This window comes from Monashia sp. NPDC004114, assembly GCF_053603855.1.
Window position 1 is genome coordinate 57,374 of record NZ_JBSGGK010000001.1, and the last position, 57,671, is coordinate 115,044.

At 70.0% G+C, this 57,671-nt stretch carries 41 protein-coding genes (1 of these 41 cut by a window edge); 22 read left to right on the forward strand and 19 right to left on the reverse strand.

Annotation, left to right across the window (positions count from 1 at the left end; genetic code table 11):
* Together ACWEOW_RS00260 and ACWEOW_RS00265 are read left to right on the forward strand one after the other, a co-directional pair.
* On the forward strand, positions 1-385 hold the final stretch of the coding sequence (locus ACWEOW_RS00260; protein WP_452267136.1) for a hypothetical protein. The gene continues 1,544 nt to the left of window position 1, outside the view; 385 of the gene's 1,929 nt are visible here — the last part of the coding sequence; its start codon lies beyond the left edge, outside the window; the stop codon is at positions 383-385.
* Entirely contained in the window at positions 382-1,506 is a 1,125-nt protein-coding gene (locus ACWEOW_RS00265; RefSeq protein ID WP_452267137.1) for an endonuclease/exonuclease/phosphatase family protein, read from the forward strand. Before ACWEOW_RS00260 ends, ACWEOW_RS00265 begins: the two co-directional genes overlap by 4 nt.
* Here the strand turns inward: ACWEOW_RS00265 and ACWEOW_RS00270 are convergent.
* From ACWEOW_RS00270 to ACWEOW_RS00285, 4 genes are all read right to left on the reverse strand, one after another.
* Complete coding sequence (locus tag ACWEOW_RS00270; protein WP_452267138.1) at positions 1,503-2,615, reverse strand: DNA glycosylase AlkZ-like family protein; 1,113 nt, start codon at positions 2,613-2,615, stop codon at positions 1,503-1,505. The genes ACWEOW_RS00265 and ACWEOW_RS00270 overlap by 4 nt on opposite strands.
* A gap of 166 nt (positions 2,616-2,781) precedes the next feature.
* Positions 2,782-5,208 (reverse strand): M14 family metallopeptidase, encoded by a 2,427-nt coding sequence (locus ACWEOW_RS00275; RefSeq protein WP_452267139.1) that lies wholly within the window; start codon positions 5,206-5,208, stop codon positions 2,782-2,784.
* A 253-nt stretch (positions 5,209-5,461) separates the two neighbouring features.
* The gene (locus tag ACWEOW_RS00280) at positions 5,462-6,532 is read right to left on the reverse strand and encodes an alkaline phosphatase family protein (RefSeq protein WP_452267140.1); all 1,071 of its coding nucleotides are present in this window, start codon (positions 6,530-6,532) and stop codon (positions 5,462-5,464) included.
* Between the two features lie 48 nt (positions 6,533-6,580).
* Positions 6,581-7,357 carry a DUF427 domain-containing protein gene (locus ACWEOW_RS00285; RefSeq protein WP_452267141.1) on the reverse strand — a complete coding sequence of 259 codons (777 nt, stop codon included), beginning with the start codon at positions 7,355-7,357 and terminating at the stop codon, positions 6,581-6,583.
* A gap of 149 nt (positions 7,358-7,506) precedes the next feature.
* Here ACWEOW_RS00285 and ACWEOW_RS00290 point away from each other — a divergent pair, with 149 nt between their 5' ends.
* The 4 genes from ACWEOW_RS00290 (at position 7,507) to ACWEOW_RS00305 (ending at position 11,178) form a co-directional block, all read left to right on the forward strand.
* Positions 7,507-8,349, forward strand: coding sequence for a polysaccharide deacetylase family protein (locus ACWEOW_RS00290; protein WP_452267142.1), 843 nt, complete (start codon positions 7,507-7,509; stop codon positions 8,347-8,349).
* Positions 8,350-8,580: 231 nt separating this feature from the next.
* Complete coding sequence (locus tag ACWEOW_RS00295; RefSeq protein WP_452267143.1) at positions 8,581-10,158, forward strand: LCP family protein; 1,578 nt, start codon at positions 8,581-8,583, stop codon at positions 10,156-10,158.
* Positions 10,159-10,288: 130 nt separating this feature from the next.
* Positions 10,289-10,507: a helix-turn-helix domain-containing protein gene (locus ACWEOW_RS00300; protein WP_452267144.1), complete on the forward strand. Its 219-nt coding sequence runs from the start codon at positions 10,289-10,291 to the stop codon at positions 10,505-10,507.
* Positions 10,508-10,509: 2 nt separating this feature from the next.
* Positions 10,510-11,178 (forward strand): Clp protease N-terminal domain-containing protein, encoded by a 669-nt coding sequence (locus tag ACWEOW_RS00305; RefSeq protein WP_452267145.1) that lies wholly within the window; start codon positions 10,510-10,512, stop codon positions 11,176-11,178.
* An 83-nt stretch (positions 11,179-11,261) separates the two neighbouring features.
* On the opposite strand, the gene hcaB is transcribed toward ACWEOW_RS00305, so the two are convergent.
* From hcaB to ACWEOW_RS00320, 3 genes are all read right to left on the reverse strand, one after another.
* Positions 11,262-12,071: a 3-(cis-5,6-dihydroxycyclohexa-1,3-dien-1-yl)propanoate dehydrogenase gene (hcaB, locus tag ACWEOW_RS00310; protein ID WP_452267146.1), complete on the reverse strand. Its 810-nt coding sequence runs from the start codon at positions 12,069-12,071 to the stop codon at positions 11,262-11,264.
* Entirely contained in the window at positions 12,052-15,318 is a 3,267-nt protein-coding gene (locus tag ACWEOW_RS00315) for an ATP-binding protein (protein ID WP_452267147.1), read from the reverse strand. The genes hcaB and ACWEOW_RS00315 overlap by 20 nt, the downstream gene beginning before the upstream one ends.
* A gap of 223 nt (positions 15,319-15,541) precedes the next feature.
* Entirely contained in the window at positions 15,542-16,168 is a 627-nt protein-coding gene (locus tag ACWEOW_RS00320; protein ID WP_452267148.1) for a GyrI-like domain-containing protein, read from the reverse strand.
* A gap of 211 nt (positions 16,169-16,379) precedes the next feature.
* Here ACWEOW_RS00320 and ACWEOW_RS00325 point away from each other — a divergent pair, with 211 nt between their 5' ends.
* A complete protein-coding gene (locus ACWEOW_RS00325) occupies positions 16,380-17,318 on the forward strand; it encodes a LysM peptidoglycan-binding domain-containing protein (protein WP_452267149.1) in 939 nt (312 codons plus the stop codon).
* A 67-nt stretch (positions 17,319-17,385) separates the two neighbouring features.
* Entirely contained in the window at positions 17,386-18,252 is an 867-nt protein-coding gene (locus ACWEOW_RS00330; protein ID WP_452267150.1) for an aldo/keto reductase, read from the forward strand.
* Positions 18,253-18,411: 159 nt separating this feature from the next.
* Here the strand turns inward: ACWEOW_RS00330 and ACWEOW_RS00335 are convergent, their stop codons facing one another.
* The 3 genes from ACWEOW_RS00335 to uxaC all read right to left on the reverse strand — a co-directional run bounded on the left by ACWEOW_RS00335 (position 18,412) and on the right by uxaC (position 22,883).
* On the reverse strand, positions 18,412-19,881 hold the full coding sequence (locus tag ACWEOW_RS00335; RefSeq protein ID WP_452267151.1) for a glycoside-pentoside-hexuronide (GPH):cation symporter: 1,470 nt from the start codon (positions 19,879-19,881) through the stop codon (positions 18,412-18,414).
* Between the two features lie 132 nt (positions 19,882-20,013).
* On the reverse strand, positions 20,014-21,462 hold the full coding sequence (locus tag ACWEOW_RS00340; protein WP_452267152.1) for a mannitol dehydrogenase family protein: 1,449 nt from the start codon (positions 21,460-21,462) through the stop codon (positions 20,014-20,016).
* A complete protein-coding gene (uxaC, locus tag ACWEOW_RS00345) occupies positions 21,459-22,883 on the reverse strand; it encodes a glucuronate isomerase (RefSeq protein WP_452267153.1) in 1,425 nt (474 codons plus the stop codon). The genes ACWEOW_RS00340 and uxaC overlap by 4 nt, the downstream gene beginning before the upstream one ends.
* 100 nt (positions 22,884-22,983) lie before the next feature.
* Between uxaC and ACWEOW_RS00350 the strand changes: the two genes are divergently transcribed.
* A complete protein-coding gene (locus ACWEOW_RS00350; protein WP_452267154.1) occupies positions 22,984-24,306 on the forward strand; it encodes a lactate racemase domain-containing protein in 1,323 nt (440 codons plus the stop codon).
* Here the strand turns inward: ACWEOW_RS00350 and ACWEOW_RS00355 are convergent.
* Positions 24,210-25,280 carry a LacI family DNA-binding transcriptional regulator gene (locus ACWEOW_RS00355; protein WP_452267155.1) on the reverse strand — a complete coding sequence of 357 codons (1,071 nt, stop codon included), beginning with the start codon at positions 25,278-25,280 and terminating at the stop codon, positions 24,210-24,212. The genes ACWEOW_RS00350 and ACWEOW_RS00355 overlap by 97 nt on opposite strands.
* A 104-nt stretch (positions 25,281-25,384) precedes the next feature.
* Between ACWEOW_RS00355 and uidA the strand changes: the two genes are divergently transcribed.
* The 4 genes from uidA (at position 25,385) to larB (ending at position 30,280) form a co-directional block, all read left to right on the forward strand.
* Complete coding sequence (gene uidA, locus ACWEOW_RS00360) at positions 25,385-27,166, forward strand: beta-glucuronidase (protein ID WP_452267156.1); 1,782 nt, start codon at positions 25,385-25,387, stop codon at positions 27,164-27,166.
* Between the two features lie 76 nt (positions 27,167-27,242).
* The gene (gene gndA, locus ACWEOW_RS00365) at positions 27,243-28,673 is read left to right on the forward strand and encodes an NADP-dependent phosphogluconate dehydrogenase (RefSeq protein ID WP_452267157.1); all 1,431 of its coding nucleotides are present in this window, start codon (positions 27,243-27,245) and stop codon (positions 28,671-28,673) included.
* Between the two features lie 10 nt (positions 28,674-28,683).
* On the forward strand, positions 28,684-29,583 hold the full coding sequence (larE, locus tag ACWEOW_RS00370) for an ATP-dependent sacrificial sulfur transferase LarE (RefSeq protein ID WP_452267158.1): 900 nt from the start codon (positions 28,684-28,686) through the stop codon (positions 29,581-29,583).
* Positions 29,573-30,280 carry a nickel pincer cofactor biosynthesis protein LarB gene (larB, locus tag ACWEOW_RS00375; RefSeq protein ID WP_452267159.1) on the forward strand — a complete coding sequence of 236 codons (708 nt, stop codon included), beginning with the start codon at positions 29,573-29,575 and terminating at the stop codon, positions 30,278-30,280. The genes larE and larB overlap by 11 nt, the downstream gene beginning before the upstream one ends.
* Positions 30,281-30,903: 623 nt before the next feature.
* Here the strand turns inward: larB and larC are convergent.
* On the reverse strand, positions 30,904-32,199 hold the full coding sequence (gene larC, locus ACWEOW_RS00380) for a nickel pincer cofactor biosynthesis protein LarC (RefSeq protein ID WP_452267160.1): 1,296 nt from the start codon (positions 32,197-32,199) through the stop codon (positions 30,904-30,906).
* A gap of 169 nt (positions 32,200-32,368) precedes the next feature.
* Here larC and ACWEOW_RS00385 point away from each other — a divergent pair, with 169 nt between their 5' ends.
* From ACWEOW_RS00385 to ACWEOW_RS00410, 6 genes are all read left to right on the forward strand, one after another.
* Positions 32,369-32,719 carry a VOC family protein gene (locus ACWEOW_RS00385; protein ID WP_452267161.1) on the forward strand — a complete coding sequence of 117 codons (351 nt, stop codon included), beginning with the start codon at positions 32,369-32,371 and terminating at the stop codon, positions 32,717-32,719.
* A 125-nt stretch (positions 32,720-32,844) separates the two neighbouring features.
* Entirely contained in the window at positions 32,845-33,321 is a 477-nt protein-coding gene (locus tag ACWEOW_RS00390; protein WP_452267162.1) for a hypothetical protein, read from the forward strand.
* Between the two features lie 68 nt (positions 33,322-33,389).
* Positions 33,390-34,601, forward strand: coding sequence for a DUF480 domain-containing protein (locus ACWEOW_RS00395; protein ID WP_452267163.1), 1,212 nt, complete (start codon positions 33,390-33,392; stop codon positions 34,599-34,601).
* 107 nt (positions 34,602-34,708) lie between these two features.
* Positions 34,709-35,923 carry an alpha-L-fucosidase gene (locus ACWEOW_RS00400; protein WP_452267164.1) on the forward strand — a complete coding sequence of 405 codons (1,215 nt, stop codon included), beginning with the start codon at positions 34,709-34,711 and terminating at the stop codon, positions 35,921-35,923.
* Positions 35,924-36,149: 226 nt separating this feature from the next.
* On the forward strand, positions 36,150-37,100 hold the full coding sequence (locus tag ACWEOW_RS00405; protein ID WP_452267165.1) for a pyridoxal-phosphate dependent enzyme: 951 nt from the start codon (positions 36,150-36,152) through the stop codon (positions 37,098-37,100).
* Entirely contained in the window at positions 37,097-42,058 is a 4,962-nt protein-coding gene (locus ACWEOW_RS00410; RefSeq protein WP_452267166.1) for an amino acid adenylation domain-containing protein, read from the forward strand. Before ACWEOW_RS00405 ends, ACWEOW_RS00410 begins: the two co-directional genes overlap by 4 nt.
* On the opposite strand, the gene ACWEOW_RS00415 is transcribed toward ACWEOW_RS00410, so the two are convergent.
* Together ACWEOW_RS00415 and ACWEOW_RS00420 are read right to left on the reverse strand one after the other, a co-directional pair.
* Positions 42,030-42,284, reverse strand: coding sequence for an MbtH family protein (locus tag ACWEOW_RS00415; protein ID WP_452267167.1), 255 nt, complete (start codon positions 42,282-42,284; stop codon positions 42,030-42,032). The two genes, ACWEOW_RS00410 and ACWEOW_RS00415, sit on opposite strands and share 29 nt — an antisense overlap.
* 12 nt (positions 42,285-42,296) lie before the next feature.
* Complete coding sequence (locus tag ACWEOW_RS00420) at positions 42,297-43,073, reverse strand: hypothetical protein (protein WP_452267168.1); 777 nt, start codon at positions 43,071-43,073, stop codon at positions 42,297-42,299.
* Between the two features lie 100 nt (positions 43,074-43,173).
* Between ACWEOW_RS00420 and ACWEOW_RS00425 the strand changes: the two genes are divergently transcribed.
* Positions 43,174-47,472 carry a non-ribosomal peptide synthetase gene (locus tag ACWEOW_RS00425; RefSeq protein ID WP_452267169.1) on the forward strand — a complete coding sequence of 1,433 codons (4,299 nt, stop codon included), beginning with the start codon at positions 43,174-43,176 and terminating at the stop codon, positions 47,470-47,472.
* Here the strand turns inward: ACWEOW_RS00425 and ACWEOW_RS00430 are convergent.
* Genes ACWEOW_RS00430 through ACWEOW_RS00440 form a run of 3 tightly spaced genes read right to left on the reverse strand, consistent with a single transcriptional unit; the run spans position 47,435 to position 52,622 of the window.
* The gene (locus ACWEOW_RS00430) at positions 47,435-51,466 is read right to left on the reverse strand and encodes an nSTAND1 domain-containing NTPase (RefSeq protein ID WP_452267170.1); all 4,032 of its coding nucleotides are present in this window, start codon (positions 51,464-51,466) and stop codon (positions 47,435-47,437) included. The two genes, ACWEOW_RS00425 and ACWEOW_RS00430, sit on opposite strands and share 38 nt — an antisense overlap.
* Positions 51,467-51,513: 47 nt before the next feature.
* Positions 51,514-51,858: a CU044_2847 family protein gene (locus tag ACWEOW_RS00435; RefSeq protein WP_452267171.1), complete on the reverse strand. Its 345-nt coding sequence runs from the start codon at positions 51,856-51,858 to the stop codon at positions 51,514-51,516.
* A gap of 29 nt (positions 51,859-51,887) precedes the next feature.
* Positions 51,888-52,622 carry a hypothetical protein gene (locus ACWEOW_RS00440; RefSeq protein WP_452267172.1) on the reverse strand — a complete coding sequence of 245 codons (735 nt, stop codon included), beginning with the start codon at positions 52,620-52,622 and terminating at the stop codon, positions 51,888-51,890.
* 92 nt (positions 52,623-52,714) lie between these two features.
* On the opposite strand from ACWEOW_RS00440, the gene ACWEOW_RS00445 reads away from it, so the two are divergent.
* Positions 52,715-53,392 (forward strand): 4'-phosphopantetheinyl transferase family protein, encoded by a 678-nt coding sequence (locus ACWEOW_RS00445; RefSeq protein ID WP_452267173.1) that lies wholly within the window; start codon positions 52,715-52,717, stop codon positions 53,390-53,392.
* Here the strand turns inward: ACWEOW_RS00445 and ACWEOW_RS00450 are convergent.
* Both ACWEOW_RS00450 and ACWEOW_RS00455 read right to left on the reverse strand, forming a co-directional pair.
* Positions 53,389-55,026, reverse strand: coding sequence for an amidohydrolase (locus ACWEOW_RS00450; protein WP_452267174.1), 1,638 nt, complete (start codon positions 55,024-55,026; stop codon positions 53,389-53,391). The genes ACWEOW_RS00445 and ACWEOW_RS00450 overlap by 4 nt on opposite strands.
* Positions 55,023-56,444 carry a purine-cytosine permease family protein gene (locus ACWEOW_RS00455; protein WP_452267175.1) on the reverse strand — a complete coding sequence of 474 codons (1,422 nt, stop codon included), beginning with the start codon at positions 56,442-56,444 and terminating at the stop codon, positions 55,023-55,025. The genes ACWEOW_RS00450 and ACWEOW_RS00455 overlap by 4 nt, the downstream gene beginning before the upstream one ends.
* Before the next feature lie 135 nt (positions 56,445-56,579).
* Between ACWEOW_RS00455 and ACWEOW_RS00460 the strand changes: the two genes are divergently transcribed.
* Positions 56,580-57,641 carry a LacI family DNA-binding transcriptional regulator gene (locus ACWEOW_RS00460; protein WP_452267176.1) on the forward strand — a complete coding sequence of 354 codons (1,062 nt, stop codon included), beginning with the start codon at positions 56,580-56,582 and terminating at the stop codon, positions 57,639-57,641.
* Positions 57,642-57,671: the final 30 nt, after the last annotated feature.

Consider the following 57,671-nt stretch of genomic DNA (forward strand, 5'->3'; position numbering starts at 1 on the left):
AGCCGGTCCGAGGAGGCGGGTGGTGTCCTGGGAGAACCATCGCCGGATCCGACTGCGCACCTCGATGGCCCTCATGTCCGGCGCGATCGTGTCGCTGTCCAAGCGCTTCGACGAGTCGTACGCCAAAGACCTTGACGGCCCGCTGAACGCCGCTCCCAGCTATCCGTTCACGAACCAGAGCCAGCAGGCCCTTGCCAAGTCGTTCATGGCGGGGCTCGGCGAGCTGGCACAGGCGATCGAGAAGGCCGATGCGCAGGGAGAGAACGTCGACCTGAGCGTCAAGGCGCCGAGTCCCGCTCCCACACTTCGCATCGCACCAGGCGCGAGGACTCCAAAAGCGCGACCAACGACCGGGCAGGACGACAAGGAGGCCAGCCGACCATGAGGATCGCATCGTTCAACGTCGAGAATCTCTTCGCCCGGCCGAAGGCGATGGACGCCCAGGAGGCGGACGACGCAACCCGGAAGAAGATCCTGGGCGCACACGCGAGGATCTCCGAGCTCTTCGAGCGCGAATCCTATGCGGGAGTCGAGCCCGAGATCCTGGCGGAGCTCGACACGCTGGGAGTACTCAACGATGACGAGGGCACGTTCGTGCGGCTGCGCAAGCTGCGGGGCTCACTACTGCGTCGGCCGATGAGCGGGCCGGTAACCCTGGTGGCCACGGGACGCGCCAGCTGGGTTGGGTGGGTCGAGCTGAAGACGGTCGCGGTGAACGTGCAGGCCACCGAGAACACCGCCCGCGTCATCACCGAGCTGGGGGCGCACGTGCTGACCGTGGTCGAAGCCGACAACCGCCCGGGACTCGACATGTTCTCCGTCGCCATGCTGCCGGCCGTCGGCGGCACGGCATACCCCGAGGTGATGGTCGTCGAAGGCAACGACACACGGGGCATCGACGTGGGCTGCATGGCCGCCGATGGGTACAACCTGGTGCAGCTCCGCACGCACATCTTCGACACCGACGCGCAAGGGCCGGTCTTCTCGCGCGACTGCTGCGAGTACCACTTCGAGACGCCCCAGAAGAACCGTCTCGTCATTCTCGCGAACCATTTCAAGTCCAAGGGCTACGCCTCGAAGGGCGACCCCATCGGCGCGAAGCGGCGCAAGCGCCAAGCCACCCGCGTTGCGGCAATCTACAAGCGGCTGCGGGCCGAGGGTATCGAGTTCATCGCCATCACAGGCGATCTCAACGACGACCCCTCCAGTGCCGCTCTGCGTCCGCTGGTCAACAACAAGGACCTCACTGATGTCAGCGAGCACCCCGCATTCGACTGGAACCACCGCAAGGGGACATACGGCTCCGGAAACGAGAAGGACAAGATCGACTACATCCTGATGTCGCCCCCGCTCTTCGCCAAGGTCACCGGAGGGGGCGTGTTCCGCAAGGGTGTCTACCGCGGGCCACGCACCAAGGACCCGTGGGACGTCTTCCCGACGCTGGAGAAGAAGGAGCAGGAGGCGTCCGACCACGCGGCCATCTACGCCGACCTCACCGACTTCTAGGCGAGCCTCACCTGAAGGTCCATGCCGAGGATGCCACCCAGTCGCTCCGCCTCCTGCTGAATGGCCTCGTCGGGTCGCCTCCGACCGCTCTGCCAGGAGATCGCGAGCGAGTCGCCCTTGCGCGCCCACGTGCCACTGACCACGCCGCCGGCGATGATCGGGTTGGCCTTGCGGGTCATGGCATCCCGCAGCGGGGCAGGGGTAACACCAACGTCCTTGGTGCCGGGGCCCATCACCCACTGGTCGTGGCCCGGAAGGAACCGCACGGCCTCCGACGGCCGCGCCGCAGTGAGCGACTCGACGTCCTCAGACACGACGTATGCCGTCATGCCCCCGACATCGACACCCGCCAGCCGGTCGCCGAGTCCCGAGATCCAACGGTCGAGCCGCTTGCGGCCGGCGCTCAGCCCGTTGCCGAGCCAGTAGTGCAGGTGGTCGAGCGTCGCCGGCCCGTAGGTCCGCAGATACGCCGTGATGGCGCGCGGACCCGCGTCCTCCAGGTCGGGGATGCCAGCCCACCGCGGGTTGCGGTCGAGCCGCTGAAAGGTGTGCTGGCCGTCGCGCGGTGGACCGAAGCTCATGTCCCCTTGCCACGTCAACGGCTTGATCAGCGTGCCCGCACCATCGTCGAAGACCGGTTTCAGGTGCCGGTACTCTCGACGCCGCGCCAGCGCGCCGCCGAGCTCGGCGATGGTCAGTGGCCCGTCGCTCAGCGCGTCCCGGACCGCAGCCCGGAAGTCCGGCCAGTCCTGCGGCGCAAGGCGATAGAAGTCCACCCAGCTCGGCAGCTCCCACTGCCGCCCGGCCGACCGCAGCGCGAGGTAGATGCCGCCGTCCTCGGGCGAGAGGTAGTGCATCGACCCCCGGAACGCGAAAGCCTTGACCACCGACCCGTCCGCCAGGGCCGTCGCGAGGTCGCCGGGACGCGACGTCGTGCTCCGGGTGCCGACGGCGAGATCGGCGAGCGACTCGTCCATGGACAGCACGGCACCGAGCCGTCGCACGACGCCGGCCGCCGACGCGGGCCCGAGCGGGTCGAGCAGGTGCCGCCCCATCCGCCACGCAAGTGCCTGCGGCCACGTGGCCGTGGCCTCGATCGCTGAGGTCATTTCCGCATACTCGCACCGAATCCGGACGGAAGACGTCCGGAGGCCGTTCGCTCACGCCGGCGGACAGAAGAGGACGGTATGCCGCTCGGCTGGCGCAAGCGGCATACCGTCCTCGGGTTTGTGGCAGGTCCCGCCCGGTGGGCGGAACCATTCACCAAGGTGGCGGCTAGCTGACTGCCACGAACTGGTGGTTGAAGTTCTGCGAGCTGCCGTCAGGCCGGTATCGCGACTCGGTGTTGCCGGCGATATCGGTGGAGAACCACCGCACCTCGGTCCGAGCGTTGACGGTCACCGCGCCGGCGCCTTCACGGAGCCCCGAGGATGCGAGCTTCGGCGAGCTCAGGGTCGGGCGGCTCCCGTCGAGCGTGTAGTAGACGGTGGACGGCTCGCTCGTGCTGAAGGTGAAGCTGGTCTGGCCGGCCTCCTGCTTGGTCACCACGAGGCTCGACTTGGGCGGGGTCGTGTCGGTCTCGTGGGCCAGGGCCACCTCGAGGATGCCGATCTGGCCGTTCGCGAACTCCATTGCCTCCTGGTGCCCTTCGGCGAACGGCGGCTGGAAGCCGACGGACCGGTAGCTCTTCGTCTGCGGGTCCCACACGTCCGCCCCGACCTCGAAGTCCCAGCCGATGATGCCGTGGTTGTACCAGAGCTCGTCGGCGGAGTTGCCCGCGGCTGAGTAGAGGACGTCGATGACCGGACCGGTCTGGCCGGGCCAGATCGCGGTGCCGCGCCAGGCCTTGACCGCGCTGAGGATGTGGTCGGAGGCGGCCCAGAAGAACTCCTCGGTGCCGAGCTCGACCGGTGGCAGCGGGATGCGCCCGGCGGCCTTGTAGGCGCCCGGAGGCCACATGAAGTAGCCGCCATAGGAGTGCGTGTTCATCGCGAACTTGATGTTCGGGAAGGTCTCCGCGAGCCACACCTCGTTGCGGGCCTCCGGCTCCGACAGCTCAGCTGGGCCGGAGTAGGTGCCCGACGTGCAGCTCGTCGTGGACGCGCCCGTATAGCCGTCGAACGCGGACCCGACCGAGAAGTTGCGGTTGATGTCGACACCCCACGAGGTGCGACGCGCGGGGTCGGAGTTCGCCGCGTCGCAGTAGTTCGTCATGTTCTTCCGCTGGGAGGCGAAGTCATACATGCTGTAGTGCGCGCCATCGGGGTTCATGGACGGCACGATGAAGATGTCGAGGTTGTCGACGAGTTTCCGGGTCGTCGGGTCGAGCTGGTAGTTGCGCAGCAGCCGCTCCGCCGCCTCGACACAGACGAGCGGAGTGACCCACTCGCGGGCGTGCTCCTGGCAGTAGAGGAAGACACCGGTCTTCGACCCGTTGCGGGTCTTGCCGATCCGAAGAGCCTGCATCTGGAACGGCTCTCGCGAGACCGATGCCGGCGCGTTGAGGTTGTCGGTCAGGCGGGTGCTCGCGGCGGCGGCCACGACACCTGCGCCGGCGTTGCCGCGGTAGGTGCTCGCGACCATCAGGGCGTTGGCGCTCGGGTTGGCGTTGATCGCACTGACGACCTGCGCCGCGGTCGAGGTGAGCGCACCGGAGCCGTTGGTGGCCAGGGTGACCGTGACGGCCTCGCCGGCGACCGAGACGCTGAGCGGCGAGCTCGCTGCGCCCGGGTTGACGAGGGCGACGCGGAGGTCGTTGCCGCCCTCGGACCCGTAGGCCTTCGAGGTGACGTAGAAGGTGCTGGCGGTCGCCGTGCCGAACTGGGCCTGCGCCGCCCGGCGGTAGCCGTTCGTCTTGTTCGGCAGGTCGACGAGCTCGGTCAGCGATGGGAACTCGGCGGCGAGCGACTTGATCCGGCCGTAGACCTCGGTCGGGTCCATGTAGTGGTCGACGAAGTCGGTGACGTAGTGCGGGCTCGGCGCCTTCCGCGCCGCACCGAGCCACTGCGTGACGGCGGCCGTGGCCGTGCCGCCCTCGGTGCTCGTGATGCGGACCTGCGACGGCTCCACGGAGATGGGGATGGGCGCATTGAAGCGGTGGTACATGTACTGGCCGTCGTCGACGAAGCGCGACATGGTCGCGCTGCCACCGGATCCCATTGCGGTGCCGGGGCCCGAGTCCCATTGCACCGTCAGGATGTTCTCGGCGGTCGGGGCGTCGGTCTTGACCTCCACCGAGATGAACCGCTGGTCGTCCAGCGACGTGAACCACTCGGACCGAAGCACGGTCAGTGAGTCGGTGCTGGCCAGGGCCTGAGCCTCGGCGGAGATCGCGGCGGAGCGCTGGGTCCGCAGACCAGCGACGTCCGACGGAGTCGTGATGGCGTCCCCGACGCGATATCCGAGCTGGCTGATCTCTTGTGCCTCAGTGGGATTCGCGACCACGTGGATCTCGACCCCACCATCGACGGGACGGGTGTACTCGGTGAGGTCGAAGCCGAGGCCGGCGAGCCGGTCGATGGCGGCTCCGTCCGGGACGATGACCTTGAGGAGGGAGGCCTCGGCTGGCTCGTCGCTCACCGTGTCAGCAGGCTGGCTGGCGGAGGTGTCTGCGAACGCGGAGCCGGTCGCCAGTGCGGGCGCGAGCCCGGCGACAAGGGCTCCAGCGACCAGCACGGATACGAGGCGTGGAGGATGTTTCATGGGCCACTTCCCTTTCGGCGCAAAGGAGCAAACCTGGAGCGGCCAGTATCGACCGGGCCCGGGAGGGCGGCAACATGTGCAGCGGCGTGCAACAAACTCTGTCCACTCGCCTGTCAAGTGGACAAGTCGGACGCCGTTACAGGGGCTTGTGTGGCCTTGGCGGCCTTCGGTGAACCAGACCATCGGTGGGTGCCGGCACGACGCTTCCGTCGAGCGTGACCAGCGGCGGCATCGGCTGGCCCAGCGGACCCGATCACGGCGCACTGGGATCGGGCTGGGGCAGCGGGTCAGGTGGTGTCGGCTGAGTGACGACGTCGCCGGGCGCCGGTGGGAGCGGCCGGTCGAGGCCCGGGTCGACCAGGTGCGCCAGCGACGGGGCATCGTCGACGCGTGGGACCTGCATCGGCGGCAGGCCGAGCAGGTCGATGATCGTCTTGGGAATGCTGGCGTGCGAGTGCCATTGGGCGTCGATGTGCTGACCGACCTTGCCGCCGAACATGACCAGCGGGACGCGCGAACCTCCGATGGCGGCATACCCGTCCGGGTGCAGCGCGTCGGGGACCGTCTCGATGGCCGGGGTCGGCACCGAGTCGGCGTAGCCGCCCCAGTCGTCCCAGGTGAGCACGAAGGTGGTGTCCTGCCAGCCACCGCCGTCGATGACAGCCTGGACCCGCTGCCACACGAGGTCATGGCCTTTGGTGACGTAGTCGGGGTGGCTGACGAAGGGAGGGTGCTCGTCGTACCCCGCCGGGCTCCACACGTAGCAGACCTGTGGAAGGGTGCCGGCCTTGGCCATCGGGACGAACTGGCTGGGCGGGAGCACGTTGGCGTTGCCGGGCGCCGTGGTCAACGAGGCGTAGAACTTGGTGGGGTAGCCGGACTGGTCGGGAAAGGCCGCCCACCCGACCCCCGCGGTCTGCGCGACGGTGAAGATCGACGGCAGGTCCCAGACTGGGTGCGGGCCGGTGAACGGCGGGTTCTTCAACGTCGGCATCTGCCCGCCGACCGCGAGCATGTGACCCGGCGTCGAGTTCGACCCCGACCCGAAATGGTGGTCGCAGAAGACGAACTGCTTGGCCAGCCAGGCGTAGAACGGGATCACGACGTCGGTGTCCACCTGTGCCGGAAGCGCCGGGTAGTCGCCCATCGAGTAGTGCACCCACGCGTTGCGGTCGTGAGGCTGGTCGAAGTCCGGGGGGCTGGCGAGCAGCGCCCCGTTGTTCGCGACGACGGCGCCCCACGCCGCCATCGTCGCGAAGTAGAAGTCCGTCGTCTTGTTCTCCTGAAGGAACACGATGACCCGGTGCCCAGGAATTCCGTTCATGTATGCCGCCTCCCGGCCTCAGATGACGCGGTCCGCCGGCGATCCTGGTCAGGGACGGCCAGGCATGGAGACATCTACGGGCTCGCCGTCGACGATCACGGTCGCGGGTCCCCAGAAGCAGACGAGGTCCTTGACCGGGAGCGCATCGTGGAGCGGATCGGGGTAGAACCAGGCCACGTCAGGGGCGTCGTCCGCACTGAGGTACGAGGCGACTCCCTTGTAGGCGCAGACCGTGTGCGTGTCCGAGGGCGTCAGCAGGTCCATCCGGATGTCCTCGCGCGGGAGGTACCACCGCACCGGCAGCTGCGTCTCGATCAGCATCAGAGGCCGGGTCGACTCCGCGACGGTGACCCCACCGACGTGGACCTGGACGTGGCGGTCACTGCGCAGCACGTCGATCCGCTTGAACGGGTCGTGCGGATGGGCCATCACCGGCTCGTCCTCCTCCATCCACGTGAAGGGCTCCCAGCGCACCAGGACCCGGCCATCGAGGTCGGGATCATCAGGCCGGAAGGCCACCTCACCACGGCCCTCCAGATGGAGTGACCGGCCCGGCACCGTGTGCCAGTCGTTGTGCAGAGGCGGCAGCACCGGAGCGGAGAGCTCGGGCACCGGGGACGGGTCGTGCTCGGTCAGCTCCAGGTGAAGATCACCCGGTGGCACGGCATACCAAGGGACGACGCGGCGCGGCTCGTAGACGAGGACGGCGTCGCGGGTGTCCATGGCCGTCTGACCGTCGAGGAGTGCCCGCAGTCGCTTCGGAGTGGCGGTGTAGCGAAGCTCGGTGAGCCCGCTGAACCACTGCTGGTTCAGGTCCATGGCCATGCATTCAGCATGAGCACGCCCGTGGCCGTCTGCAAGCAGGCTTCGTATGCCGCAGGGCTCGCCGGGCGCCGTCCGCGGCTGAGTGGTTCGGCGCGTCCTTCGCGCTGACCTCTCAGGGTGAAACCAGCGTCGAGGAGTATGACTCGGGCATGGCCGCCGGACCCCGCCCCACGCGCCGCGCCGTCATGACGGCCGCCGCGGTGGCACTCGGGTCGGTCGGCCTCGACGCGTGCGACACCCCGCCGCCGCCGTCGCCGTCAGCCTCGCCGTCAGCCTCGCCGACGACGGCCGGCCACCCGACGACGACCTCACCGACCGCGCCCGGCTCGCCCGCCGGCATACCGACCGGGTCGAGCGCGGCCGCGCCCGCGGTGCTCGAGTCGACTGGACCCGACATCCAGACGGGACCCGCAGGCGCGCCCCGCGTCGCGCTCACGTTCCACGGGGCAGGCCCGGCCGAGCTCACGCTCCGCGTGCTGGACATCACGCGAGCACACGGCGCGAAGGTGACCGTGTTCGCCGTCGGCACGTGGTTGCAGGCGAGCCCGAGCCTCGGCCGGGCGATCCTCGCGGGCGGTCACGACCTGGGCAACCACACGTACAGCCACCAGCCCATGAAGCGCCTCACGCCCGCCGAGGCGGACCTCGAGGTGAGCCGTGGCGCTGCTGCGGTAGCGGCGGTCCGCGGCAGTGCGGGCCTGCTCTTCCGGCCGTCCGGCACCCGGCTGAGCACTGGCACGATTCGCGCGGCCGCGCTCGCAGCGGGCTACCACCGGTGCATCTCGTACGACGTCGACCCGCTCGACTACCTCGACCCGGGCGCGGCGGCGGTCCGCGACCGGACCCTGGCCGCCGTCCGGCCCGGGAGCATCGTCAGCCTGCACCTCGGACACGCCGGGACGGCGGCGGCCCTGCCCGGCATCCTCGACGGCCTGCAGCAACGCGGGCTTTCCGCGGAGACGATGACCGAGCTGCTGGCTGGGACCAGATGAGGCGGGCGTGACCAACCGGACGCGACCAACCGGGCGCGACCAACCGGGCGCGACCAACCGGGCGTGTCCCGGCATGCCGTTCGACGGCACGATGCGCTTGCCGGTTGGGCCCGCTTCCCGGTCGTCTTCCGGCTCGCTGTGATGCAGGTTCCACCAATTCGTGAGTTGACTATCAGGGGATGGTGTCAGGATGTCCCTCGGTTCGTGTGTGCGAGCCGATGAGAGGCCCCGATGACCCAACCAGACGCGCACGATCCGGCGCCGCAGACTCGGAATGCCCTGCGCCGTCAGTCGATTGCGGCCTTCCGTCGCGCGCTCGGGCTGACCGCCCTCGGCACCATCCTTCCGGGAGCGGGCCTTACGCAGACCCGCAGCCGCAAGGCCGGCTGGACCCTGCTCGCCATCACGATCCTCGGGATCGCCGCTGCGGCGTACTACGTATTCACGACCGGTGTGACGAACGTGGCGCTGTCCCTCCTCGCTCGGCCCTCGGCCCTGCAGGCGCTGACCATCGGCTCCATCGCCGGTGGTCTGCTGTGGTGCGGCTCGATCATCCTCACCGCGGTCCGGTCGCGGCCGGCGAGGCTCGACCGCACGCGGACAGTCATCCTCGCCGGCTTCACGACGCTCATGGTGTCCGCGGTCGCCGCGGGCTGCTTCAAGGTCGCCGAGTATGCCGCGATGACCCAGAGCACCATCACGACCGTCTTCGACACCACGCCCGATCTTCCTGTCCTGCCTGGCCACGGCACCCCGGCCGCCGAGAATGAGGACCCGTGGGCCGGCCAGTCCCGCGTCAACATCCTGCTGCTCGGCTCCGACGCCGGCGTGGGCCGGACCGGCACCAGAACCGACTCGATGATCGTTGCCAGCATCGACACCAAGACCGGCCGGACGGCACTGATCTCGCTGCCGCGCAACCTGCTTCGCGCACCGCTGCCCAAGAACAGCCCGCTGCGGGGGCTCTATCCGAGCGGCGTGTACGGCGCCCCGAGCTGCTACCGGCTCCAGCGGGACCCGAGCCATTCCGACTACTGCTCGCTCAACGCGGTCTGGACCGAGGCCGACCAATGGCACGCCGACCACCCGGGCTCCTATGCCGGCGTCCGGGTGCCGGGACGACAGGAGATCCGTGACGTCATCCAGGAGATCGTCGGCCTGCGGATCGACCACATCGTCGTCATCGACCTCAAAGGCTTCCAGCAGCTTGTCGACGCCATGGGCGGCATCTACATCGACGTGAAGCCCAGCGGCACCGGGCTGCCTCTGCCGATCGAAGGCCACAGCGACGGCCACGGCGGCGTCGTCGGCGAGACGGGCTTCTTCAAGACCGGCTACCAGCACCTCAACGGCTACTACGCACTCTGGTACGCCCGCACCCGGGCCGCGGACGACGACTACTTCCGGCAGCAGCGTCAGCGCTGCGTCATCAAGGCGATTGTCAACCAGGTCAACCCCGCCCGCATGCTGGGCGAGTACCCGAGGCTGCTGCAGATCGCCAGGGACAACATCTACACGGACATCCCGGCCCAGAGCCTGCCGGCATTCGTCGACCTCATCGAACGCGTCCAGAAGTCGACAATCACGAGCGTCGCTCTCACCGCGGCGCAGGGCATCGACAGCAGCGACCCCGACTACGCCCGGATCCGTCGACTCGTCGACAAGGGCGTCACGGCGCCGGTCCCACCCAAGCCTTCGTCGCCCGCTACATCGACGACGTCCACGTCGTCATCCTCCACGTCCACGCACTCAGCAACGAAGCCCCCGAGCCGGACGGCGACGACCCAGCCGGCCTCCGAGTGCGACTGACAGGGACATCTTCCACGACTGGAGCCGAGCGCCGCGGCGCGTCAGCCGGCCGCACGAGCCGTACGCCGGCCACGCTCGGGCGCCGTCAGCATATGTTGACGACCATCTAGCGTCAGCATATGCTGACATCATGGAATCCACACTCCAGGTAGCCGAGGGCGCGGCCAGTAACGATCCCGAGGTCGGCCTGCGCGCGGTCGCCGCGCTTCGCGCCCTCGCCGAGCGCTTGGAGCTGCTTCAGGTCCGGCAGGCGCGGGAGCTCGGCTGGTCGTGGCAGGAGATCGCCACGCGCCTCGGCGTCACCAAGCAGACCATCCACCGCAAGTACGGCCGCGTGATCGGGGGCTGACGATGTTCGAACGCTTCACCGACACGGCCCGCGGCATCGTCGTCCGGGCCCAGGACGATGCCCGGCGGCTGGGGCATGACTTCATCGGAAGCGAGCACCTGCTCCTCGCGGTAGCGGCGACCGACGAGCCGGCCGGCGCAGTCCTGCGCGGCTCCGGCATCACGCCCGAGCGCGTCGAAGCGGAGATCCTGCGTACCGTCGGGCGAGGCCCGGCAGCCGACCCGCTGAGCGGACTCGACCGAGAGGCGCTGGCCTTCATCGGCATCGACCTGGACGTCGTCCGAGCCAGGATCGAAGCGGCGTTCGGTCAGGACGATCCCACCCGAGACCATCTCGCCGCGCGCCGCGGCAGGCGACCCACACGCGGAAAGGGGCCGCTGGCCGAGATTGCCCGCCGCGCCCGGCGCAGACGCGGCCGCAGCGACGAGTCCCTGGTCGCTGGCTCGGCTTACTGCGCCCACCTGCGGTTCACCCCGCGGTCCAAACAGAGCCTGGAGCTGGCGCTCCGTGAGGCGAAAGCGCTGCACGACAACTACATCGGCGTCGAGCACCTCACGCTCGGTCTGCTTGCCATGCAGGAGGGCACCGTTCCGGGGATCCTGTCGACGCTTGGCTCACCGGCGATGTCGCTGCGCGCCGCCGTCCTCGCCACGTATCGGAAGGCGAGCTGAGCTGCGCCGGCCCAGCCGACGCACCCGTGTCGGGCGGCGACAGTCCTGGCCCGGCCAGGGCACGCCGACCAGACGATGACCCCTCACGGCGCCATGGACGGAGGCATCATGCCTCGCACCGAGAAGCCGCCGTCGCACTCGACCACGGCTCCCGTGGTCGCGGCCGCGTTGACGCGCGACGCGAGCTGGACGAAGTGGCCCGTGTAGTCAGCCGGGTCGGGCAGGAACTGCATCGGCAGCAGGGCGCGTGCCAGCTGGTCGAGGTCAGGCATCGAGTCCAGGGTGCGGTCGGCCATGCCCATCGCGCCGGGGCCGCGGATGTCGGTGCGCATGAAGCCCGGCGCGACGCCGTTGACGCGGACGTGCGGCGCGAGCTCGAAGGCCAGCTGTTCGACCAGGCCGACGACGGCGTGCTTCGAGGCGGTGTAGACGACGCCGCCGATGCCGGCGTTTCGGACTGCCAACGAGGCAGTCAGCACGACGCTGCCACCTGATGCGATGAGGGCGTCCACCGCGGCCTTGATGCCGAGGATGTAGGCCTTGACGTTCACCGCGAACAGCTCGTCGAAGCCGCGGCCGAGTGCCTCCATCGGAGTGTCCACCAGGCGAGCGCCATAGTCGAACAGGCCCGCATTGCCCACGAACGTGTCGAGCCGGCCGAACGCTGAGAGAGCCGCGTCGACCGCCCGTTCGTTGTCAGCGGCAACGGTGACATCGCCCACCACGCCCACCACGCTGCCGCCGTGGGCGGACTCCACCGCGGCGACCCGCTCCGGGTTCCGGTCGAACGCGAGCACCCGTGCGCCCTCTGCCACGAACCGGTCCACCAGGGCACGCCCCAACCCCGACCCGGCGCCCGAGATGAGCGCCACGTCACCTTCCAGCCAGCCCATACTGTCCTCCCTTGTCGTCCGCCGGCAGCGCGCCGGCGTAGCCTTCGACCACTTCGAGTGCACGCAGTGCCAGCGTCACCGGGTCTGCTTCCCGGAGAGGCTCATTCGCCTCCAGGAGATGTTCACGTCCGCCCGAGGCCGACCGGACGGCCGCCAGGTCGTCGGCCTGACGCTGGGTGGTCACGGCTCCGCACGAGCTGCGCAGCCTCGTGGCCTCGCGGAGCAGGACGGCAGCGGTGCGCGGGTCGGCCTCTGCCAGGACGGTGGCGGCCCCGACGAGCGACTCGGCAACACCGAGGTGGTCCCCCATGTCGCGTCGTAGCTCGAGGGCGACGCGGTGCACCCGGGCCGCCTCCGGGACCCGGCCCGCGGCCAGGCTCACGCACGCCAGCCCCCACATGCTGTTGCCGCGATGGCGGGGGGCCGCCTCCGTGACGGGGTGCTCCTCACCCGCGCGGAACTGGTCAGCAGCCGCCTCCAGCCGGCCGCGGGCCAGGGCCACCACGCCCAGGACCCATCGCGGAAAGGTCGATCGCATGGCGTGTCCGAGGGTGGTCATCGCCAGTGCGGACTCCGCCAGCCGTTCGGCCGCGGCGTGGTCCCGCCGCTCCAGAGCGATGCAGGCCTGGGTGCAGAGCACACCTGCGATCTCGGCAGGTGCCGCCAGTCCTTGCGCGACGACGAGGGCGCGCTGCGCGTCCACGTCCGCCTCCGGGAAGCGGCTCTGCCGAAGGAGGCTCTCGGCCCGCAGGCGCAGAGAGCTGGACAGCGTCCTGCGGTTGCCGAGGTCCTCGGCCAGCTCCACCGCCTCCGAGGCAAGCCGCTCGGCAGTGGCCAGGTCGCCGGTGAGGAGGGAGACCCAGCCGAGCTCGCACAGCAGCAGGGGACGGGCCGACAGGTCGCCGATCGTCGAGGCGAGACCGAGCGCCCGGCCGTAGAGATCCATCGCCTGCTCGTAGCGACCGACCCACAGGTCGATCTCCGCCCGCGAGCCGAACAACAGGCGCAGCAGCTGGTCATCCTGGGCGTGCTCCGCGGAGAGGATCGCTCGGTCGAGCAGGTCACCCGCCTCGTCCTGCCGACCGCGGCTGCCCGATGCGATCGCGAGGCTGCGCAGTATGCCGGCTGCCACCCTCTCGTCGCCCGCTCGCTCGGCGTGTCCGAGGGCTTCCTGCCAGAGCTCCTGCGCGCCGTCGAGGTCGGATCCCCGGAAGGCGACATACCCCTGCCCGGAACGGGAGCGCGCGAGGGTGACCTCGTCGTTGTGACGCGTGGCGATCTCGACCGCGTGCTGGAGACACTCCTTCGCGGCGGTCGTCTCGCCCTTGAGGATCAAGAGGTTCCCGAGGGCGGCCAGGGCCGGTCCGCGAAGCGGTTCGTGGAGTGGTTCGTGGAGGGGTTCGTGGAGGGGTTCGGCTCCATCGGGCAGGTCGAGCGCCTGACGCAGGTGGGCGACCCCGGCGCTCCAGTCCCCGTGCGAGACCCAGAACGGCGCCATGGCCGCAGCGGTGCGGATCGCGCGGTCGGTGTCCCCCGCGCTCACGGCGGTGGCCAGCGCCTGACGGATGTTGTCCAGGTCTGCCAGCAGATCGGCTCTCGCCTGATCGTGCCCGCGCAGGCCGAGGTCGTGGCCGAGGGTCTCGGCGCGGCGGGCGAACCACTCGCGGTGGCGCGAGGCCAGCTCGTCGGCCTCCCCCGACCCGGTCAGCTCGAGACCTGCCAGCTCGTGCACCGAGTCGAGCATCGTCCAGCGCTCCATGTCGTCGCCGGAGGACAGCAGGGAGCCACGACGCAGCCTTCGGAGCAGCTGCGGGACGGACCGTTCACTCAGAGGTGGCACGCCGCATACGGCTCTCGCTGCGTCGATCGTGCCGGTGCGCGCGAAGGTGGCCAGGCGGGCGAAGAGCAGGCGCTCGTCGGGCCCGAGCAGGTCCAGGCTCCACTCGAGCGCTGCTCGAAGCGTCTGGTGACGACCTGGCGCGGTCCGGCGACCGTAGGTGAGCAGCGAGAAGCGGTCCGACAGTCCGTCGAGGACGCCGGTCAGGGAGGTGTCCGCCAGCGCTGCCGCGGCGAGCTCGATGGCCAGCGGTAGGCCGTCGACGTGCCGCACGATCGCTGCGACGTCGGCCGCGTTCACGTCGGAGACTCGAAAACCCGGGCGCACCAATGCCGCTCGCTGCTCGAACAGGCGGACAGCGGCGTCTGCCTCCACGTCCTTCGCGGTGTTCGCGGCCGCGGGGTCGGGAACGGGAAGGGGGCTGAGGCGCCAGACGACTTCGCCGTCGATCGCCAGGGGCTCCCGGCTCGTGGCAAGGACTGCCAGGTGCGGGCTCCGCTGAGTCAGCTCTTCGGTGAAGGCCGCGACCGCGTCGAGCACCTGCTCGCAGTTGTCCAGCACGAGGATGGCGGACCTGCCGGAGAGGTCGTCGATCACCAGGTCCTCGAGGCTGCGCCCGGGCACCTCCGACACCTGGCGGACGGCGGCGATCGCGCTGGCGACGGCCTGCCGATCTGTCGCTGCGGCCAGCTCGACCAGCCAGGCGCCGTCGTCGAACTCGTCCATCACGTCGAACGCGACCTGCACCGCCAGGCGCGTCTTGCCCACCCCGCCCAGCCCGACGACGGTCACGACCCCCGTCTGGCGAATGAGGTCGGCCAGGCCGCGCCGCTCGTCATCCCGGCCCACGAAGGCCGCCCTGTGGAACGGCAGGTTGTGCTGGACTACGCCGTGGACCCGCAGCGCCGGGAACTCGCGTCGAAGCTCGGGGTGGCACACCTGAAGCAGGCGGGCGGGTGCCGTGAAGCCTCGGAGCTGGAAGGACCCGAGCACGGACAGCGTCACGTCCGCCGGTAGGTCCGCTGCCACCGCGGTTGCCGTCGCCTCCGAGAGCAGGATCTGGCCGCCATGCGCCGCCGCGCAGATCCGCGCGGCCTGATGGAGCCCCAGCGAGACGTAGTTGTCCCCCGTCGGCGCCGCCTTGGCGGTGTGCAGCCCCATCCGCACGCGGATCTCGGCACCGGGCGGCCACGGGTGGGCCCACAGCGCGCGCTGGCCGTCGACACACCCGCGCAGAGCCTCGGCGGCGTCGTCGAACGCCATCACGAGAGCGTCGCCTTCGGTGGCGACCTCGACGCCGCGATGGGCAGCGAAGGCCTCTCTGAGCAGGCCCGTGTGGATGGCGAGGAGGCCGACGTAGTCATCGCCCAGCTCCCGGAAGAGCCGCGTGGACGACTCGATGTCAGTCATGACGAACGTGACAATCCCGGCAGGCAACCGGCGTTGTGCCTCAGCCGCCTGCACCGTGGGACTGTCCAACGCGCCTCCGACCGGCGACTCGCCGTCATGACGAGGTTCGATTAGGTCCGGTTGAGACGAAAGATAGCCCGGGGACGGCGCGGCCGTATGCGGATTCTGGTTGCTGCGCGCGGGCAGCCTCCCACACATCAGAGGCCAGGTGCCCAGCGTTCGGTCAGCTCACGGCATACGGCTGTCTGATGATGGTGCGCAGCTTCTCCGGTGCCGACCGGCGGGGATCGCCGATGTAGATCTCGTGGTGCTTGTGGCTGTGGCCAGGGCCATCGAAGGTGAACCCCTGCTCTCGGATGAACTCGTGCAGTCGGGCGATCGTCGGCGCCTCGGTGGCATACGGCCCTACGTGCAGCACCTGCGCGGCGGCCCCTTCCTCGAAGGAGACCAGCCTCAGCTGCGTGGCAGCAGCGATGGACTTCTTCGCCGCGGCCTCCTGCGCGAGGCGTGCGACGAGGTCAGCCGTCACGGCGTCGGGTTGGCGGATCATCATGGTCCAGTCCCACGCCGACTTGTCGCCTGTCAGAAAGGTGCTCATGTCCTCGGCCCACCAGAGCCCTTCGAGCGGGGAGACCTTGAAGTCCGGGCCACCGGCCTTCTTGAGGGCGAACTTGGCTGCATAGGACACCGAGTACAACGCCTGGACCGCCGCGGCATAGGCGGGGCTGGTGTTCGGGTCGCCGTGCCCGTCGAGGCACAAGAACGTGAGGCGTGGCACCCGCACCAGTCGTGGTGTGGTCGTGGCGCGGTACAGCAGGTCGATGTGCTCGCTGTCAGCCGTGATCGTCATGAGTGCCTCCTGCTCCCAGACTGCTGGGCGTCGACAGGAGCGCGCCAGTGCCGAAGGGCCCATGACTCACGACGTCATCGGCTCAGCTCGTGGCCTGCGGCCTCGTATCAGGCGAAGCGGCGCAGGCGTCTGGAATGCAGACCGACCCGCCGACGAGGCGACAGCCAGTAGAGCCCGCGAGCAGGTCGCAGACATGAGGAGTGATCGAAAGATGACACTGAACGGGTCCATGCTCGGCGACATTCTCGGCGCGGCCGGAGCACGCGGCGGCCAGATCGCGAGCCTCGACGAGCTCGCTCGCGGCGCCACCGAGGCGATGCGACTGGGCGGGATGAACACCGTCAACCGGTGCGCCGGATTCCTGTCCCAGACCATCCAGGAGTCCGCCTTCCTGCGCACCACCAGGGAGTTCGGCCGTGGCAAGGGCCGCGCCTATTTCCCCTACTACGGGCGCACGTTCATCCAGGTCACCTGGAAGGACAACTACCAGCGGTTCGGAGCGTGGGCTCACGGTCGCCGGCTCGTGGACACCGACGACTTCTTCGTCCGCAACGAGGATGAGCTGGCCGACCTGAAGTGGGCGTGGCTCGGGGGCCTGTGGTACTTCACCGCCAACCACGGCTGGGGGCGCACTCTCGTGCAGATCTGCGACTCGGGCAACATCAAGTCGATCTCGAACGCGGTCAACCGGGGTGACCCGTCCTCGTCGAAGGACCCGGCAGGCCTGCAGACCCGACGGCTGCTGTGGGACGCAGCGCACGACAAGGGGACCGCTATCGTCCCGAGCGTCGCAGCCCAGGTTCCGGACCACGCAGGGGTGGTCCTGAGCGGGCGCGTTCACGTGGTTCAACCGGGCGACACCCTCAGCGAGCTGGCGGCTCGCTTCGGCACGAGCGTCGGAACTCTGCAGCGGCTGAACAACATTCAGGACGCGGACCTCCTCAGAGTCGGACAGGTCCTGCACATTCCCGGGACCGCCACTGCGGGCACGCCTGGGGTGGCATCACCGCAGTTCTACACCTTGAAGCGCGGTGACACGCTCAGCGCGGTTGCCCGCCGGTTCGGCACGACCGTCGCTCGGCTGGTCAGGCTCAACGGCATCGCCGACGCGAACACCGTCCCCGCGGGGCTGCGGATCCGGATCGCTTGAGCGGACCCACCCGCTGACGCTGGTGGCCGGGTTGCCTGTCTCGCCTCGGAGGTCGAGGCTGGTGCTCATGGAGATGCGTAGGCTCGGACGCCTCGGACACCTGAGCTCGGTACTCATCTACGGCGCGGCGGCACTGGGCGATGTGACCCAGGATGTGGCCGACCGATCGATCCAGGAGGCACTCGACGGCGGCATCAACCACTTCGACGTGGCGGCCAGCTACGGGGATGCCGAGCTGCGCCTCGGTCCCTGGATGCCGCAGATCCGTGACCGGATCTTCCTGGCGACCAAGACGGGCCAGCGCGCCAAGGACGCGGCCTGGCAGGAGATCAACGCCTCGTTGGAACGGCTCCAGACGGACCGTGTCGACCTGCTGCAGCTGCACGCGATCGGCGACCTGGCGGAGCTCGACGCTGCCACCGGGACGGACGGGGCGCTCGAGGCGGCGGTGCGCGCGCAGAGCGAGGGCCTGGTCGGCGCGGTCGGCATCACCGGTCACGGTCGTGATGCGGCCGCAACCCACCGAGAGGCCCTACGTCGCTACCCCTTCGCGACGGTGCTGACGCCGCTCAACCCGGTGCTCTGGCGCGCCGAGCAGTTCCGCACCGACTACACGGCCCTCGTCGAGGAGGTCCGCCGCCAGGACGCGGGTCTGATGACGATCAAGGCCGTCTCGCGTCGCAACTGGCCGGACGGCGCCGAGCACTCGCACACGACCTGGTACGAGCCCTACCACGACCAGGAACGGATCACGGCGACAGTGTCCTGGGTCCTGTCCCACACAGAGGTGACGGGCCTCGCCACCGCTGGCGACGTCCGACTTCTCGGCATGACCCTCGAGGCCGAGAGGAACCGCGTCCTCGTTCCGGAGGCCGAAAGCCAGCTGGTCGGCGACCAGGCCTACGCATCACCGTTCATCTCGATGCCCTTCTGACCCGTCAGGATCCGCCAGCCCCGCGACACCGCCAGACCCGGGACGCCGCCACACCCGCGAGACACCCTCGGGCCAGGTGGAGGTGGACGCCGTCGCGGCCCTGTGATTCTGCTCCGCATTCCGGAGCAGAATCACAGGGCACGGCGAGGAGCCTGGTCGCTACTCGATGACGTGTCCGTCGGGTGCGATGAGGTGGCCCTGCCGGGCCTTGCGCAGCTCGGTCTCGTTGCGGATCTCGCGGAAGCGCTGGTCGGTGAGCGGGTACTTCCAGAAGATCAGCATCGCGATGGCGGCAGCGAGGGCGGGCAGGAGGCCGATGGTGACCCGGATCGCCAGGATCGCCGAGTCGGGCTGGTCCGGGCTGGGCACCGCGGCCGACGCAGAGACGTAGCCACCGAAGGCCAGGGCCGCGGCGCCGACCGCGCCACCGATCGACTGGGTGATCTTGCGCGTGAAGGAGAACACGGCATACGTCGCTCCCTCGGAGCGCGAGCCGGACCGCCACTCGCCGTACTCGACCGTGTCGGCCTCCAGGCCGAACATCACGGTGTTGATGAGGGCAGCACCGATTCCCTTGACTCCCATGAAGATCAGCGCCGGCGCGATGGCACCGGTGGGGGTGAAGAAGAGAGCCAGGCCACCGCCGACGGTGAACAGGCCACACCACTGGAAGAGCGCCTTCTTGCCGAACCGGTCGACCAGCTTCGGGATGAAGGGAGCCGCGACGATGGAGATTCCGCTGTTGACGAGCGTGATCGGGCCGAGCCACATGATGTCGCCCATGACGTACTGCGCGTAGAACGCCGAGGCGCCGCCGACCGCGAAGAGCCCGACGAGGTAGAAGAAGCTCGAGGCGCAGAGGTAGCCGAGCGGGCGGTTGTGCCGCAGCGTCTCCCACGTGTCCCGCAAGGACACCCGCGGCTGGGTCCTGACGACCTGCTCGCGGCAGAGGAAGAACGTGATGAGGTATGCCGCCGTCCCCACGGCGACGAAGAGCAGCGTCGTCTGGGTGAAGATCGCCTGGGCCTGCTCCCGGTACTCCGCGGGCGAGAGGGCCTTCCGGTGAGCCTTCAGGTCAGAGATCTGGGGCGCGATGATGTACGTCAGTACGACGCCGCCGACCGCACCGCCGAAGAACCGCGATGCCACCAGCTTGGCCCGCTCCTTGACCGACTGGGTCATCGCCGAGGCGAGGGAGCCGTAAGGGATGTTGACGAGCGAGTAGACCAGTCCCAGAGCGGCATACGTGACGTAGGCGTAGAGCAGCTTCGCGCCGTCGTCGATCGACTCGGGCATGTGGAAGGTGAGGAAGCTGAGGAACAGCAGCGGCACGGCGCCGAAGAGCAGGAAGGGGCGGAACTTGCCGAAGCGCGTCATGGTGCGGTCGACGAGGCGCCCGGCGAAGATGTCGGCGACGGCGTCCCAGAGCCGCACGACGAAGAACATCGTGGCTACGGCCGCGGCCGAGAGCCCGGCGACATCGGTGTAGTAGTAGAGCAGGAACGCGGTGCTGAGGGAGAAGGCCAGGTTGTTGGCGAAGTCGCCGAAACCATAGCCGGCGACCGAGCGCTTGGGCAGCCGCTCGTCGATGAACTTCTGAGCGATCTGCTCTGTGGTGATGGTGGCCATCAGCCGAACTCCTTTGTGGGCCAAGGCATTTCTGCCGGGTAGTGCCTCAAGTACAGGGCCGCTGGGCCGTGCGCGGCAATCAGTTGCCGCTTGTTGCCGGTGATGTGCCGGCGACGACGGAATCTGGCTGTGTCACAGCGCTGCCCGGCGCTCGATGTCCTCGACCTGGCCGGCCACCAGGGTCGCGAGCGACGGGTCGAGGCGGAGCCAACCGAGGACAGCGGCAACCGCCTCGGCGACCGACCCTCCGGCCAGCCCCCGGACCTCGTCAGCCAGCGCGTCGGTCACCGGCGCCCCGTGTCCGCGCAGGTGTGCGACCCACGCGGCGACGAGCCGCGTGCCGCCCGAGGCCGACCGGCCGGCGGCGAGCTCGGCCCGGATGACCGGGACGGCGCGAATCCTGACCTTCTGCGAGCCGTCGGCGGCGATCTGGGCGAGCCGGTGACGGATGCTCTTGTTGCGGAAGCGCTCGAGCAGCGCCGACCGGTAGTCCACGACCTCATGGGCCGGCAGCTCCAGATGCGGTGCCGCGGCGTCCCACCACTGCTCGACCCACGATCTCACCGTCGGGTCGTCGATCGCGTCAGCGACGGTCTCGTGCCCCAACACGGACCCCGCGTAGGCCATGAGCGAATGGGAGCCGTTGAGCAGCCACAGTTTTCGCTGCTCGAAGGGACGCACATCGTCCACGAACCGCGCGCCAGCATCCTCCCAGCGCGGTCGGCCGGCCGGGAAGTCGCCAGCCAGCACCCACTCGGAGAATGGCTCGGTCGGCACCGGAGCCGCGTCGTCGTAGCCGGTCTGCGTCGCGGCCTCCTGCCGGTCGGACGCGGTCGTTTGCGGCGTGATGCGGTCGACCATCGTCGTCACGAAGGACACGTGCTCGCCGATCCACGCCCCGATAGACGGGTCAACGTGGGCCGCAAGGTCGCTCACGATCCGTGACACCATGGCGCCGTTCTCGGGGACGTTGTCGTTGGGAACGATCGCAATGGCGCCCGCAGCCGCCGCTCGTCGCGCGAGCAGCCCCGCGACGAGCCGACCGGGTGTGGTCGTGACCACACCGTTGACTGGATCTGCCTGCAGCGCACCGATATCCGTGGCCACATCCGCCGAGTCGACATCCAGGGACCCGTCGACTCGGCGACGGTAGCCTGCCTCCGTGACGGTCAACGTGACGACGCCGACGAGCGGGTCGGCGAAGTACGCGCGCAGCTCCGCCAGATCGGCACCCGGGTGGACCGCACTCAGGCTGGACACGACTTCGGCACGAAGTCCCTGCGGCCCCTTGACGAGCAGCGTGTAGAGCCCGTCCTGGGCAGAGAGCGCGTCGGCAACGTCGGCGGACCGGCCCGTGAAGGCAGCGATCCCCCACTCCCCCGCGTCCAATGCGTGTTCGGTGTACCAGGCCGCGTGCGCGCGGAAGAAGTTGCCCACCCCGAGGTGCACGTGGCGCACCGGCGCCGGCCGGCGCCCGGCGACCGAGCGGCTCAGCGCGTGACCGACGCCGGCGGACACCGCGGGTTCGCCGCGCTCGGGTGCCGCGGCATACGACGCCTCAGAGCTCTTGGAGCCGGTCACAGCTTGAACGCCTTCCGCGGGATGCTCGTGACCAGGTCGACCGCGGTCTCGGCCGCCTCGTCCTCCTCCAGCCGGTGCTCCGCGACGAGCTGCGCGAGGTATGCCGCGTCGAGCCGTCGCGACATGTCGTGCCGTGCCGGGATGGACAGGAACGCCCTGGTGTCGTCGATGAACCCCGACGTCCGGTAGAAGCCCGCCGTCTCGGTCACGGCACCACGGAACCGGCGCACCGCCTCCGGGGCGTCCAGGAACCACCAGGGGGCTCCGACGAAGACGCTCGGGTAGAAGCCGGCCAGCGGTGCCAGCTCCCGCGAGAAGACGGTCTCGTCGAGCGTGAAGAGGACGAGGTGGAAGCCCGGCTCGGTCCCGTAGCGGTCGAGGAGGGGCTTCAGGCCTCGCGTGAACTCCGCGGCGACCGGGATGTCGTGGCCCGTGTCGGAGCCGAGACGGCGCGCGGTCGGCCCATGATGGTCGCGGTGCACGCCCGGGTGGAGCGTCATGACGAGGCCGTCCTCGACCGACATGCGGGCCATCTCGAGCAGCATGTGCCGGCGGAACGCGGTCGCCTCTCGCGGGCTGGCGACTCCACGCAAGGCCCGGTCGTAGATGGCGGCCGCATCCGAGGGGGCGAGCGCGAGAGTCACGGCGTCGGCGTGGCTGTGGTCGGCCGACACGGCGCCCTGCTCGATGAAGAAGCGGCGCCGCTCCTCGAGCGCGGCGAGGTACCCGGCATACGACCCTGTGTCGATGCCGCTCGCCCGGGCCAGGTCGGTCATCACACCGGGGAAGTCGGGGCGGGCCGGCTCTAGATACCGGTCCGGCCGGAAGGTGGGCACGACCCGGTGGCCGAAGCTCGGGTCGTCCCGGAGGCGACGGTGGTGGTGCAGGTCGTGCGCGGGGTCGTCCGTCGTGGCGAGGACATCGATGCCGAAGCGACGCATCAAGGCACGCGGCCGGAGCTCCGGGGCGGCAAGGCGTTCGGCGATCGCGTCGTAGATCTGGTCGGCCGTCTCTGCCGTCAGCCGCTGGGTCACGCCGAAGACGTCACCGAGCACCGCCTCCATCCAGAAACGGCTGGGCGTGCCGCGGAAGGCAGCCCAGTGCTCGCCGAGCAGCCGCCAGGCCCGGCGTGAGCCGGCCTCGTCGAGGGGGCTGCCGACGCCGAGATCCTCGAGCGACACGCCCTGAGCGTGCAGCAGCCGGAAGACATAGTGGTCGGGCGACACCAGCAGCGAGGTCGGGTCGCGGAAGGGTGTGTCGTCGGCGAGCCACTCGGCAGGGACGTGCCCGTGCGGGGAGACGATCGGCAGGTCCCGCACGACCGCATACAGCCGGCGCGCGATGTCACGGGTCGCGGGGTCGGCGGGGAAGAGCCGGTCCGGGTTGAGGACGAGGGGTGGGGCTGCTGCGACGGTCGTCATGCGCTCCATGGTCGACCGGCGCGCTTCTCGGACGCCACGTGTTGCCACGAGTTGCCCGGGCGCCTTGTCACGTCGCAGGGCTGGGCGGACAGTGGGGCGCATGACCACGACCCAGCAGACCGGGCCTCCGATGGCGCCGCCGCTCGATGAGGCGCCCGAGCAGGCGGCCCGCCGAGCGGCACGGCTCGGCGACGAGCACGGCGTCCTGACCTCGGAGCAGGTGCGCGGCTTCATCGCGGCGCAGCTCGCGGCAACAGATGTCGACGGCAAGAGCGTGTGCATCCTCGTGCCTGACGGCACCCGCACCTGCCCCATGCCGCTCCTCGTCGGCGCCGTCCACGAGGCCCTGCACGGCAGGGTCAGCCGCCTGACGACCCTGGTCGCGCTCGGCACGCACCAGCCGATGAGCGAGGAGGCCCTCGGGAAGCACCTCGGGTACGAGCCGGGCCGGCTCGAGGAGACCTACCCCGGCATGACCGTGGTCAACCACGAGTGGTGGAAGCCGGAGACGTTCGCCGACCTCGGCACGATCCCGGCCGCGCGCCTGGCCGAGCTGTCCGAAGGGCGCCTGAGCCAGGACGTCCGCGTGCTGCTGAACCGCGCGGTCGTCGAGCACGACGTCGCCCTCGTCGTCGGGCCGGTGCTGCCGCACGAGGTCGTGGGCATCTCGGGCGGGAACAAGTACTTCTTCCCCGGGGTCGCCGGGCAGGAGATCATCGACGTCTCGCACTGGATCGGCGCGCTCATCACATCAGCCGAGATCATCGGCACCACCGCGGTGACCCCGGTGCGGGCCCTCATCAACGAGGGCGCCGCTCTCGTGCCGGCGGAGAAGCTCGCTTTCTGCGTCGTCGGCGCCAGCGGCTCGCTCGACCTGCACTCGATCTCGTTCGGGGACACCGTCGCCTCGTGGGCCAGCGCCGCCCAGGTGTGCGCCGCGACCCATGTCCACTACCTCGACGAGCCGGTGCGCCGAGTGATCTCGATCATCCCGGCGATGTACGAGGACATCTGGACGGGCGCAAAGGGCTTCTACAAGCTGGAGCCCGCGGTCGCAGACGGCGGCGAGGTCATCCTCTATGCCCCGCACATCACCGAGATCTCGACCAGCCACCCGGAGATCAACGAGATCGGCTACCACTGCCGTGACTACTTCGTGAAGCAGTGGGACCGCTTCAAGCACATCCACTGGGGAACGCTCGCGCACTCGACCCACCTCGGGGGCGCCGGGACGTATGACGCCGAGACGGGCGAGGAGCGGATGCGGGTCAGGGTGACCCTGGCGACGCGGATCCCCGAGGACGTATGCCGTGCCGCAAACCTCGGCTACGTCGACCCGGAGTCGATCGACGTCGCTGCCGAGGCCGAGGCCGGGTCGTTCGTCGTGCCCGACGCGGGCGAGGTCCTCTTCCGGCTGCGCTGACCGGTCGAGCGGCGCACGACGAGCCGGACCGGCATGACGATCGGCTCCCGGCTCGGCACGGCGCCACCGACCATGGCGACGAGGTTCCGCACGCCGGTCGTGCCCATCGCGTGCAGGGGTGCGGCGACCGTGGTGAGCTCGGGCTCGGTGATCTCTGCCAGAAGCGTGTTGTCGAACCCGACGATGCTGACCTCGCCGGGCACCGCGACCCCCAGCCGGAGCAGGCCCTTGAGGACGCCGATGGCGATGACGTCGTTGTAGGCGATGACGGCGGTGGCGCCCTGTTCCGCGACCTCGCGGGCCTTGCCGAACCCGGCCTGGACAGTCGGCGTGTTGGACGGCCCGACCCGCCGCAGCCGTATGTCGAGCTCGTATGCCGCCTCGCGCAGCGCCTGCCAGCGGGTCCCGTCCGTCCAGCTCGCCTCCGGCCCCGCCACATACGTGATGGACTCGTGGCCGAGCTCCGCCAGATGCTCGACGGCGCGGCGCACACCGCGGGCGTTGTCGACGAGGATGCTCGGCACCTCGGGCAGGCGGCGATTGAGCACGACGACGGGCTTCTGCTTGGCCATCATGCGGATTGCCTGGTCGGACATGCGTGAGCTCGCGAGCAGAACCCCCTCGACCGCGCGGAGCTCGCGCTCGGTCCACTCGCGCTCGAGCTGTGCGTCCTCCTGCGTGTGGGAGAGAAGGACGGTGTAGCCAAGCTCCCCGGCCGCCTCGTGCGCACCGCGGATGATGTCGGCATAGAAGGGGTTCGTGATGTCGGTGACGACCAGGGCCAGCGACCTGGTCCGCGAGGTGACCAGCCCGGGGAGGGCACCCGAGCGGTAGCCCAGCGCCTCGGCCGCCTCGAAGATCCGGGCCGCCGTCTCCGCGTTGACCCGCCCCGGCCTGGCGAACGCGCGCGACACCGTCGACGCCGCCACGCCGGCAGCCTGCGCCACGTCGTAGATCGTGGGACGACGGTCCATCTCGTCAATCTAGGAACCATGGCAACTGGTGGCAATCGCTCGCCCCCGTGCGCGGACGGGTGACTCAATGGAAAGAACCCCGACCGCTTCACGAAAGGCCTCTGATGCTGCGCCCCCAGGACACGACCACCCGAGAGACCAAGCGCCTCGACGGCATCTGGGCCTTCCAGCTCGACGTCGGCGCGGAGGGCCGCGAGGCCGGCTGGTACCGCGGAGCCCTCCCCTCGCCACGCGACATGGCCGTCCCGGCCAGCTTCAACGACCTCACCGCCGACGCCGCGGTCAGGGACTTCGTGGGCGACATCTGGTACCAGCGCACGGTGCACGTGCCGCGTGGCTGGGCCGGTCAGCGTGTCGTGCTCCACCTCGAGTCGGCCACCCATCGCGCGACCGTGTGGGTCGACGACCACGAGGTGGTGAGCCACGAGGGCGGATACACGCCGTTCGAGGCCGACATCACGGAGCTCGTCACGCCCGGGCAGCCGGTCCGCATCACGGCACTCGTCAACAACACGCTGAGCTTCCAGTCCATCCCGCCAGGGGTGATCGAGCAGACCCCTTCTGGACCGGCGCAGCGCTACTGGCACGATTTCTTCAACTTCGCCGGCATCCACCGCTCGGTGTGGCTCGTCGCCACCCCCTCGGCCCGCATCGAGGACGTCACGGTCGTCACCGGCTTCGAGGGGAACACCGGTTCGGTCGACTACCGCGTCGAGGCTGCGGAAGCCGACGGGCTCGAGGTCTCCGTCGCGCTCGTCGACGCCCTCGGACGGGAGGTCGCCACCGGACGCGGCGCGACCGGGTCGCTCAGTGTCCCCGACGTCCACCTGTGGGCGCCGGGCCACGGCTACCTCTACGACCTCGAGGTCCGCCTCGTCGGCGGTGCGGGCGCCATCGTCGACAGCTACCACCAACCCGTCGGGATCCGCACCGTGGAGGTCCGCGGCACGGAGTTCCTCATCAACGGAGACCCGTTCTACTTCAAGGGTTTCGGTATGCACGAGGACCACGCGACCATCGGCAAGGCGCACAGCCCCGCCCACCTCGTCCAGGACTTCGAGCTGCTCGAGTGGATCGGCGCCAACTCGTTCCGCACCTCGCACTACCCGTACTCCGAGGACGTCCTGGACTACGCCGACCGCCACGGCATCGTCGTCATCGACGAGACGGCTGCGGTCGGGCTCAACATGGGTCTCGGGGGCGGCATCTTCGGGGGGCAGGGCTACACGACCTTCTCGCCGGAGACTGTCAACGACGCCACCCGCGAGGTGCACGCCCAAGCGATCCGAGAGCTGGTCGCCCGGGACAGGAACCACCCCAGCGTCGTCGTGTGGTCGATCGCGAACGAGCCGGAGTCCGACACGCAGGGCGCCGAGGACTACTTCCGCCCGTTGTTCGATGTCGCGCGTCAAGCCGACCCGACGAGGCCGGTCGGTTTCGTCAACGTCATGCTCTCGCCCTACGGGACCTGCCGCGTCTCGCAGTTCGCGGACGTCCTCATGCTCAACCGCTACTACGGGTGGTACGTCAACACCGGCGACCTCGCCGGCGCCGAGCTCGCGTGGACGGCCGAGCTCGAGGGCTGGGCCTCCGAGGGAAAGCCGATCATCATCACCGAGTACGGCGCCGACACGCTGGCCGGCAACCACTCGCTGACGCCACAGCCGTGGAGCGAGGAGTACCAGGTCGGCTACCTCGAGATGAACCACCGGGTCTTCGACGCCTGCGATGCCGTCGTGGGCGAACAGGTCTGGAACTTCGCCGACTTCGCGACGACCTCCGGGATCATGCGGGTGGACGGCAACAAGAAGGGCGTCTTCACCCGCGACCGCCGGCCGAAGGCCGCCGCCTTCGCGCTCCGCCGCCGCTGGCGCAAGGACGCCTGACCGCACCCGCAGCGACACGGCATACTTCATCCAACCGGCATACCGTCAACGTCCTTCTCCTCCAAAGGAGCCCATCGTGAGCAATCTCGCCGACATCGGAGTGACCGGCCTCGCCGTCATGGGCAGCAACCTGGCCCGCAATCTCGCCCGTCATGGCCACGCCGTCGCGCTGCACAACCGCTCGCCCGAGCGGACCCGCGCCCTCATCGAGCAACACGGCTCGGAGGGCTCGTTCATGCCGTCGGAGGCGACCAAGGACTTCGTCGCCTCGCTCGCACGCCCCCGGCGGATCATCATCATGGTCAAGGCCGGCGGTCCGACCGACGCCGTCATCGACGAGCTCGTCCCGCTGCTCGAAGAGGGCGACATCGTCGTCGACGGTGGCAACGCGCACTTCGAGGACACCCGGCGCCGCGAGGCCGCGCTGCGTGAGCACGGCCTGCACTTCGTCGGCACCGGCATCTCCGGTGGGGAGGTCGGGGCGCTAGAGGGGCCCTCGATCATGCCGGGCGGCTCGAAGGAGTCGTATGCCGCGCTCGGGCCGATCCTCGAGTCGATCGCCGCGCAGGTCGACGGCGAGCCCTGTTGCGCCTGGATGGGGCCGGACGGTGCGGGGCACTTCGTCAAGATGGTGCACAACGGCATCGAGTACGCCGACATGCAGTTCATCGCCGAGGCCTACGACGTGCTGTCGGCCGCCGGTCTCACGGCCGCCGAGGTCGCCGACGTGTTCCGCGAGTGGAACACCGGCGAGCTCGACTCCTTCCTCGTCGAGATCACTGCGGACGTGCTCTCCCAGGTCGACGCGGCCACCGGACGACCCCTCGTCGAGGTGATCGTCGACGCCGCCGAGCAGAAGGGCACCGGTCGCTGGACCGTCCAGACCGCCCTGGAGCTCGGCGTGCCCGTGTCGGTGATCGCGGAGTCAGTCTTCGCACGGTCGGCGTCCGGTGACACGGCCGTGCGCGACGCGGCTCGCGGGGTGCTGACCGGGCCGGATCGTCTTGTCCCCGTTGCAGATCGGCAGCGGCTGGTCGACGACGTCCGCGACGCACTGTGGTCCTCGAAGGTCGTGGCGTACGCCCAAGGGCTCGAGCAGATCCGCAAGGCGAGCGAGGAGTACGACTGGGGCGTCGACATCGCCACGGTCGCTCGCATCTGGCGCGGCGGCTGCATCATCCGGGCTCGCCTGCTCGCGCAGATCAGCGACGAGTACGCCGCCGGTGGACTCCGCACGCTCCTCGTCGCACCGAGCATCGCCGCGGGCCTGGCAGGCCGTCAGGACGCATGGCGCCGCGTCATCGGGCTCGCCACGACGGCGGGCGTGCCGGTGCCCGGATTCTCCAGCGCGCTCGGCTACTACGACACGGTGCGAGCCTCGCGGCTGCCCGCCGCCCTCGTCCAAGGCCTGCGCGACAACTTCGGCGCGCACACCTACGGCCGCGTCGACCGCCCAGGTGCCTTCCACACGCTGTGGTCGGGTGACCGAAGCGAGGTCGAGGCGTAAGGATGGGGAGATGACCACTCCCGCGCGTGGGCCTCAGAGTGTGAGTGTCGACCTACCCGAGCCTCTGGGCGCGCTCGCCGAGCAGGTGACCGACTCCATCCGTCGCCGTATGCCGACCGGCTCGGCCGAGCGGCTCGGCGTCGCCTTCTCCGGTGGCGTCGACTCGAGCCTGCTGCTCGCGCTCGCGATCCGGGCTCTCGGCCCCAGCCGAGTCGTCGCCGTGCTCGGGGTCTCTCCGAGCCTGGCGGGCGACGAACGGCGCGGCGCGCACGACGTGGCCGCCCACCTCGGCGTCCCGCTCGTGGAGGTGGCGACCCACGAAGGGGACAACCCGGCATACCGCCGCAACGGCCCCGACCGCTGCTTCCACTGCAAGGACGAGCTCTTCACCCGGATCTCCGACGAGGTCGCTGAGCGGCACGGCCTGTCCGTCCTCGCCTACGGCGAGAACGCCGACGACGCGCGACGGCCGGACCGCCCGGGCTCACGGGCCGCGACGAACCACGCGGTGCTTCGACCGCTCGCCGACGCGGGCCTCACCAAGAGCGACGTGCGCTCGCTCGCCCGCGCCCTCGGGCTGCCCAACGCCGACAAGCCGGCCGCGCCCTGCCTCGCGTCGCGGATCCCGCACTTCACCGAGGTCGATCCGGTGCGGCTTGCGCAGGTCGAGGCGGCCGAGCATGCGCTGCGCGGGCTGGGGTTCGCGGACAGCAGGGTCCGGCACCACGGCGACGTGGCCCGGGTCGAGCTGGACCCGGACGACCTGCCCCGCGCGGTGTCGCCCGAGGTTCGCGGACGACTGGTCGCGGACGTCAAGGCGGCCGGCTTCCGCTTCGTCGCCCTCGACCTCGCCGGCGTGCAGTCCGGCGCCTTCACGCTCCCGCTGGTCGGGACGACCCATGGCCGATGAGCCGGGTACCCAGCTCGACGGGGTCGCCGAGCTGGACCTCGAGCGCGGCGCTCGACGGGGCTATCCCGAGGCTGTCTACTGCGAGGGCAAGACGGCCGACCAGGTGCGTGCCATCGCGCGACGCCTTCGAGCCGCGCACGCGACCGGCGAGACGTCGGGGACACTGCTTTTCACCCGCGCGTCCGCCGAGCACGCGGCTGTGGTCGTCGACGTCTTCGCCGAAGCCGCCTACGACGAGACTGCAAGACTGGTTGTCTGGCCAGCCGAACCCCCTTCTCCCACAGGTGAGCTCGTGGTCGTCCTCTGTGCCGGGACGTCGGACCTCCCGGTCGCGCGCGAGGCCATGCTCACGGCGCGCCACCTCGGTCGCCCTGTCGAGCTGGTCGTCGACGTCGGCGTCGCCGGGATCCACCGCGTCCTGGCGCGGCGTGAGCTGATCGACCGGGCCGGCGCCCTCGTCGTCGTGGCCGGCATGGACGGTGCTCTCGCAAGCGTCGTCGCCGGTCTGGCGAGCGCCCCGGTCGTCGCGGTTCCCACGTCCGTCGGCTACGGCGCGGCCTTCGGCGGGATCGCCCCACTGCTGACGATGCTCAACGCGTGCGCACCGGGCGTCGGTGTGGTCAACATCGACAACGGGTACGGCGGCGGGCACCTCGCGGCGCAGATCGCGGCCCCCCGCGACCACGCACCCCACTGAGCGCGCGCCCCCTTTTGCCGTCGAGTGGGCGCCCCGTCCCACGCATCACAGCGCAACCGCCCCAAAGGCCTGTTACGGGTGGGGACGGGCGCCCACTCGACCGTGGTCCCCGGCTCTACGCGCAGGCAGCGTGTGCCCGCCGAGCGCGCGCGCCCTCTTTGCCGTCGAGTGGGCGCCCCGTCCCACGCGTCACAGCCCAACGGCCCCAAGAGCCTGTTACCGGTGGGGACGGGCGCCCACTCGACCGTGGTCCGGAGTTGTCCGGCGCGCCGAGCGCGCGCGCCCCCTTTGCCGTCGAGTGGGCGCCCCGTCCCACGCGTCACAGCCCACCGGCCACAAAAGCCTGTTACCGGTGGGGACGGGCGGCCACTCGACCGTGGTCCCCGGCTCTACGCGCAGGCGGCGTGTACCCGCCGGGGCCGCGCCCCCCTTAGGTCGAGTGGGCGCCCCGTCCCACGCGTCACAGCCCAACGGCCCCAAAGGCCTGTTACCGGTGGGGACGGGCGGCCACTCGACCGTGGTCCCCGGCTCTACGCGCAGGCAGCGTGTGCCCGCCGGGGCCGCGCCCCCCATTGCGTCGAGTGGGCGCCCCGCCCCAACAGCCCCCCGACCGGCAACGGGCCTCAGGGCGCAGGAGCTCCCGGCTCGAGGCCGGCGGCCGCGGCAGCCGCAATCGCGCCCTCGAGCACATCCCGCACCGGTCGTCCGGTCGCCGACGCCGCGTCCTCGACATCCCGGAACTCCGGTGTGGCGTGGACGATCCGGCCGTTCCGGTGCGCCACTTTGACACGGACGTCCTGGCCGCTGACGGAGACCGTCACCCATGAGCGGGGCAGGGCCCAACGGCATACGGCCAGCTCACGGACGCCGATGGTGCTCGTCTGCGCAAACACGAGGTCACGCAGGGCAGGCACGTCCTCGGGCCGCGCGAGAACGCTGAGCGTGTGGGCGGGTCGGCCCTTCTTCATGACTATGGGGGTGAGCCACGCATCGGCCGCCCCGGCGTTGATGAGAAGGTCGACGACGGACGGCCAGACACGTGGGTCGAGGTCGTCGACGTTCGACTCGATGACGACGAGAGCCTCCTCGAGCAGGTCGTCGCCGTCGTGCACCTCGGCGGCCGTGGTCTGCGTGTGCGGCGATCCCAGCGCATCGACGGGCGCGCCTACGACCACGCGCACGACGTTGGCCCTCTCGGTCACGTCTTTGGTGCCGGCACCGACCCCGACCGCCTCGACACGCAGCGCAGGAAGCGGGCCCTGGCTCCCGGCGAGGCTGGTCACGAGCGCCATCCCCGTCGGCGTCGCCAGCTCGCCGTCCCCCACGGCCGCGACCTCCCAGCCCGCCGCGAGGCTCAGGACGGCCGGGACGGGGACAGGAAGTATGCCGTGCGCGGCGCCGACTGTCCCTGATCCCAGGGCGATTCGGCTGACGACGATATCTTCGATGTCCATGTGGTCGACTGCCGCGCAGACCCCCACCACGTCGCTGATGGAGTCCCACGCGCCGACCTCGTGGAAGTGGACGTCGTCCACGGCCACGCCGTGCGCCCGTGCCTCGACCTGGGCCAGCGCCGTGAACACCCGAATGGCGCGGTCGCGGACCCGGGCCCGTAGGTCGGAGACTTCGATGCGCGTCCTGATCTCCGCCCACCGGCCGTGATGATGCAGGCGGCGGCGATCCGGGTCCCGCAGCGTGACGTCGACCTTCGTCGCGCGGAGGCCGGCCCGGAGAACCGAGCTGGCAGTGATCTCAACGGTATCGGGCACGACGGCCTCGACAGCCGCGACGACCACCTCGAGCGGCACGCCGGCATCGACGAGTGCGCCGAGGAGCATGTCCCCTGCGACTCCCGCCGACGCATCGACCCAGAGGATGCGGGCGCCTGCAGGCGCGCTGCGGGTCGGCTCCTGCGGCATACGGGAAGCCTACGCGGGTCGCTCTCGCCGCGGCCTGCGGCGGGCTCGGGGCCCTGGCGGTGCGACGTGCCGTGCCCTGACCCGGGGCGCATGTCGATTCTGGAGGCGGTTGTTCGTCAAGGTGTTGCGAGCGCATCGATCCGGTGGCCCGCGAACCAAGGAGGTCATCATGAGTCACCCCATCGTGCACGCCGAGATCCGCTCCAGCGACCCAGACGCAACCCGAGCGTTCTTCGGTGAGCTCTTCGGCTGGACCTACCCCACCGAAGGAGCCTTTCCCGGATACACCTTCGTCGAGACCGGCGTCCCTGGAGCGCTGTACACCGCGATCAGCCCACTTCAGGGCGACAGCGACCTGGTCACGTTCTTCGTCGGCGTCGAGGACATGTCCGATGCGATCGCGAACACGACGCGGCTCGGCGGCCGCGTCGTACAGGAGCCCGTCACCGTCCCGGGAGTGTCGTTCGCGCTCATTGCCGACCCCCAGGGTCACGTGGTGGGCCTGGCCCAGCAGCTCTGAGGTGGGCCGTCGTGGACGGCGCTTCCCGGTGGCATAGTGGAAAGGAGCGGCCTGGCGGTGGCCAGTGACGTTTCGGCCTGTGTTCGGTCCGGCGCGTCGGCCGGAGTGGAAGAAGGCGGACCGATATGCCAGGGCATGAGACACAGTGGTCCGAGTCGGAGTGGCTCACCGTGCGTCTGGGTGGTGTGTGGATCCTCAGCGCGCTGGTGGGCCGCACGAGATTCGACGACGACGAGCGGAACGCCTTCTGGGACTGCGTGTCCGACTGCGCGTTGAGAGCGGAGGGTCTGAGCAGGCGGATCCTGGAGGCCATGGCGGCGGATCGCAGATGGCTCCTCGACGAGTTCTACCTCGATGGCCGCCCGACCGCGTCCGGGCTCATCGCCGTGGTCGGGTTGCTCGACCGGGCCGGTCCGCATGACGCCGAGCGGGCCCGGTCGACGTTGCTCGAGCTCGGGCAGGCCTTCGCGCGGGCGCGGGGACCGTTCGGTCGACGCATGAGCACCGACGACGAGCAGACCCTGCTCATCGTCGAACAGCTGCTGATGTCGGAATCGGCTACGCGCGAACACAATCCGCTCAACTCAGACCTGCCGATCTAGCCACACCACGTCAGTCCACACTCGCTTCCCATCCGACCGAGGAGGACGTACGCCCTAGAGTCGTTGGGGTGAGCGAGCTCCCTGTTCTCGACCCCACAGACCAGCGCGTCCTGGGCAGCCTGCTGGAGAAGCAGGCCACCGTGCCGGCCTCGTATCCGCTGACCGCCAACGCGCTGCGGGCCGCATGCAACCAGACCAGCAACCGGGAGCCGGTCGTTGACCTCGACGAGGAGACCGTCGAGCGGACGGCGCGCGACCTCAGGGAGCGAGGGCTGGTCCGCATCGTGTGGGCCGACACGGGCCGCCGGACGCTCAAGTACCACCAGATCCTCGACGAGCAGCTCGGACTCGCGCCGGACGAACGAGCCATCCTCACCGTGCTCCTGCTGCGCGGCGCCCAAGCGCCCGGTGAGCTGCGCACCCGCACCGAACGGTTGCACAGCTTCGCCGACCGAGGCGATGTCGAGGAGTCGCTTCGCAGGATGGCGGCCCGTTCCGAACCCCTCGTACGGGAGCTCGACCGCCGACCTGGGCAGAAGGACCGGCGCTGGGTCCATCTTCTCGGTCCGGTCCCGGACCACGCCGACGCCGCCCCGGCGGCCAGTGTCGACCGCGAGACAGTGCTGGCTGACGGCGCCGATGCCCGCGACGCGCGCGTCCGAACGTCGTACGACACCGTTGCCGCCACGTATGCCGACCGGCTCGTCGACGAGCTGCGTGGGCTGCCGTTCGAGCGCTGGTTGCTGGACCGCGTGATCGCCCATGCGGACGGGCGGCCTGTGGTGGAGGTCGGCGCGGGCCCGGGACACGTGACGGCATACCTGGGCGACGGTGGAGCCGACGCCATGGGGATCGACCTGTCGCCCATCATGGTTGCCGAGGCGCGCCGGCGCTTCCCCGACCGCAGCTTCGAGGTCGGCGACCTTCGGCGCCTGATCCGCCCCGCAACGAGTGCGGGGTGGGCGGTAGTGCTGGGCTGGTACTCGCTCATCCACCTGGCACCCTCCGAGCTCCCGGACGCGGTCGGCGCCCTGGTGCGCCCGCTGGCCCCGGATGGATGGCTGGTGCTGGGCATGCATGCGGGGGCTGACGTCCGCCACCTCGACGACTGGTTCGGTCACGAGGTCCAGCTCGACTTCGTGCTGCACGACCCGGCATTCGTGGTCGGGGTCGCCGAGAGCGCAGGGCTCGTCGACATCGAGTGGTACCTCCGTGGACCCATCACAGGCCGGGGTGAGACGACCCAGCGGTTGTACGTCATCGGCCGACGGCCGGACTGACCGAACGGCATACCCGAACCGGTGAGGAAGTTGATCTCGGACGATGAGCAGGTGCTGCTACTTCAGGCCCTGCCCTTTCGGGGCCGCGTGATGCCGGGCGAAGCGTCATGAGGCCGCGACCGACCCCAGGCCAGCTCGCATGGCAACGCGCCGGCTTCGGGCTGTTCTTCCATTTCGGGATCAACACGTTCAACGGCGTCGAGTGGAGCGACGGGACGCTCCACCCCGACACGTTCCAGCCGTCCGACTACGACGCACACCAGTGGGTCGAGACCGCGGCCAGGGCGGGAGCGCGCTATGCCGTCCTGACGGCCAAGCACCACGACGGCTTCTGCCTGTGGCCGACGGCCACCACGGCATACTCCGTCGCGTCGTCGTCCTGGCGCCGTGGGCGAGGGGACGTGGTGGGCGACTTCGCCGAGGCCTGCCGCGCGGTCGGGATCGGGGCCGGTATCTACCTGTCCCCTTGGGATCGAAACGCGGCGTGCTATGCCGACCCGCCGGCATACGACGCCTTCTACGCGACCCAGCTGACCGAGCTGTGCACGCGTTACGACGATCTCGTCGAGCTGTGGTTCGACGGCGCCGGCTCGGAGGGGCGGAGCTACGACTGGGACGGGTTCATGGACATCGTGGATCGGCACCAGCCCGGGGCGATGGTCTTCAACCTCGGACGCCCGACCATCCGGTGGGTCGGCAACGAGGACGGTCTCGCAAGCGACCCGTGCACCTATGTCACTCGGGCCACGACGCGCAGCCTCTACGCCACGGACGACGACGCTCTGACGGACGAGATCTACCTGCCGCCGGAGTGCGACGTGCCGATCCGAGCCAACTGGTTCTGGCAGCCCGACGACCTCACCACCCTCAAGAGCCGCGAACACCTCCTGGCGATCTGGTACCGCTCCGTCGGCCTGGGAGCGGGCCTGCTGCTCAACGTCCCTCCCGACCGCCGTGGACAGCTCGACCCTGCCGACTGCGAGCGGCTGCTCGCGACCGCGACCGAGCTGCAACGCCGCTTCGGCACGCCCGTGCCGGCGACCCTGCACCCATTCCCGGGCGAAACTCGCATCACCTGGGCGCGGGAGGCGACGATTGACCACCTGGACCTCGCAGAAGACCTCGTCGAGGGCCAGCTCATCGGCCGACACGAGGTACTCCTCGGCGACCGTGTCATCGCCCGGGGAGAGTCGGTCGGGGTGCGGCGTATCCACGCCTTCCCTCCCGTGACGACGCGCGAGCTGGTCGTCCTGCACCACCGTGGACGGCTCGAGCGCGCCGACGGCCACCGCACCGGCCACGAAGCGCCGCCGATGCTCTAGGCACGACACGACACGACACGACGGAGCCGTATGCCGTATGCCGTGTGGCCGGCAACACACCCGGCAGCCGCACCGTGGAGACAGTTACAACCGGCAGGACTTCGCGATCACCGGGTGGGTTGCGGTCGGAGTGCACATTGTCCGAGCGGGGGTCGGTCCGGTGGCGGATTGTCGCGGAGCCTCGTTCGCGGGAGGCTTGGTGCAACCGATCGGCTCGGCAGGTGCCATGATCCACGCTTCCGACCTCGCGTCCACGTGTCGCCGGCTGGAGCCGGCGATCACTCTGACTCGCGTGTTGAGGCTGAAGAGACAGGGCACCGAGTTCTTCCTGAAGGCCGAACACGAGCAGGTGTGCGGGTCGTTCAAGTCCCGGGGTGCGTGGAACGCGGTCCTGTGTCTTGATGCGCGCGCCATGCGCCGCGGCGTCGTGGCGGCGTCGTCGGGCAACCACGGATACGCGCTGGCCACGGCCGCGGCCGCAGCCGGAACGACTGCCGTCGTCGTTCTCCCCGACGACTGCCCGATGGGAAAGCGAACGGCGATCGCTCAAGCCGGCGCCCGGATCGTCGAGTACGACCCTCAGACTGACGACCGCGACGAGGTCGTCGCCCGGGTTGCGCGTCAGGAAGCGCGAACCATCGTGCGGTCCGCGGATGACCTGCAGGTCGTCTGCGGTGCGGCTACCGTCGCGAGCGAGCTGCTCGAGCAGGCGGGCGGGCTCGACGCCATCGTGGTTCCGGTCGGTGGTGGCGGTCTCGCGGCCGGAACTGCCATCGCCGCCAACCTGCTGTGCCCCGGGTGCCGGGTGGTGGGTGTCGAGCCGCGCACCGGCGACGACACCCGCCAGTCGATGATCCGGGGTTCGCGGGTGCGGATCCCTGTTCCGGCAACGATCGCCGACGGGCTGCGGCACCGCACGCCGGGAGAGCTGACCTTTCCCATCGTGCGTCGGCTCGTGGATCGCATCATCGTCGTCGAGGACGCCGAGATCCTGGCTGCGATGCGCCTGCTGCACGACCGATTCGGCGTCCACGCCGAACCGAGTGGTGCGGTCGCCCTGGCCGGCGCCCTGTCCGAGCGGCTCGGCGAGCCGTCGAACAGCCGGATCGGAGTCGTGGTGTCCGGGGGAAGCATCACGGACGATGAGTGGGATCGGCTGCTGGGGGCACCGCAGTGACCGAGCAGACCTTCCTGCACGAGCTGTTCGAGCAGGCGGCGAGCGCCCGCCCCGACGACGAGGCCGTCGTCTGTGGTGACCAGCGGCTGCGCTACGCAACGCTGAACGAGAGTGCGGAGCGCCTGGCTCGACGGCTTCGGGAGCTCATCGCGGGCCCTGAGCCGGTCGTTGCGGTCCTGCTCCCGCGCGGAGTCGATCTCGTCGTCGCGATGATCGCCGTGTGGAAGGCCGGTGGCGTCTACCTGCCTGTCGACCCGGCGCTGCCACGTGCACGCCGCGAGCTCATGGTGCGCGAGGCAGGCGCCCGCGTGCTGGTGCACAGCTGGAAAGACCAGCTCCACGTGCGACGGCACGACGCCGCGGCCGACGGGGTCATCGGTTCGCAAGACATGCGTCGGTTGGTTGTGAGTGACGCGGTGGACGACGCGCGGAACGCCTCCCGGCTGGCGTACATCACGTACACGTCCGGATCCTCGGGGCGTCCCAAAGCGGTCGGGACGGAACACCGCAATGCCGTCTCGTACCTGCGCGGTCTGGTCAACGCCGGCTACCTGGCGTCGGGCGATGTCGCCCTTCAGATGGCGGCGATGACCTTCGACGCCTCGATCCGTGACCTGTTCGGCCCGTTGACCGTCGGCGGCCGCAGCGTGATCCCTCCGCTGGGCCAACAGTTCGTGACCTCGACGCTGCACGCGTTGATCGCACGAGAGGGCGTGACGCTGCTCCCCAGCCTGGTGCCCGCCACACTTCGGCTGCTGTGCGCGCAGCCGTGGCCGGACGAAGACCGGGCTTCGACGGTTCGGCTGCTGATGGTGAGCGGCGAGCGCCTCCCCACGGAGACGGTGTCTCGCGCGTCCCGCGTCTTCCCAGGCGCCGAGGTGGTGAACCACTACGGACCCACCGAGTGCACGATGACGAGCACGTTCCACACAGTCGGTTCACACGACGGCGATCGGATTCCGGTGGGTATGCCGCTGCCCGGCACCGACATCCGCGTGCTGGACGATGTGCTCCGCCCAGTGCGGTCAGGCGAGCCGGGCGAGGTCTGGATCGGCGGCGCTGGGGTCACTCGCGGCTATCTCAACCAGCCTTCGCTCACGGCGCGAAGCTTCATGCCTGACCCGTACAGCCCGATCCCGGGTGCGCGGATGTACCGCACAGGCGACCTTGGTCGCTGGGACGAGGACGGACGGCTTGATCTGTTGGGGCGCGTCGACGAGCAGCTCAAGCTCCATGGCTTTCGGTTCGAGGCGGCCGAGCTTGACGGCATCCTGCTTGCTCACCCGGACGTCGCCGATGCGGCCGTCCGGCTGGTCGACCGGGGTCGCACCTCACCGCTCCTGGTGGCTTACGTCGTCGATCCTGCTGGGCGCCGAGTCTCGGACAGCCAGCTGATGTCCCATGTGCGCAACCACGTTCCGGAGCCTCTCGTCCCGCATCGTGTCGTCCGGCTCGCCGCACTCCCACGCACGGTCACGGGAAAGCTGGATCGGGCCCGGCTTCCCGATCCTGAGCGAGTGTCCAGAGACCGGAGAGCGGATTCCGCCACCGAGCTCGATACCGCCAGTGACGCGCACGACATGCTCGGGTGCTGGCAGAGGGTCCTCGGCGCCGATGTCGGCATGGACGACGACTTCATCGACCTCGGAGGCGACTCGATCAGCGGCATGGCCCTGCTTGCTCGTGTTCACGAGCTCTGGGGTGTCCGGCTGACTCTCAGAGAGCTGTTCGCCGCGCCGACCCCAGCGCTCCTGAGCGCCCGCGTGCGGGATCGATCGCCGGAGGGTGAGGCTCGCCCGGGGCCGAGCGCCGAGCCGGGGACGTCCACCACCGGCTCGGAGACCAGATCGCTGTCGTTCGCGGAGGAGCGCCTGTGGTTCTTCGAGCAGCTGCTGCCAGGCACTCCGCTCAACACGATTCCGGTCGCTGTTCGCGTGCGGGGCGACGTGCGTCTCGATGCCCTCGCGGCAGCCACATCCATCGTCATCTCCCGCCACGATGCCCTTCGCACGCGCTACACCACGGACCAAGGGGTGCCGGGCGCGTGCCTCGACGCCCCCGGCGACATCGTCGAGCTCATCGAGTCACCCAGCGAGGCCGACCTTTCACGGCAGCTTCGGGCTCTCGCCGCGGAGCCGGTGCCGCTGGACCAGGTGCCGTTGATGCGTCTCACCTGTCTTCGCCGCGGCGTGACAGAACACGTGCTCCTCCTTCGGATCCATCACCTCGTAGCGGATGCCTGGTCGGTGAACCTCTTCTGGGACGAGCTCAGCGAGGCCTACGACGAGGTGCGTCACGGCACAGGAAGCCAGGGCTCACCACCGCCGCCCGCCCCGACGGGAGCGGACTACGCGGCCCATGCGGCGCGGCAGCGGGACGAGCTCTCGCCAGCGATCGTGGAGAGCCATCTCGCCTTCTGGCGCTCCGAGCTCGACGGTGCTCCGGCCCTCATCGCGCTGCCGTGGGACCGTCCGCGTCCATCCGTCCAGCGTCATCGGGGCGCGAAGCTCTACCGGACCTTCCCGGCATCGCTGTCCCGCGACCTGGAGGAGCTCGCGCGGAATGGTTCGGCGAGCACGTTCATGGTGTTGCTGGCCGGCTGGGCGTCCCTGCTCGGCCGGTACACCGGCCAGGAGGACGTTGTCGTCGGTGTCCCGTCATCTGGCCGGGAGTCGGTCGAGCACGAGAGGGCCTTCGGCCTCTATGTCAACATGCTGCCGGTGCGGATCCGCCTGACGGGCCGCCCCGGGTTCCGCGCGCTCGTCCGGCGCGTGCGCGACACTCTGCTGCGAGTCCTGGAGCACCGGGACCTGCCCTTCGAGAAGCTGGTGGAGTCGCTCCGCCCCGACCGCGAGCTCGCGTACAGCCCCATCTTCCAGGTGCTGGCTGACCTGCAGGCGCCCCGTATGCCGGCGTGGAGCGGGATGGTCGCCCAGCCAGAACGGGTCGACACCGGCACCGCCCGTTTCGACATTTCGGTGTCGTTCGCCCATCGAGGAAGCCACCTCGAGGCAGCGTTCACCTATGACACGGATCTGTTCGAGCCGGCCACGATCGAGTCCTTGGCCGACGGCCTGGAGCTGCTCCTCGTCGAGGCCTGCGCCGAGCCTGACACGCCTGTGGACGCACTCCCCCTCGTGGGAGCCACCGAGCTCGCGGAGCTGACCGACGCGCACGCATCGCCCGGTCGGGACGGCACGCTCATCGCAGCATTCGTGAAGGCTGCGGTGCAGCGCGCGGACGCCGTCGCGCTGACGAGCGGCGAACGTTCCTGGACCTACAGCCAGCTCTTGGCCGCGGCAGCCGACCACGCTCTGGCGCTCAGGACGGCGGGTGTCGTGCCAGGGTCCGTGGTCGCGGTCTGCTTGGACCGGGGCCCACATCTGGTCGCCGCGCTGCTCGGTGTGCACCTCGCCGGGTGCGCCTACTCGCCGCTCGACCCGACGCAGCCGCCCGCCAGGCTGTCGAACCTGGTCCGCGGCGTCGGCGCGGCCGCCCTCCTCACAGCCGACTCCGCGCGGGGCGTCCCGGACGGCATACCTGTGGTGGTCGTCGACGAGCGGCTCGAGCCATCGGCAGATGCGGCGCCGCCTGAGGTGGACGGCTGGATCGACCCTCAGGAGCTCGCCTACCTCATCCATACGTCGGGATCCACCGGGGAGCCCAAGTGTGTGGAGATCACGCAGGCTGCACTCCTCAACCTGCTTGCTGACCTGTCGGTGCGGCTGGCCGTCACCCCTGATGATGTCCTCGTCGCGGTCACCACCGTGTCGTTCGACATCGCGGCCCTGGAGCTGTTCCTCCCGTTGCTCGCCGGTGCGCGACTCGTGGTGTCTGACCGTGCGACGGCGCAGGATCCCATAGCGCTCGCCGAGCTCGTGCGGCGGGAGGCAGCCACGATCCTGCAGGCGACGCCGGCCACGTGGGAGGGTCTGGTTCTCCGTCCGGAGCTGCCGCACCTGAGAGTGGCCATGTGTGGGGGCGAGCAGCTGTCGCGCAGCCTCGCCCAGCGACTCTTGCCCCTTGCCGACGATGTCTACAACCTCTATGGGCCCACTGAGACAACCATCTGGTCGACGATCTCACCCATCGGGTCCGACCCCGAGACGGTGGCCATCGGCCGCCCGCTCGCCGGCACCACCGTGGTGGTCCTCGACGAACGGCTCCAACCGGTGCCGCCGGGGGTGCACGGAGAGATCTATATCGCGGGCGCAGGGGTCGCTCGCGGCTACCGCGGGCGGCCGGGGCTCACGGCCCAGCGGTTTCTGCCTTTCCCCTTCGCCTCGGATGGCGGCGCGGACGGGGGCCGGCTGTATCGGACTGGAGACTGGGGGCGCCGACGTCGCGACGGGACATTGGAGTACCTTCGTCGCGTCGATCGTCAGCTCAAGGTCCGCGGGTTCCGCGTCGAGCCTGCCGAGGTCGAGGCAGCATTGGCCGATCACCCCGCCGTGGTGCAAGCCCTGGTCGTGGGCCACGGGGAGCACGCGCCGGACCGGCTCGTCGCCTACGTCGTCACTGTTGCACCGATCGCTCCAGAAGAGCTGCGGCGTCAGGTTTCCCGAGTGCTGCCCGCCTACCTCGTGCCAGAGACCATCATCGTGCTGGATGCTTTCCCGCTGACACCGAACGGCAAGGTCGACACCGCTTCGCTTCCCGAGCCGTCGGGCACCCGTGCATCGCTCGCGGCCGCCTTCGCTCCTGCGCGGACCGACGTCGAGCGCCGGCTTGCCGGCATCGTCGGCGACGTTCTGGGAGCCGGGCAGGTGGGCATCGACGACGACTTCTTCGATCTCGGGGGTCACAGCCTGCTCGCTGTTCGCGTGTCCGCTCGCGCGTCGGCGGACTTCGACTGCAAGGTCACCTTGGAGATGGTGTTCACCAACCCGACCGTGCGAACGCTCGCGGCCCGCATCGAGGAAGCGGTGATCAACCAGCTCCTGACGGGTCCTTCGTGACGCCGGCGTTGCCGGCGGCGGGCCGGTCAGCTCGCATGCTCGCTGGTGTCAGGTCGGTCCACACTCGATCCACGTAGTCGGCACACTCGTCGGCAGTGCCGGTCATGCCGGTGTCGCGCCATCCCGCCGGCAAGGCGGCGTCATGCGGCCACAGCGCGTACTGCTCTTCGTCGTTGACCACCACGCGGCAGTTCGGCGCCTCCGGGTCACGCTCCCACCAGATCATCGGGTCTCCAGGTCAGCCGTCGATGCTCAGAGTCCACGTCACTTCGCCGGACGATGGCACCACCGCTGCCTCGCCGTCACCGGCCAACGACAGGGTCGGTGAGTAGCCGAGCATCGGCTCGAGGACAACGGAGCGATAGGGGTCGGCCGAGGGCCACCCGCCGAGGTTTCGCCACATCGCTATGCCGGCGGGCTGGCCCTCGACCCTGAGCGTCAGGACGAGAACGTCGTCGCCATCCAGAACCGACACCGTACGCAGCTCCGGGACGATGATCATGAGAGCGGTTCCGTCGTCATCGTCCAACCGGCTCAGGTCCGTGCCCCGGAAGCTGGGCCACGATGCCTCCGATGTGCCGTGCTCGTCGTTGACCCACATGTCGCGTCCGTTGGGGACAAGAACCCGAGCGCCGCGAGCGAGGTCGATCGCTGCGTGTGCCGCCCACACGAAACGCGCACCGGGCGGACCCTGCAACCGATAGCGCGCCGTGATCCCGGAGGGTCCGACGTCGATGCTTCTGCGGAGGGTGAACGGGTCGGCCCAGACCACGAGCCCATCGCCTTCCGGGTCCCACCGCCGGCACCAGACATCCCCGTGGTCAGGACTCCCGCCGATCGTGGGGAGGCACTCCTCGAGACCGCCGGCGTCCACGAACGGGTCTCCGGGACGGACAGTCCGCCGAGCCGGAACATCGTTGCGCCACAACCATTCCCGGCCGCTGCGACCCACGAGGGATGACCATCTTCCGCCGAGCTGGGCGTCGATGTCGGCCTGCATGGGAAGCGATCGCACACGACCTCCCCGTCGGTTGACGACTCGTGCTACGAGTCTGGGCATCGTGCTCAGGACCTGTCAATCTGGACTGGTACCTCCACGACGAGGAGCCGAAGCGATGTCGACCACGCCTGACCGCGACGAGTCGCGCGACGAGCTGGAGCGGCTTCGAGGGCGGCTCACGGCGGGGCAGCTCGACCAGCTGCGCAGGCGGCTCTCCGGCGTCGGGGCTCCTGTGCCCCCGATCAGGCGTGTTGCCGTGCAGGCACGGCTGCCGCTGTCGGCTGCCCAGCAGCGAATGTGGTTCCTGGAGCAGCTGGAGCCCGGCACGCCGACCTACACGATCGCCCTTGCTTTCGATGTCCCGGCTCGCCTGCACCAGGGAGCCCTCCAGGAGGCGGTGCGGGCCGTGATGCGGCTCTGGCCGGTGCTCCGGAGCACCTTCCGCGAAGTGGACGGCGTGCCGTGGTGTTTCCCGCAGCAGGACGACGAGCCGGACTTCGCTGTCGTCACGGCGACGGGGTCCAAGGACATCGACGCGACTCTGTCGCTCGAGGCGACAGCGCCCTTCGACCTCGCACGAGGTCCCCTGTTGCGGGTGAGGCTCATCCACTCCGACGACAGCCCCGACGACAGCTCCGACGCACTGCTGGTGTGCGTGCACCACCTCGTAGCAGACGCGGGCTCGATCGGGCCCATGTTCGAGGCACTGGCGGTCGCGTACGACATGGCTCACAGAGGGAGCGACATCCACGCGGAGCCTGCGGCCTCGACGGCGCTCTACGCCGACTACGTCCAATGGCAGGCCGAGCGTCTCGGAGGTGACCAGCTCGCCGGGCACCGTCGCTGGTGGCGTGAGACCTTGGCCGGAGCACCGACCGTCCTCCCACTCCCCGACGGAGCCGCCCGGCCTCCGACTCGCACCTCTGTCGGCACCGAGACCGCGCACGAGCTGGGGTTGGAGATCACCGGACGCTGCTCCGATCTGGCCCGCGCCGAACGGGCTACGCCGTTCATGGTTCTGCTCGCAGCCACCGCTGCCGTGCTGGCCCGAGTCACCGGGCAGCACGACCTCCTCATCGGCGTCCCCATGTCGGGTCGAGTCCATCCTCAGCTCGACTCCGCAGTGGGTCTGTTCGTCAACACCGTCCCGACGCGGATCACGGTGGATCCCCGCCGCTCCTTCCGCGAGCTCGTCCGGCAGACTCGGGACGCAGTCATCGCCGCTCTCGAGCACCAGGAGGTGCCGCTCGAGTGGATGGTGGAGGACGCCGTCCCACTCCGGTCTACCGCGCACTCCCCGTTGTTCCAGGTGCTCGCTGACCTGATGCAGCCGCTGGAACCACGGCTGGGCGGGACGACGCTCAGGCAGCGGTCGATCGCCACAGGAACGACGAAGTTCGATCTGTGCTGGGCGTTTCGGATCGACGCCAGGACGACCGAGGTCAGACTCTCGACGGCGACTGACGTGATCCCGTCGGCGTCGGCGCGGCGGTTGCTCGACTCGTGGGTCCGGCTCGTGCAGAACGCCGTGACCGATCCCGACACGACGGTGCAGCGGCTCGGCGTCGCGGCACCCGAGGATGCCCGAAAGCTGCAGGCGGTGTCCCATGGACCTGACCCGGGCGTGCCGCCCGGAATCCTCGAGACGGTCCGCCATCTCGCCGCGGCGGACCCACATCGCGTGGCGATCTGTTTCGGCGCCGAAGACCTGACCCGAGGACAGCTCGTCGCGTCCGTTGACGCATGCGCCGACCGGCTCCGCAGCGCCGGAGTGGGGCCCGGGAGCGTCGTGGGCATCAGCACGCGGCCGTCCTTCCACACCGTCATCGGAGTGCTGTCCGTCCTGGCCGCCGGAGCGGCCTTTCTGCCTCTGGACCCGGAACAGCCCCTGGAACGCCTTCGCGGGCACATGACCGAGGCGGGCGGCATACTCGTCCTGGTGCCGCCCGACGGGGCGGAAGCGCTGCGCCCGCTCGGGATGCCGCTGCTCACCCCTTCGCTCGCACCTTTCGACCGACCGGACGACCTGCGACACCCCGTGGTCACCGACCCGGGCGACCGGCCTGCGTACGTGATGTACACCTCCGGCTCGACCGGCAGGCCGAAAGGCGTGGTGGTCCCGCTGCGGGCCATCGAGCACCGGGTTGGCTGGATGCTTCGGCTCCACCGGATCGGGCCGTCGGATCGAGTGCTGCTGAAGACGCCGCTCACCTTCGACGTCGCTCTCGGGGAGCTGTTCGAGGGGCTGGTGTCAGGGGCCCTCCTTGTGGTGGCAGCCCCGGGGTCGCACCGCGATCCGGATGCGCTGGCACAGCTGGTCCTCGAGCAAGAGGTCACCATCGCCCACTTCGTCCCATCCGTCCTCGGGCCGTTTCTGGACGCGGTCACACGCGCGCGAAGCACACCGACGGGCGCACCCTGCGTGGATCGGCTCCGGCGGCTCTTCTGCAGCGGCGAGGCTCTCGGCCCCGGGCTCGCGCACCAGGCCGCCGGAACGTTCCCGACGGCGCAGGTGCACAACCTCTACGGACCCACCGAGGCGGCCGTCGAGGTGGCCGGCTGGCGCGTGAAGCCGGACGACGAGGAGACGGTGCCCATCGGGCGGCCGATGCCCGGGTGCAGCCTGTACGTCCTCGACGCACTGTTGCAGCCCGTTCCACCGGGCGTGGCGGGCGAGCTCTACATCGGAGGCGTCCAGCTGGCCCTCGGGTACCTCGCTGCGCCCGGGCCGACCGCGCGTGTCTTCATGCCGGACCCCTTCGCCCCCACCGCCGGAATACGGATGTACCGCACCGGCGACCGGGTGGTGCGTCGTGAGGACGGCGCGCTCGTCTTCCTCGGACGCATCGACAGGCAGCTCAAGCTCCGGGGCGAGCGGGTCGAGCCCGGAGAGATCGAGGCCGTGCTCCGCGCCCATCCGGCCGTGCGGTCAGCCGCGGTCCGCCTTGAGCAGGAGGGCGACTCGGCTGGGCGGCTGGTCGCCTACGTCGTGAGGGACACATCAGCACCGACCGGGGACCTTCGTGCGCATCTCGCGTCCCGGCTGCCACGCGTCATGGTTCCGCATCGGATAGTCCTGTGCACCGACATCCGGCTCACGGCCAGCGGCAAGCTCGACTACGCCGCGCTGGCGCCTCCGCCGGCTGTCGCCCTCGATGCCTCCGGCCACCAGGGGGAACCCACCGCGGGAGTCACTGCGGAGGGCACCGAGGAGGGCACCGAGGATCACGTCTCGGGCAGGGAGCAGGGCGTCGCGACGCTCCTGTGCGAGGTGCTGGACGTCCCTCGGCTCGGTCGGACGGAGGACTTCTTCGACGCAGGTGGGCACAGTCTTCTGGCTGCACAAGCGGTGGCACGACTGCGCGCCGAGCTGGGCGTGCAGCTCTCGCTGCGATCCTTCCTGCACGATCCGACCGTGGCCGGCATCATGTCCACGGTCCGGGACGGCTCCCCTGCCGCGGCCGGGCCGAGCCGGGCCCCTGCGGCGCTGGTCCGCAGGACGAGCACGCCGCTGCTGGTCACCGGCGCCTCAGGAATGATCGGCTCCTTCGTGGTTCGCGAGCTGCGCCGTAGAGGTCACCGGCTACGGCTGTTCGTCCGCGACACGTCGATGATGGAGGACCTGTCCATCGACGACGAGCTGGCCATCGGAGACCTGGCCGATGCCGGGAGTCTCGACGCTGCCGCTCGCGGCGCCCGTGGCGTCGTGCACCTGGCCTGTACCTTCCGGGACTGGAACCACGACGCGTATGCCGTCGCGCAGCTCGTCGCCAGCTGGGCTGGCGGGCCGTTCGTGCTGATGAGCAGCACGGACGTCTACCCGTGGTCGGCGCCGGGACCGATCGACGAAGACGCTGTCCTTCAGCCGGAGGCGTCGGCGGCCGACTATGTCCGTGGAAAGCTGCGCGCGGAACGACTGCTACGAGAGGCAGCCGGCTCGGGCGCGCCCGATCGCGTGACGATCCTGAGATCGCCCTTCGTCTGGGGACCGCACCCGTACTGTCGCTGGCAGCTGCGCACGGGGGCCGGTCATGCGTTCTACCGGGCCGCCGCCGGGGAGGCCGTCACGATTCCGCAGGGCGATCCGTCCGAGGTGGCCCTCAGCTGGATCGACGCACGTGACCTTGCCGTCCTCGTCGCCGACTGCGTCGAGGAGCCCGCCGGCCGTGCCTTGAACGCGGCCACCGGCCGGATCGGGTGGTCCGACTTCTACACCCAGATGTCGCAGCTCACCGGTCGCGACGTCACCGTGCGAACGGGAGACGTGCCCCCGGGCGACCTCCACACCCGGGTCCGTTGGTACGCCACGGAACGGGTACGGGCCCGCGGTTTCAGACCGCGGCATACTGACTGGGCGGCAACGCTGGCCTCGTTCCTCAGACCACCCACGGCCGCTTCGGCACCTGAGCCCTGACGCGCTCCATCGTCGCTCCATAGCTGCCGCCGATCGCCGGGTGGCCGTCGATGCGCAGGCACGCCATCTCGAGGAAGGTTCGCCAGCCCAGTCTCCACAGCAGCACCCGGCCGTCGGCTCCGGCGCTCGCAACCAGCCCAACGTCACGGGCGAGCGACACACGCCAGACGCCGCCGTCATGGCCGTGAACGGGCTCGCTCACCGCTCTGCCCACCCTGTCCCAGATCCGCAGCGTGCCGTCGGCCGAGCCGCTGACGATGGACTGCCCGTCGGGTGCGACGGCGACACAGTGCACCGGGCCCCTGTGCCCGTGCATCGGCTCGGCGACGGCCTCCCCGGTCGTGACGTCCCACAGTCGCACCGTGCGGTCCAGCCCGGCACTGACCAGTGTCGTCCCGTCGGGAAAGAACGCCAGGTCGCGGACGCCGGCCCCGTGTCCCTCCAGCGGCTTGCCGACGGATGACCCGTCGGAGCGCCAGAGCCGGATCGTGCCGTCGTTGCTCCCGGTGGCGAGCAGGTGCGCGTCGGGAGTGAACACCGCCGACCACACCTCGTCGCGATGTCCCGCCAGCGGTCCGGCGACCACGGCGCCGTCCGGCCGCCACAGCAGCACCGTCGCGTCCGCGCCGCCGGTGGCGACCAGCTGACCGTCCGCGCTGACGTCAACGGCATACACCGCGCCTCGATGACCCCTCAGCACCGTCTCGCACCGGCCGGTCGGGGCATCCCACACGCGGGCGGTTCCATCCGCTGCGGCGGAGGCGATTCGGGTACCGGCGGCATCACGTGCCAGCGAGTAGACGTAGCCCTCGTGGCCGGCCCACGGGTCGCCGATCGGTTCGCCGGAGGTGCTCCATCGTCGAAGGAGCATGTCGGCGCCGGCACTGACCAGCTGCCGCGCGTCGTCGAGCACGATGACGCCGTTCACGTCCGTGCCGCCACCCGACAACACGGCATACGGACCATGCCCGTCGCGGGCCCACGTGCGCACGGTGGCGTCGGCGCCGGCACTGACCACGAGGCGGTCGTCGTCGACGAGCGCGAGTGACGTCACGGCGCCCTGGTGTCCCACGAGGTCCGGCCGGATGGCCCGGCCCTTCAGATCCCACGTGCGCACGACACCGTCCCCGCCGGCTGACACCAGGACCAAGCCGTCCCGCGAGACGGTCAACGCGCTGACCCCACCGACGTGCCCCTGCCACGGCCGCCCGACGGGGCGGCCGTCGCTGGACCAGACACGGATGCTCCGGTCGGCGCCGCCCGAGATCACCAGGCCCCCGGGGGCGTGCACGGCCATGCTCAGGACGACACCGTCGTGTCCTCGCCACGGGGGCCCGATCGGGTCGCCATTCTCCGCCCACGCACGCAGGGTGCCGTCCGCGGATGCGGACACGACTCTCTCCGGCAGGATGCCGATGGTGGTGATCTCGTCGTCGTGGCCGTGCCACGGCGCTCCCATCGGCTGGCCCGTGGGAGACCAGGCGCGCAGGGTCCTGTCCGCGGAGCCGGAGATGACGAACCGGCCGAGCGGATCCACCGCGACGGCGGTAACCGCGCCCTCGTGGCCCTGCCAGGGGGGACCCAGCGGTTGGCCCGTCGGCGACCAGGCGCGCAGGGTCCTGTCCGCAGAGCCGGAGATGACGAACCGGCCGAGCGGATCCACCGCGACGGCGGTGACCGCGGCGTCGTGGCCCTGCCAGGGCGGACCCAGCGGTTGGCCCGTCGGCGACCAGGCGCGCAGGGTCGTGTCCACCGAGGCCGACACCACGAGGCGACCGTCCGGACTCGCGGCGATGCACGTCACCGGTGCATGGTGGGCGCCCACGACAGTCAGCTCTCGGGCCGTCAGAAGCGCGGCGTGCAAGCTCACCTGCGGGAGGTCGATGAGGTCGTCCGGGAGCTCGGCCAGGTTGGTGAGTACCGTGTCGGCGGCCACGGCGAGGGCCGCTACGGGCTCGACGTCCAGGAGCAGACGGACTCGCAGCGCTTGTTCGCGCAGGCCCGCACGAACGAGCTCTTCCTCCGCCCGAGCGCGCTGTTGCTCGGCCTCGCTCAAGGCCCGCTGCAGGCGCTGCTGCTCGGCGACCCAGGCGTCGTCGCTCGCCGTGATGAACTCGCGCTGCGCATCGCTCAGGCGGTCGAGCTGGATGGGGTCGAGGCGTTTGGCGGCCTCGAGGGTCCGGCCGCGCAGGAGCGCTCCCGAGTCCCGGTTCCCGATCTCCCCCGAGGACTCCCACCTCTCCCGGGCGCGGTCCAGGTCCTGCCGCCAGATCAGGAAGCTGCGGTCGGCATCGAGCCACTCGCGCAGGCGTTGCCACTCGCGCAGCAGGGAGTCGTGCACGAGCTCGACGAGCACATCGCCGGTCTGCGAGTCGAGCCGGGTGACAAGCAGCCGTTCGTCCGCGAGCCGGTACACGATCGCGGTCACGTCCGTCAGCTCGTCCGGCGTACGTGCCAGCTCGGTCAGATCTCGTCGCCGCCGGCTGTCCGGGGTCGAATGCCGCTCGTCGCCGAGGTGGACCAGGTCGAGGAAGACGCGACGTACCTTCGGGAGGTCCGACTCGTCGAAACGCGCGAGGGCTTCCTCGGCCCATCCCGCGATGCCACCCGCGACCTTCCCGATCTGCTCGTAGGCCTGATGGGTGAGCAGCCCGTCGACGCGACGCTCCCACAGCTGGGTCAGGGCGAACTCGAGCAGCGGCAGGACAGTGCTTGCGGCCGTGTCCTCTTCGGCGCTCGGAGCCGCATCGATCGCATCGTCGACGATTCGCTTGGCAAGACCTTCCTCGAAACGCAGGCCGACCGCCCCGGCGGGGCCGGTGACGATGGCACTCAGGTCGGGGCGACCAAGGGTAGGGGGGATCGTGCGGAGCCCCTCCTCCAACGCGCGGGTGAGGCCGGGTGCTTCGTGCACCAGGGCGGCGAAGAACTCGTCACGCATGACGAGGACGACGGTCACCGGGCGGGTCGAGGTCACCAAGGACGCCAACCACTGCAAGACCGCACGACGCTGTGCAGGCGGGAGGACGACGAAAGTCTCTTCGAACTGGTCCAGGGTCAGCAGCACGGGTGAGTCGCTCGTGTCGCTCATGGGCACTACTCGGTTCAGCTCGCTCATGACGCTCGCGTCGTCTGATCCGGGATCGGACGGATGCGCCAGCAGGTCCGCTGGGCGAGTCACGATGACCCGCGGGCTTGCGCCGGCGCCGCCATTCGCTGAGGCGAGCGCCGGCACCAGGCCCGCACGGACAAGCGACGACTTTCCGCTTCCGGAAGGACCGAGGACGGCCAGAAAGCGGGTTCCAGGTCTGCGGACGGCAGTCACGAGCCGGGCGACGGTCTCTTCACGGCCGAAGTAGAGGTCCTTTTGGGCCTCGGTGAAGGTATCGAGCGCGAAGTACGGCTGGACGTCCGATGCCGCGAGGCCGGGAACCAGCCGCAGGATGGTGCTGGCCGGGATCGCGAAGGCCGTCCGGAGCTGACGGCCGTGGTCCCCGCTCGTGATCGCGTCGACCATGCCCGCCAACCTGCCCGAAACGACATCGACGAGCGGGGCACCGCTGAAACCAGGGACGATCTCGTCAGCACCGGACAGCTGAAGCACCGGCATGCCGTTCTCGTCCGCGATCTCGGCGGCGATCTGCGCGGTCCCGACGAGTCCTTCGACGGGCTTCGCCGGCGGGTATCCGAACGTCCAGGCGTCATGACCGACCGGGCTGGTCGACATCGAGAACGGCACGGTGTCTGCGCCGTCCGGCCACGGTGAGTCCGGGGACACCTGCAGGACGGCCACGTCCTCATCCTCGTGCCAGTGCTCCGGCAGGACCGTGGCCTCCAAGAGCTGCCCGCTCGCGTGATGTACGAGGGAGAGGGTTCCCCCCGGGATCCCGCCGGCGTACTCGACCACGTGCGCGCAGGTCAGGACAAGGCGCTCCGGCTCGCTGACGATGAACCCCGTACCAACCGTCTCGGTCGCCGACTGGACACGAACCACCGACGCTCGCGCCGCGGTGATCGGCGCCGGTCCCGGCACCGAAGGGTTCACGGAAGTGGCCGCGTCCAGGTCAGCTTGACGGCGTAGTTCGACTCGCCGCTCAGCTTGCCGATCGCGAGGTTCCCGAGCTCGCCGGTCGCCTTGACCGAGAACTGGAGCTCGATGTTGTCCGGTGGGTCCTCGAGACGGCGAACGGCCTGCACGAACGATCCGGCCGTCTGCTCGAGCAGGGCGCCGAACGCCGCCTGCAACGACGTCTGCGCCTTGACCAGACCATCGTTGATGCGGTCCGCCACCCCTGCCTTGACCACGCCTGGGCGGGCCTGCACGTCTGCAGGCGTCACTTCGACCAGGATCGTGTGCTCGTCGTCGTTGAACTGCAAGTAGGTCATTCTCGCTTCACCGCCAATCCTCCACGCGGTCAGGATGACCGCACCATCACCAGACCCCACTGGTCCGACTGGTCCGACTGGTCCGACTGACCCGACTGGGCACCCGGACGCGCCGTCCAGCCGCAGACCACTCCCTTGGGACGCGACGCCAGGTAGCCAGGTCCTTCGCGCACCGTGCCGTCCTCATGGGTGAACGTCAATGTCGCACCGTGCGGGATGCCTGCGATAGAGCGACCGTCGACGCTGAAGGCGGTGCGATCGGGTCCGAGAACTCCCGTACCACTGAAGGACTCGCCGTCTGCGGCCGCCACGATCGTCACCATGGCAGTCAGGCCGTCAACGTCCGCAGACCATCGGCCGGCGAAGTCTGACGCGGTCGCGGGACCGTCGCGGTACGTCCCGAGAAGGATTCGGGCGGCGCGGGTGGCGAAGAAGCCGTAGGGCGTGCCCTGCCACAGGCTGGCACCGGAGATGGAGCGCTCACCAGCCGTCGTCAGGTAGCCGGAGAAGACCTGACGCTCGAGCCAGTTGTAGTCGTGGATCGTCAGCTCGACGGCCCGCCGACCGCCCACGCCGACGCGTCCGGTGACGACGTAGTCGTCATCGAAGCGCTCGCTGTGCAGGAGTCCGTTGACCTCGGTGTGCGGGTCCTGGCCGCCCGGCTCCAGCGTGAGAGAGGCGAGCCAGCCGTCGTCGCAGAATGACCAGCGGCCGGCCACGTCGGCCGCGCAGACTCGGTGGGGCTCGTTCTCGTAGTCTGGCATCGCCCACCTCGCCTGGCTCGACGTTCTGGGTTCGAGACGACTGTATAGGGTTCGAGGTGATCGTGGCCGTCAGTGAGGACTTGAGTGGCGTCGTGGACGTCTGGCTGGTCCCTGTGACCGCAGGCCCGCTCGGACCATCGGCTGAGCGCATCCTTGACGAGGACGAACGGCAGCAGGCGGAGCGTTTTCAGCGAGACGACGACCGCCGACGTTTCACCGTGGCCCATGCCTCACTCCGAGTCATTCTCGGCGACCGCCTCGGGCTTGCTCCGGAGTGCCTCCGGTTCGGCCGAGAACCATGTCCGGAGTGCGGCGGTCCGAACGGCCGACCCGTGCTGATGGATCCCGCTGCGTCCCTGCACTTTTCGCTCTCCCATGCGGGCGGACTCGTTGCCGTGGCGGTGGCCTCGGCTCCGGTCGGGATCGACGTGGAGCCGCTTCCCGGCGTCGAGGTGGTCTCCGCCGTGCTCGAGATGCTTCATCCGCGCGAGCGGGATGTCGTGCTCGCAGCGCCCCCGACCAGACGCAGCGCAGTCTTCACGCGGATGTGGACCCGCAAGGAGGCCTTTCTCAAAGGGGTCGGAACCGGCCTGGCTCATGGATTGGGCGACCACGACGTCACCGACGGGGCGCGCCCCCGGCCCGAGCAGGGATGGTCCCTGGTCGGGCTCCCCGTCGGGGCGGGGTATGCCGGCGCTGTCGCGTTGCGCGGCGCGACGGTGCAGCCGCGACTCCGGAGTCTTCAGCTGTCCCCGGCGTCGGGCGGCTAGGACAGGGCCACGCTCCCGGAGACCGCGTCGTATGCCGTCCGGCCGGCCAGTACGGTCAACCGAACCCGGGCGCTCAACAGCGACTCGAGACCGTCCCTGAACGGGTCGGCGTCGATGACGACGAAGTCGGCACTGAGACCGGGATCGAGCCGACCCGTCAGGTCCTCCCATCGCGCTGAGCGAGCGGCATCCCGGGTGGCACGAAGCAACGCGTCCCCGAGGCGCATCGCGCTGTCCGGGAGGTTGGCGGGGAGGTCGCGGTCGATCGCCGACCTGCGTGTCGCGGCAACATAGAGGTTGGGCAGCGGGGCGTACGGCGCGGTCGGGGCGTCCGAGCCGATCACGAGCGAGGCTCCGGCGTCGGCCAGCTCGCCCCACGGGAAGCCTCGGTCGACCCGGTCGTCGCCGAGCATCCGGCGCCAGTTGTCCTGGATGGCCGGGTCGGCGTGAACGGGCTGGACCGACGCGATGACGCCGAGCTCGCCCAGCCGCCGCACGGTGTCCTCGGTGACGGTCTCGAGGTGCTCGATCCGGTGTCGGCGGGGTCGGGGACCGTTGACCTCGACGGCGTGCTCGAGGGCGAGCAGCGCGATACCGGAGGCATGGTCGCCGATCGCGTGCATGGCCACCTGCAGCCCGGCGGCGTCGGCGGCTGCGACGACGATGGCCAGGGACTCGTCGTCCCAGAGCGCCCCGGGATGGCTGCCGTCGGCGAACGGGGCGACCATCGCGGCGGTGCAGCTGTCGACCACGCCGTCTACGAAGATCTTGATGCCGGTGACCCGGAACCACGGGCCTGTCCGAGTGCGGTGCAGCTCGACTGCCCGCGCCACCTGCGCGAGGTCGCCCTCGGTGGTGCCGGTGCGGTTCACGACCCAGTGTGCGGCAACCCGCAACGGTAGCCGCCCCCCGCCGGCAGCCATCGCGTCGTCCAGTGCGGTCAGCTCCTCGTCGGCGAGTCCCATGTCGATCGCGGAGGTCACCCCGGCGGCAAGGTAACAAGCGAAGGCATCTTGCTGTGCCGCAAGGCGATCCGCGTCGGTGGATAGCCGGTCGAGAACCCCGCGCATGAGGATGAGTGCGGCGTTCTCGTACAGCATCCCGGTGGCCTCCCCGTCAGCATCGCGGGCGATGTGCCCTCCGATCGGGTCGGGGGTGTCTCGATGGATTCCCAGCTCGCGCAACGCAGCCGAGTTGACCCACGCCGAGTGGTGGTCGGCCGCGGTGAGATAGACGGGCCGGTCGTTGATCACGTCGTCGATCATCGATCGGTGCGGTTGCTGTCCATGCAGCGCGGAGAAGAGCCAGCTGCGCCCGCGCAGGCGCTCCGCGCCCGGGTCGCTCGCCGCGGCGGCTGCGAGCCGGCCCTGGATGTCCGCCAGGTCGACGGCGCCGAACAGGTCGACCTGCGACAGTGACTCGCCGAGGCTGACGAGGTGCGTGTGCGCGTCGACGAAGCCGGGCACGACGAACGCCCCTTCGAGGTCGACGGTGCGGACGATGTCGTCGAGTCGATCGGCCTCCTCGGTGGCGCCCACGAAGGCGATCCGTTCGCCGTCGACGACGATCGACTCGGCCCAGCTGGTCTCGCCGGCGGTGAAGACCCGGCCACCGCGGTAGTGCACGCGACTCATCGGGACTCCCGCGGGGCGGCATACGTGCTCATGAGCAGGAGATAGAGCACGCCCGGGACAACGAGACCCACGACCAACGAGAGGTCGACGTTGCCGAGGGCGCCGGCGATGGGGCCGGTGAAGACCGGCGTCGACGCACACATGAGGGCCAGGGCGACACCGACCAGCAGCGCGGTGGCACCAGCCACGTTGACCCCGTTGGTGTACCAGAACCGACTGGCCTTGCTCTGGTCGCTCAGGGCGCGGCCGTCATAGCGGTTCCGCCGCCACCACATGTCGGCGGTGTAGACGGCCATCACCGGCGCCAGGACCGTCACGACGAGCTGCATCGCGTTGGAGACGCTGTCCAGGAAGTTCCATACGAGCAGGGCGTACAGGGTCATGGCCGTACCGACCGCGCCGTCGAGCAGGACGCTCCGGGAGCGTGGCAGGCGTACTCCGATGGACTGGAGGGCCAGGCCCGAGCTGTATGCCGTCATGGCGTTGTTCGCGATGGTTCCGACAATGACCGCGACGAGGAAGACCGGCGTGAACCACCCGGGCAACAGGCTCTCTGCCGCCGCGCGCGCGTCACTCGCGTCGGCCGCGGTCGCCGCGAGCGCGCCCACCGAGGAGATGATGATGCCGGGCACCATGGAGCCGAGCGCCGTCCAGAGCGCGACGTCGCGCACGCGGGTCGTGCTCGGCAGGTAGCGGGCGAAGTCCGCGCTGTTGGTGTACGAGAGCGGGCCGGAGGCCACGAGCGCCGTTCCGGCAGCGACGGCCGCCCACAGGTCGGTCCCCTGGAGCGGGGCGGCGGGCGTGAACCCCCAGTTCGCGCCGCTGATGACGAAGACCGCCATGACGGCGAACACCACTGCCAGCACGATCGCCAGCGGCTGGTAGAAGCGCAGGATGAAGCCGTGACCGTAGACGCTGATGACGAGGGTGACCCCGGCGATCAGGACGATGATCGCGACCTCGACGGGAGTCGTGACGGGGATGCCGATCCGCTCGACGAGGCTGAACGCGACGTATGCCGCCGCCACCCAGTTGAGGGCGAGGTAGCAGACGCTCACCAGCCAGCCGGCGATCGCGACGTTGACGCGGTTGCCGGTCACGCCGAACATCGCCCGGGTGATGACCTCGCTCGGCGTGCCGGCCGCCGGTCCGCTGCCGGCCACGATGCCGGTGAACACCGCGAAGAGGTTCCCGACGACGATCACGCCGAGCGCCTGCCACACGCTCAGGCCCATGAGGATGAGCACGGTGCCGACGATGAAGCCGAGGAAGTTCACGTTGGCCGCGGCCCACACCGCGAAGAGCTGACGCGGTCGTCCACGCCGCTCGGACTCGGGAATGACGTCGATGCCGTGGGACTCGATCTCGAGTGAGGTGTCGGGCGCGGTCCTCTCCTGCGTCCACTCGGTTGTGGTCATGGGTCCTCCAGTCGTCGTTGACCTGAGCGTCGGTGGCGGCTCTGGTGCCGGATGCTCTTCGGTTGCCTGGCGAGTCGGAGCGTAGGGACCCAAATCGATTTGGACAACGGGTGGTCTCGCGGCTACTTTCGAGGCGTGACCCGCAGGAGGCACGTGACGATCCACGACGTGGCACGGCGCGCAGGCGTGTCGGCGACGACCGTCTCGCACACCTTCACCGGGCACGGCGTGGTGGCGACCACGACGCAGCAGCGCGTGCGTGCGGCCGCCACCGACCTCGGGTACCGCCCCGATGCCCTGGCGCGCGGGCTGCGCAGCAGCCGGCTCGGCGTCATCGCCCTCGTCGAACGATCCCTCACGGAGCTGGAGGCGCACGCCGTCCTCGGCATCGACTACTTCCTGCGCTTCGCCGGTGCCGCGGCGCTTGCGGCGTTCGACCAGGGGTATGCCCTGATGTTCGTCTCGGACCCGTCCGGCGACGAGTCGCCTGGGGCGGCATTCGCCTGCGACGGCTTCCTGGTCACTGAGCCCGTCGCCGACGACCCGTTGCTGAAAACCCTTGCCCGCCACGGCATTCCGTATCTTTCCGTGGGCCGCGACCCGCGTCTCGACGAGCCCGACACCGTGGTGGACATCGCCACCGATCTCATCACCGACCGAGTGCTCGAGCACCTGGCCGACTCGGGCGCGTCCCGCATCGCGACGGTGGTCGGCACCGACCAGAACGCATGGAACATCGACACCGAGACCCGATACCGCTCATGGGTTCGAGAGCGTGGACTCGAGCCGGTCGTCGTGCGCCGACCCGAGCTCTCGGACGTCGAGGGCGGGCGAGAAGCGATCACGGAGGCGCTCGACGTGGACCCGCGGCTCGACGGCGTCTACGTCCTCGTCCCGGAGCACGCCGTCGGGGTCCAGCAGGTGCTCGTCGAGCGCGGCCTGTCACACGTCCCGCTGGTGTGCGGCTCCGATGCCGAAGCGGTCCGGGCCGGAACGCCCCCGATCTCGGCCGTCGACCTTCAGCCGGAAGCCCTGGCCTGGCAGGCGGTGACCCGGCTGCTGACCCGCATCGACGGGGTGGAGCGCCCTGAACCGCCAGTACCGGACCACGGCCGCATCATGGTGCGCGGGACGAGCGGTCCGGCATTCGGGTCCGCTCGTCCCGAAGGGTGTGCGCCCGGGCCGACCCGCCACTGAGACACCAGGCACCCTGGGCGGATATCCCCC

Coding starts and splice junctions, on each gene's coding strand:
- ACWEOW_RS00265 (WP_452267137.1), top strand. CDS start 382: ATGAGGATCGCATCGTTCAACGTCGAGAATCTCTTCGCCCGGCCGAAG.
- ACWEOW_RS00270 (WP_452267138.1), bottom strand. CDS start 2,615: ATGACCTCAGCGATCGAGGCCACGGCCACGTGGCCGCAGGCACTTGCG.
- ACWEOW_RS00275 (WP_452267139.1), bottom strand. CDS start 5,208: ATGAAACATCCTCCACGCCTCGTATCCGTGCTGGTCGCTGGAGCCCTT.
- ACWEOW_RS00280 (WP_452267140.1), bottom strand. CDS start 6,532: ATGAACGGAATTCCTGGGCACCGGGTCATCGTGTTCCTTCAGGAGAAC.
- ACWEOW_RS00285 (WP_452267141.1), bottom strand. CDS start 7,357: ATGGCCATGGACCTGAACCAGCAGTGGTTCAGCGGGCTCACCGAGCTT.
- ACWEOW_RS00290 (WP_452267142.1), top strand. CDS start 7,507: ATGGCCGCCGGACCCCGCCCCACGCGCCGCGCCGTCATGACGGCCGCC.
- ACWEOW_RS00295 (WP_452267143.1), top strand. CDS start 8,581: ATGACCCAACCAGACGCGCACGATCCGGCGCCGCAGACTCGGAATGCC.
- ACWEOW_RS00300 (WP_452267144.1), top strand. CDS start 10,289: ATGGAATCCACACTCCAGGTAGCCGAGGGCGCGGCCAGTAACGATCCC.
- ACWEOW_RS00305 (WP_452267145.1), top strand. CDS start 10,510: ATGTTCGAACGCTTCACCGACACGGCCCGCGGCATCGTCGTCCGGGCC.
- hcaB (WP_452267146.1), bottom strand. CDS start 12,071: ATGGGCTGGCTGGAAGGTGACGTGGCGCTCATCTCGGGCGCCGGGTCG.
- ACWEOW_RS00315 (WP_452267147.1), bottom strand. CDS start 15,318: ATGACTGACATCGAGTCGTCCACGCGGCTCTTCCGGGAGCTGGGCGAT.
- ACWEOW_RS00320 (WP_452267148.1), bottom strand. CDS start 16,168: ATGACGATCACGGCTGACAGCGAGCACATCGACCTGCTGTACCGCGCC.
- ACWEOW_RS00325 (WP_452267149.1), top strand. CDS start 16,380: ATGACACTGAACGGGTCCATGCTCGGCGACATTCTCGGCGCGGCCGGA.
- ACWEOW_RS00330 (WP_452267150.1), top strand. CDS start 17,386: ATGGAGATGCGTAGGCTCGGACGCCTCGGACACCTGAGCTCGGTACTC.
- ACWEOW_RS00335 (WP_452267151.1), bottom strand. CDS start 19,881: ATGGCCACCATCACCACAGAGCAGATCGCTCAGAAGTTCATCGACGAG.
- uxaC (WP_452267153.1), bottom strand. CDS start 22,883: ATGACGACCGTCGCAGCAGCCCCACCCCTCGTCCTCAACCCGGACCGG.
- ACWEOW_RS00350 (WP_452267154.1), top strand. CDS start 22,984: ATGACCACGACCCAGCAGACCGGGCCTCCGATGGCGCCGCCGCTCGAT.
- ACWEOW_RS00355 (WP_452267155.1), bottom strand. CDS start 25,280: ATGGACCGTCGTCCCACGATCTACGACGTGGCGCAGGCTGCCGGCGTG.
- uidA (WP_452267156.1), top strand. CDS start 25,385: ATGCTGCGCCCCCAGGACACGACCACCCGAGAGACCAAGCGCCTCGAC.
- larE (WP_452267158.1), top strand. CDS start 28,684: ATGACCACTCCCGCGCGTGGGCCTCAGAGTGTGAGTGTCGACCTACCC.
- larB (WP_452267159.1), top strand. CDS start 29,573: ATGGCCGATGAGCCGGGTACCCAGCTCGACGGGGTCGCCGAGCTGGAC.
- larC (WP_452267160.1), bottom strand. CDS start 32,199: ATGCCGCAGGAGCCGACCCGCAGCGCGCCTGCAGGCGCCCGCATCCTC.
- ACWEOW_RS00385 (WP_452267161.1), top strand. CDS start 32,369: ATGAGTCACCCCATCGTGCACGCCGAGATCCGCTCCAGCGACCCAGAC.
- ACWEOW_RS00390 (WP_452267162.1), top strand. CDS start 32,845: ATGCCAGGGCATGAGACACAGTGGTCCGAGTCGGAGTGGCTCACCGTG.
- ACWEOW_RS00400 (WP_452267164.1), top strand. CDS start 34,709: ATGAGGCCGCGACCGACCCCAGGCCAGCTCGCATGGCAACGCGCCGGC.
- ACWEOW_RS00405 (WP_452267165.1), top strand. CDS start 36,150: ATGATCCACGCTTCCGACCTCGCGTCCACGTGTCGCCGGCTGGAGCCG.
- ACWEOW_RS00415 (WP_452267167.1), bottom strand. CDS start 42,284: ATGATCTGGTGGGAGCGTGACCCGGAGGCGCCGAACTGCCGCGTGGTG.
- ACWEOW_RS00425 (WP_452267169.1), top strand. CDS start 43,174: ATGTCGACCACGCCTGACCGCGACGAGTCGCGCGACGAGCTGGAGCGG.
- ACWEOW_RS00435 (WP_452267171.1), bottom strand. CDS start 51,858: ATGACCTACTTGCAGTTCAACGACGACGAGCACACGATCCTGGTCGAA.
- ACWEOW_RS00440 (WP_452267172.1), bottom strand. CDS start 52,622: ATGCCAGACTACGAGAACGAGCCCCACCGAGTCTGCGCGGCCGACGTG.
- ACWEOW_RS00450 (WP_452267174.1), bottom strand. CDS start 55,026: ATGAGTCGCGTGCACTACCGCGGTGGCCGGGTCTTCACCGCCGGCGAG.
- ACWEOW_RS00455 (WP_452267175.1), bottom strand. CDS start 56,444: ATGACCACAACCGAGTGGACGCAGGAGAGGACCGCGCCCGACACCTCA.